The sequence below is a fragment of the Myxococcales bacterium genome, assembly GCA_016717005.1.
Lineage (GTDB): Bacteria > Myxococcota_A > Polyangia > Haliangiales > Haliangiaceae > UBA2376.
On the sequence record JADJUF010000007.1, the window covers coordinates 360,685 to 418,355 of the forward strand.

At 73.4% G+C, this 57,671-nt stretch carries 41 protein-coding genes and 1 pseudogene (2 of these 42 only partly in view); 29 read left to right on the forward strand and 13 right to left on the reverse strand.

The window, feature by feature from the left end; translation table 11 throughout:
* Together IPL61_08475 and IPL61_08480 are read left to right on the forward strand one after the other, a co-directional pair.
* Positions 1-303 carry the 3' end of an electron transfer flavoprotein subunit beta/FixA family protein gene (locus IPL61_08475; GenBank protein MBK9031358.1) on the forward strand. Its footprint begins 525 nt before the window's first position, so the window shows 303 of its 828 coding nt (coding positions 526-828); its start codon lies off the left edge, out of view; the stop codon is at positions 301-303.
* Positions 304-387: 84 nt separating this feature from the next.
* Complete coding sequence (locus IPL61_08480) at positions 388-1,356, forward strand: electron transfer flavoprotein subunit alpha/FixB family protein (GenBank protein ID MBK9031359.1); 969 nt, start codon at positions 388-390, stop codon at positions 1,354-1,356.
* Between the two features lie 155 nt (positions 1,357-1,511).
* On the opposite strand, the gene IPL61_08485 is transcribed toward IPL61_08480, so the two are convergent.
* A complete protein-coding gene (locus tag IPL61_08485; protein ID MBK9031360.1) occupies positions 1,512-2,756 on the reverse strand; it encodes a mechanosensitive ion channel in 1,245 nt (414 codons plus the stop codon).
* 279 nt (positions 2,757-3,035) lie between these two features.
* On the opposite strand from IPL61_08485, the gene IPL61_08490 reads away from it, so the two are divergent.
* Positions 3,036-4,511, forward strand: a complete 1,476-nt coding sequence (locus IPL61_08490) for an Hsp70 family protein (protein MBK9031361.1) — start codon at positions 3,036-3,038, stop codon at positions 4,509-4,511.
* A gap of 22 nt (positions 4,512-4,533) precedes the next feature.
* Here the strand turns inward: IPL61_08490 and IPL61_08495 are convergent, their stop codons facing one another.
* Positions 4,534-5,058: a hypothetical protein gene (locus tag IPL61_08495; protein MBK9031362.1), complete on the reverse strand. Its 525-nt coding sequence runs from the start codon at positions 5,056-5,058 to the stop codon at positions 4,534-4,536.
* Positions 5,059-5,237: 179 nt separating this feature from the next.
* Between IPL61_08495 and IPL61_08500 the strand changes: the two genes are divergently transcribed.
* The 13 genes from IPL61_08500 to IPL61_08560 all read left to right on the forward strand — a co-directional run bounded on the left by IPL61_08500 (position 5,238) and on the right by IPL61_08560 (position 20,863).
* Positions 5,238-7,469: a M3 family metallopeptidase gene (locus IPL61_08500; GenBank protein MBK9031363.1), complete on the forward strand. Its 2,232-nt coding sequence runs from the start codon at positions 5,238-5,240 to the stop codon at positions 7,467-7,469.
* 102 nt (positions 7,470-7,571) lie between these two features.
* A complete protein-coding gene (locus tag IPL61_08505; GenBank protein ID MBK9031364.1) occupies positions 7,572-8,552 on the forward strand; it encodes an AAA family ATPase in 981 nt (326 codons plus the stop codon).
* Complete coding sequence (locus IPL61_08510) at positions 8,552-9,658, forward strand: DUF58 domain-containing protein (GenBank protein ID MBK9031365.1); 1,107 nt, start codon at positions 8,552-8,554, stop codon at positions 9,656-9,658. The genes IPL61_08505 and IPL61_08510 overlap by 1 nt, the downstream gene beginning before the upstream one ends.
* Before the next feature lie 13 nt (positions 9,659-9,671).
* The gene (locus IPL61_08515; protein ID MBK9031366.1) at positions 9,672-11,867 is read left to right on the forward strand and encodes a DUF3488 domain-containing protein; all 2,196 of its coding nucleotides are present in this window, start codon (positions 9,672-9,674) and stop codon (positions 11,865-11,867) included.
* A gap of 85 nt (positions 11,868-11,952) precedes the next feature.
* Positions 11,953-14,730 carry a tRNA pseudouridine(38-40) synthase TruA gene (gene truA / locus IPL61_08520; GenBank protein ID MBK9031367.1) on the forward strand — a complete coding sequence of 926 codons (2,778 nt, stop codon included), beginning with the start codon at positions 11,953-11,955 and terminating at the stop codon, positions 14,728-14,730.
* A gap of 97 nt (positions 14,731-14,827) precedes the next feature.
* A complete protein-coding gene (locus tag IPL61_08525; GenBank protein MBK9031368.1) occupies positions 14,828-15,334 on the forward strand; it encodes an RNA polymerase sigma factor in 507 nt (168 codons plus the stop codon).
* 80 nt (positions 15,335-15,414) lie between these two features.
* The gene (locus IPL61_08530) at positions 15,415-16,044 is read left to right on the forward strand and encodes a hypothetical protein (GenBank protein MBK9031369.1); all 630 of its coding nucleotides are present in this window, start codon (positions 15,415-15,417) and stop codon (positions 16,042-16,044) included.
* Positions 16,041-16,622, forward strand: a complete 582-nt coding sequence (locus tag IPL61_08535) for a hypothetical protein (GenBank protein MBK9031370.1) — start codon at positions 16,041-16,043, stop codon at positions 16,620-16,622. Before IPL61_08530 ends, IPL61_08535 begins: the two co-directional genes overlap by 4 nt.
* On the forward strand, positions 16,619-17,065 hold the full coding sequence (locus IPL61_08540; protein MBK9031371.1) for a hypothetical protein: 447 nt from the start codon (positions 16,619-16,621) through the stop codon (positions 17,063-17,065). The genes IPL61_08535 and IPL61_08540 overlap by 4 nt, the downstream gene beginning before the upstream one ends.
* On the forward strand, positions 17,062-17,502 hold the full coding sequence (locus IPL61_08545) for a hypothetical protein (GenBank protein ID MBK9031372.1): 441 nt from the start codon (positions 17,062-17,064) through the stop codon (positions 17,500-17,502). Before IPL61_08540 ends, IPL61_08545 begins: the two co-directional genes overlap by 4 nt.
* Entirely contained in the window at positions 17,499-17,753 is a 255-nt protein-coding gene (locus IPL61_08550) for a hypothetical protein (protein MBK9031373.1), read from the forward strand. The genes IPL61_08545 and IPL61_08550 overlap by 4 nt, the downstream gene beginning before the upstream one ends.
* A gap of 9 nt (positions 17,754-17,762) precedes the next feature.
* Positions 17,763-19,100: a hypothetical protein gene (locus tag IPL61_08555; GenBank protein ID MBK9031374.1), complete on the forward strand. Its 1,338-nt coding sequence runs from the start codon at positions 17,763-17,765 to the stop codon at positions 19,098-19,100.
* 137 nt (positions 19,101-19,237) lie between these two features.
* Positions 19,238-20,863, forward strand: a complete 1,626-nt coding sequence (locus IPL61_08560) for a hypothetical protein (GenBank protein ID MBK9031375.1) — start codon at positions 19,238-19,240, stop codon at positions 20,861-20,863.
* Positions 20,864-20,873: 10 nt separating this feature from the next.
* On the opposite strand, the gene IPL61_08565 is transcribed toward IPL61_08560, so the two are convergent.
* From IPL61_08565 to IPL61_08575, 3 genes are all read right to left on the reverse strand, one after another.
* On the reverse strand, positions 20,874-21,107 hold the full coding sequence (locus tag IPL61_08565) for a hypothetical protein (protein MBK9031376.1): 234 nt from the start codon (positions 21,105-21,107) through the stop codon (positions 20,874-20,876).
* A 12-nt stretch (positions 21,108-21,119) separates the two neighbouring features.
* Entirely contained in the window at positions 21,120-21,611 is a 492-nt protein-coding gene (locus tag IPL61_08570) for a hypothetical protein (protein ID MBK9031377.1), read from the reverse strand.
* A gap of 243 nt (positions 21,612-21,854) precedes the next feature.
* Positions 21,855-23,165: a peptidoglycan DD-metalloendopeptidase family protein gene (locus IPL61_08575; GenBank protein MBK9031378.1), complete on the reverse strand. Its 1,311-nt coding sequence runs from the start codon at positions 23,163-23,165 to the stop codon at positions 21,855-21,857.
* A gap of 331 nt (positions 23,166-23,496) precedes the next feature.
* Between IPL61_08575 and IPL61_08580 the strand changes: the two genes are divergently transcribed.
* Both IPL61_08580 and IPL61_08585 read left to right on the forward strand, forming a co-directional pair.
* Complete coding sequence (locus tag IPL61_08580; GenBank protein ID MBK9031379.1) at positions 23,497-25,899, forward strand: DNA topoisomerase IV subunit A; 2,403 nt, start codon at positions 23,497-23,499, stop codon at positions 25,897-25,899.
* A 2-nt stretch (positions 25,900-25,901) separates the two neighbouring features.
* The gene (locus IPL61_08585; GenBank protein MBK9031380.1) at positions 25,902-27,866 is read left to right on the forward strand and encodes a type IIA DNA topoisomerase subunit B; all 1,965 of its coding nucleotides are present in this window, start codon (positions 25,902-25,904) and stop codon (positions 27,864-27,866) included.
* Between the two features lie 302 nt (positions 27,867-28,168).
* On the opposite strand, the gene IPL61_08590 is transcribed toward IPL61_08585, so the two are convergent.
* Positions 28,169-28,414, reverse strand: a complete 246-nt coding sequence (locus IPL61_08590) for an addiction module protein (GenBank protein MBK9031381.1) — start codon at positions 28,412-28,414, stop codon at positions 28,169-28,171.
* A gap of 70 nt (positions 28,415-28,484) precedes the next feature.
* Here IPL61_08590 and IPL61_08595 point away from each other — a divergent pair, with 70 nt between their 5' ends.
* On the forward strand, positions 28,485-31,088 hold the full coding sequence (locus IPL61_08595) for a winged helix-turn-helix domain-containing protein (GenBank protein MBK9031382.1): 2,604 nt from the start codon (positions 28,485-28,487) through the stop codon (positions 31,086-31,088).
* Positions 31,089-31,724: 636 nt separating this feature from the next.
* Positions 31,725-33,026 carry a hypothetical protein gene (locus IPL61_08600; protein ID MBK9031383.1) on the forward strand — a complete coding sequence of 434 codons (1,302 nt, stop codon included), beginning with the start codon at positions 31,725-31,727 and terminating at the stop codon, positions 33,024-33,026.
* A gap of 99 nt (positions 33,027-33,125) precedes the next feature.
* On the opposite strand, the gene IPL61_08605 is transcribed toward IPL61_08600, so the two are convergent.
* Entirely contained in the window at positions 33,126-33,650 is a 525-nt protein-coding gene (locus IPL61_08605; GenBank protein ID MBK9031384.1) for a hypothetical protein, read from the reverse strand.
* Between IPL61_08605 and IPL61_08610 the strand changes: the two are divergent.
* Positions 33,546-34,820: pseudogene (locus IPL61_08610) on the forward strand (ISKra4 family transposase). The gene IPL61_08605 and the pseudogene IPL61_08610 sit on opposite strands and share 105 nt — an antisense overlap.
* 197 nt (positions 34,821-35,017) lie before the next feature.
* Here the strand turns inward: IPL61_08610 and IPL61_08615 are convergent.
* A complete protein-coding gene (locus tag IPL61_08615) occupies positions 35,018-35,485 on the reverse strand; it encodes a hypothetical protein (GenBank protein ID MBK9031385.1) in 468 nt (155 codons plus the stop codon).
* On the opposite strand from IPL61_08615, the gene IPL61_08620 reads away from it, so the two are divergent.
* Positions 35,459-35,824 (forward strand): hypothetical protein, encoded by a 366-nt coding sequence (locus IPL61_08620; GenBank protein MBK9031386.1) that lies wholly within the window; start codon positions 35,459-35,461, stop codon positions 35,822-35,824. The genes IPL61_08615 and IPL61_08620 overlap by 27 nt on opposite strands.
* Before the next feature lie 143 nt (positions 35,825-35,967).
* Here IPL61_08620 and IPL61_08625 read toward each other — a convergent pair whose 3' ends face one another.
* The 4 genes from IPL61_08625 to IPL61_08640 form a co-directional block, all read right to left on the reverse strand.
* A complete protein-coding gene (locus tag IPL61_08625) occupies positions 35,968-39,357 on the reverse strand; it encodes a choice-of-anchor D domain-containing protein (protein MBK9031387.1) in 3,390 nt (1,129 codons plus the stop codon).
* 93 nt (positions 39,358-39,450) lie between these two features.
* On the reverse strand, positions 39,451-46,959 hold the full coding sequence (locus IPL61_08630; GenBank protein ID MBK9031388.1) for a choice-of-anchor D domain-containing protein: 7,509 nt from the start codon (positions 46,957-46,959) through the stop codon (positions 39,451-39,453).
* 95 nt (positions 46,960-47,054) lie between these two features.
* Positions 47,055-48,599, reverse strand: a complete 1,545-nt coding sequence (locus IPL61_08635) for a serine/threonine protein kinase (GenBank protein ID MBK9031389.1) — start codon at positions 48,597-48,599, stop codon at positions 47,055-47,057.
* A gap of 44 nt (positions 48,600-48,643) precedes the next feature.
* Entirely contained in the window at positions 48,644-49,423 is a 780-nt protein-coding gene (locus IPL61_08640; protein MBK9031390.1) for a hypothetical protein, read from the reverse strand.
* 132 nt (positions 49,424-49,555) lie between these two features.
* On the opposite strand from IPL61_08640, the gene IPL61_08645 reads away from it, so the two are divergent.
* The 5 genes from IPL61_08645 (at position 49,556) to IPL61_08665 (ending at position 54,666) form a co-directional block, all read left to right on the forward strand.
* Positions 49,556-50,539: a hypothetical protein gene (locus IPL61_08645; protein ID MBK9031391.1), complete on the forward strand. Its 984-nt coding sequence runs from the start codon at positions 49,556-49,558 to the stop codon at positions 50,537-50,539.
* A complete protein-coding gene (locus IPL61_08650; GenBank protein ID MBK9031392.1) occupies positions 50,536-51,552 on the forward strand; it encodes a tetratricopeptide repeat protein in 1,017 nt (338 codons plus the stop codon). Before IPL61_08645 ends, IPL61_08650 begins: the two co-directional genes overlap by 4 nt.
* Positions 51,549-52,874: a hypothetical protein gene (locus IPL61_08655; GenBank protein ID MBK9031393.1), complete on the forward strand. Its 1,326-nt coding sequence runs from the start codon at positions 51,549-51,551 to the stop codon at positions 52,872-52,874. Before IPL61_08650 ends, IPL61_08655 begins: the two co-directional genes overlap by 4 nt.
* Before the next feature lie 71 nt (positions 52,875-52,945).
* Positions 52,946-53,797, forward strand: coding sequence for a 3-methyl-2-oxobutanoate hydroxymethyltransferase (gene panB / locus IPL61_08660; GenBank protein MBK9031394.1), 852 nt, complete (start codon positions 52,946-52,948; stop codon positions 53,795-53,797).
* Positions 53,794-54,666, forward strand: coding sequence for a pantoate--beta-alanine ligase (locus tag IPL61_08665; protein ID MBK9031395.1), 873 nt, complete (start codon positions 53,794-53,796; stop codon positions 54,664-54,666). Before panB ends, IPL61_08665 begins: the two co-directional genes overlap by 4 nt.
* A 398-nt stretch (positions 54,667-55,064) precedes the next feature.
* Here IPL61_08665 and IPL61_08670 read toward each other — a convergent pair whose 3' ends face one another.
* Positions 55,065-56,084 carry a hypothetical protein gene (locus tag IPL61_08670; GenBank protein MBK9031396.1) on the reverse strand — a complete coding sequence of 340 codons (1,020 nt, stop codon included), beginning with the start codon at positions 56,082-56,084 and terminating at the stop codon, positions 55,065-55,067.
* A 114-nt stretch (positions 56,085-56,198) separates the two neighbouring features.
* On the opposite strand from IPL61_08670, the gene IPL61_08675 reads away from it, so the two are divergent.
* Together IPL61_08675 and IPL61_08680 are read left to right on the forward strand one after the other, a co-directional pair.
* The gene (locus IPL61_08675) at positions 56,199-56,576 is read left to right on the forward strand and encodes a response regulator transcription factor (protein MBK9031397.1); all 378 of its coding nucleotides are present in this window, start codon (positions 56,199-56,201) and stop codon (positions 56,574-56,576) included.
* A gap of 7 nt (positions 56,577-56,583) precedes the next feature.
* On the forward strand, positions 56,584-57,671 hold the 5' portion of the coding sequence (locus tag IPL61_08680; protein ID MBK9031398.1) for a HAMP domain-containing histidine kinase. The gene runs 259 nt beyond the window's last position; the window shows 1,088 of its 1,347 coding nt (coding positions 1-1,088); it begins with the start codon at positions 56,584-56,586; its stop codon lies off the right edge, out of view.

The window sequence follows — 57,671 nt, forward strand, 5'->3', positions numbered from 1 at the left end:
CCGGGCGTGCTCACGGTCGATCTGCGCATCGTCGCGCCGACCTCGGTCAAGAACAACGTGACCCCGGCCGACCACAGCTACGGCACCGGCGAGGGCGGGCCCCGCTACGCCTCGCTCAAGGGCATCATGGCGGCCAAGAAGAAGCCGATGGCGCAGCAGACCTTCGGCGACCTCGGCGTCGACGTCGCGCCGGCCACCCGCCAGCTCGCGGTGACCCTGCCGACCGCCCGCGCGGCCGGCCAGAAGGTCGCCGACATCCCGACCCTGGTGCAGAAGCTGGTCGACGAGGCCAAGGCGCTCTGACCGTCCCGCGGCGGCGCCCCGCCGGCTCCCCTCCTCCCCCGACGCGTGGCCTCCCCGGCACGCTCCACCGCAAAGGATCTCGCCATGGGCAACATCCTCGCTTTCTGTGAATTCGACGGCGGCGCGCTCCGCGCCTCCGCGCTCTCCAACATCGCCTTCGCGCGCCAGGCCGCGACCGCCCACGGCGGCGAGGTCATCGCGCTGCTGATCGGCGCGGGCGCCGCCGCCGCCGGCGCCGCCGCCGCCACCTACGCCGGCACGGTCCTCACCGTCGAGCACGACGACCTCGCCAGCTACCTGGCCGAGACTTACGCGCCGATCGTCGCGCGCCTGGCCGGCGAGCACGGCGCCACGATCGTGTGCGCCACCGCGACCGCGGTCGGCAAGGACCTGCTGCCGCGCGTCGCCGGCCTGCTCGACGCCGGCATGGCGTCGGACATCGCCCAGCTGGACGCCGCCAACCAGTTCACCCGCCCGATCCTCGCCGGCAACGCGTCGTCGACGATCGAGGTCTCGACGCCGATCATCTGCGTGACCCCGCGCCAGTCGGAGTTCCCGCCGGCCGAGCCCACCGGCGCCACCGGCACCGTCACCGCCGCCGACGCCGGCGCGATCGACGCGCTCGGCGCCCGGATCGATCGGGTCGACAGCCAGAAGAGCGATCGGCCCGAGCTGACCTCGGCCAAGGTGGTCGTGGCCGGCGGCCGCGGCATGCAGAACGGCGAGAACTTCAAGGTGCTCGAGGAGCTGGCCGATCTGCTCGGCGCGGCCATGGGCGCGTCGCGCGCCGCCACCGACGCCGGCATGGTCCCGGCCGACTGGCAGGTCGGCCAGACCGGCAAGATCGTCGCGCCCAACCTGTACTTCGCGGTCGCGATCTCCGGCGCCATCCAGCACCTCGCCGGCATGAAGAGCTCGAAGACGATCGTCGCGATCAACAAGGACCCCGAGGCGCCGATCTTCCAGGTCGCCGACTACGGCGTCGTCACGACCTGGGAGAAGGCCATCCCGGAGCTGATCGAGGAGATCAAGAAGGTCAAGGCGGCGCGCTGACCGCGCCCGGCCGCGCCGATCACCGAGGGCGCGCAGCCCGGCAGGTGGGCGAGGTCACTGACCTTTGATCCGCGGGGCGCCGTCGCGCGCCGTCGCTGGACCTCGCGCGCCGTCGCTGGACCTCGCGCGCCGTCGCTGGACCTCGCGCGCCGTCGCTAGGCCTCGCCCTCGTCCATGCCCGCGACCACCCCGGTGCCGTCGGCGCGCACGCCGCCGGCGATGTCGATGCCGTCCGGGCGCGCGTCGACCCCGCCCTCGCCGAACCCGCGCACGAGGCTCGCCAGCTCGGGCGCCGGCGGGGCGACCACCGCTGGCGCGATCGTGCCCGGCGCGGCCAGGCTCTCGACGTGGATGCTCGTCGTCGGGAACGCGAACCGGACGCCCATGCGCGCGGCCAGCCGCAGGATCTCGAGGTTGAGGCTGGTGCGGGTCTGCATCTCGCGCGACCAGCTCGTCGTGTCGATGAAGCAATAGACCATGATCGACAGCGAGCAGTCGGCGAAGCCGCTGAACTCGACCAGGTAGAAGCCCGTGCGCATGTTCGGCATGCCCGCGATGACCGCGCGGATGCCCTCGCAGAACCCCTGCACCAGCTCGGGCGGCGTGTCGTAGGTGATGCCCAGCGTCGTCGAGTAGCGCCGGTAGCGCCGGGCGCCGTAGTTGTCGATCATCGCCGTGGTCATGCGCGCGTTCGGCACGGTCAGGAGCGACTGCTGGAACGTCCGGATCCGGGTCGTGCGCAGGCCGACCTCCTCGACCACGCCCTCGACCTCGTCGAGCTTGATCCGGTCGCCGATCGTGAACGGCTTGTCGACGAAGATGACCAGGGAGCCGAAGAAGTTCGCGATCGTGTCCTTGGCGGCGAGCGCGAACGCCAGGCCGCCGAGCCCGAGCCCGGCCAGGAGCGAGCCGATGTCGACCTCCATGTTCTGGAGCGTGAACAGCCCGCCGACGACCAGCGTGAAGCCCTTGGCGGTCCGGCGCAGGATCGGCACGAGCTGATCGTCGAGCTTGCTCTCGGTGCGCTCGGCCTTGGCGGCCAGGTGATCGAAGACGACGTCGAGCAGCCGGAACGCCAGCCAGACCCCGCCGCCCGCGACCAGGGCCCGGGCCGCGACCCGCAGGACGTTCGCGGTCGAGGTCGGCAGATCGACCAGCGGCAGCGTCAGGAACAGCACGACCGCGAACGCGACGAAGCCGAACGCGCGGTCGAGCCGGGTCAGCGCCGCCTGCAGGTGCCCCGAGTTGGCCCGGCTCGCGAGCGCCTGCAGCTTGCGGCCGAGCACGACCTCGCCGATGTGCCGGGCGACCATCGCCGCGAACAGGAGCCCGAGGAGGATGAGGTAGTTCGAGACCTCGACTCCCAGGAATGTCTCGTGCAACCAGGCCGGCGTCTGCAACGGGGAACCTCGCTCGTTGGGGCGCGGCGACCAAGCGCCGCTCGGGGGCCGTCACGCGCCAGCGCGGCGCGCCCGTCCCATCCACGACGGTTTGTGTACCAACGTTCTCCCGGTCGGTGGGGCGCGATCGCACCCCGCCGGGCGCCGCCCGCCCCCGGCCGGCCCGGGGGACGCCCCGCGGGTCTGGCCGATCGCCGGCGGTGGGCCACCCGCACCCGAGCCGCCCCACCGATCGCCGCAATGTCGCCCCGGCCGGCCTCCTGAGGCATGCTCGGCGCCATGCGGCTCGGCATCGATTTCGGCACTACCCGCACGGTGGTCGCGGCGGTCCAGGACGGCCGCCACCCGCTCGCGTCGTTCGACGACGACGGCGAGGTCCGCGCGCACGTGCCCGGCATCGCGGCCGTGCGCGGCGGCGAGCTGCTGCTGGGCTGGCGCGCCGCCGGGGCCCTGGCCGACGGCACCGCCGAGCACGCGATCCGCTCGATCAAGCGGGTGATCTCGGCGCTGGCGCCCGACGAGCCGGTGCCGGGGCTGCCGGGGATCACCGCGCTGGAGCTGGCGACCGCGTTCTTCGCCGACCTGCGCGCCGGCCTGCTCGAGCGCAGCACGCTCGATCTCGATCCCGACCAGCCGCTCGAGGTGATGGCCGCGGTGCCCGCCAATGCGGCGTCGCGCCAGCGCTGGCTGACGCTCGAGGCGCTGCGCCGCGCGGGGTTCGCGCCGCTGGGCCTGCTCAACGAGCCGACCGCGGCGGCGCTGGACTTCGCGCACCGTCACCTCGAGCTCGGCCGCCGGAGCCCGAAGAAGTACGTCGTCGTCTACGACCTCGGCGGCGGCACCTTCGACACCTCGGCGGTGTCGCTCCAGGGCCGCCACTTCGATCTGATCGCCACGGCCGGGCTGGCCCACCTCGGCGGCGACGACTTCGACCAGCTGATCCTCGAGGCCGCCGGCGTCGCGCCCACCGCCGCCACGCTCGAGCGCGCCCGCGCCGCCAAGGAGACCCTGGCGCCGACCACGCGCCGCCTGCTGCTCGACCTGGGCCACGGCGAGCCCACCACGCTCGACGTCGCCGCGCTCTACGCCCGGGCCCAGCCGCTGATCAACGCCACGATCGCGCAGCTCGAGCAGCTCTTCGATCGGCTGCGCGCGCGCGGGATCGATCCGGACGACGCCCGCGAGCTCGGCGGCATCTACCTGGTCGGCGGCGGCGCCTCGTTCCCGGCGGTCGCCCGGACCCTGCGCGCCCGGTTCGCGCGCAAGCTGCAGCTCGCGCCCCAGCCGTTCGCGGCCACCGCGATCGGGCTGGCGATCGCGGCCGATCCCGACGCCCACGTGCTGATCCGCGAGGCGGTCACGCGCCACTTCGGCGTCTGGCGCGAGGCCGCCGCCGGCGCCGACAAGGTGTTCGACCCGCTGATCGGCAAGGACACCGCCGGCCCGGTCGTGATCGAGCGCCGCTACCGCCCGGCCCACCCGATCGGCCACCTGCGCTTCCTCGAGTGCGGCGCGCTCGACGATCGCGGCCAGCCGATCCAGGACCTCGTGTCCTGCCGCGACATCTACTTCCCGTACGACCCGGCGCTGGCCGAGCGCGGCGAGCTGGCGACCGAGCCCAACCCGCGCCGGGTCGAGCTGATGACCAACGAGATCGTCGAGACCTACACCTACGCCACCGACGGCACGATCTCGGTCCGGATCGAGAACCGCTCGCGCGGCTACGGCCGGACCTACGCGCTCGGCGCGAGCTGAGCCGCGGCGCGCACGCCGCGCGCTACTCGACGGCGTGCGACGCGAGCACCGCCGCGCCGGCGTCCGACGCGCCGCCGGTGACGCCCGGCGCCAGGCAGGTGCCGTCACACGCGCCGCTGACACACTCCGCGCCGATGGTGCAGGTGCCGCCGACGGCGACGGTGCCCATGAGCGCGGTGCTGCAGGCGGCCGGGGGGGCCGAGGCGGTCCAGAAGTTCGGGCACGTGAACGCGGCGATCGCGCTGACGCACTGGCCGCCGAGGGTGGCGTCGAAGATCACGCGGCCGGCGTCGACCGAGGTCTGGAGCTGCGCGCCGCTGATGATGCCGAGCGTGCCCGGGCACGCGGCCTCGGACGCGCCGAACGACGCGGAGAACTCGGCCGGGGTGCCGGGGAAGGTGCTCATGCACTCGAAGGCCTTGGCGCAGACGCCGCCGCCGTAGTCGGCGATGAAGTCCGAGGCCGTCAGGGTGTCGTCGCTGCCGCAGGCGGTGGCGGCGACGGCGAGGGCGGTGACGAGCGAGAGCGAGAGCGAGAGGGTGCGCATCGAGGTTGGTCCTTTGGATTTCCGTGACGTGGACGACCGGAAACGGCGAAACTAGGCGGTCCCCGGTGGCGGCGCCAGCGTTAACTTGGGCGGCCAGGCCTCTGCGACCGCGGTGCGACGCCTGCGACCGTGCCGATCGCGCGATCGCGACACCGTGCGCCTCGCGTAGAGTGCGGGCCATGTCGAAGGCTCGTCGTCCCGCGCTCCTGCCCACCCTGCTGCTCGGCGCCACCGTGGCGCTCGCCGGTTGTCCGAAGAAGGCGTCGAAGTCCGAGGGCGCGGGCGGCTCCGGCGCCGGGACGTCCGCGCCCAACAGCGAGGCCTACGCCGCGGCCCGCGCCGAGGCCGCGCGCCTCCGGCCCGCCGCCGATCAGCACCCGCTGCTGGCGCCGTGGACCGGCCCGTACGGCGGCGTGCCGCCCTGGGACAAGCTCGACGTCAAGCAGGTGCCGTCGGCGTTCACCGCGTCGCTGGCCCTGCTCGAGGCCGAGGTCGCGGTGATCGCCGAGGATCCGGCGCCGGCGACCTTCGCCAACACGATCGCCGCGCTCGAGGGCGCCGGCCGGCACCACGACCGCATCGACACGCTGTTCTCGGTGATGACCTCGAACCTGTCGAACCCGGAGGTCCAGGCCGTCGACAAGGAGTGGTCGCCGAAGATCTCGGCGGCGTTCGATCGCATCAACTTCAACGCCAAGCTGTTCGCGCGGATCTCGGCGGTCTACGCCGGCCGCGCCAGCCTCACGCCCGAGCAGGCCCGGCTGGTGACGCTGCGCCACGATCGGATGGTCCGGGCCGGCGCCCAGCTCGCGCCCGCCGATCAGGCCAAGCTCGGCGCGATCAACGAGCAGCTCGCCGGGCTGTTCTCGGAGTTCTCGACCCGGGTCCTCGGCGACGAGGACACCTGGATCGTGCTCGACCGCGAGGCCGACCTCGCCGGCCTGCCGCCGTCGCAGCGGGCCGCGCTCAAGGCCGCCGCCGCCGAGCGCAAGCTGCCCGGCGGGTGGGCGGTCGTCAACACCCGCTCGAGCGTCGATCCGTTCCTGGCGGCGTCGAGCCGGCGCGACCTGCGCGAGCGGGTCTGGAAGGCGTTCAAGAGCCGCGGCGACAACGGCGACGCCCACGACACCAAGGACCTGATCAAGGACATCGTGCGGCTGCGCGCCGAGCGCGCGACGCTGCTCGGCTTCGCCACCCACGCCCACTGGCGCATGGCCGACACGATGGCGGTCGATCCGGCCAAGGCCACGGCGCTGATGATGCGGGTGTGGCCGGCCGCCGTCGCGCGGGTGGCCGAGGAGGTCGCCGACATGACCGCGATCGCCCACGAGGAGCCCGGCAACGCCAAGCTCGTCATCGAGCCCTGGGACTACCTCTACTACGCCGAGAAGGTCCGGGCCGCGAAGTACAGCCTCGACCAGGGGCAGATCACACCGTACTTCGAGCTCGGCAACATGGTCGCGGCCGCGTTCTGGATGGCCGAGCGCCTCTACGGCCTGTCGTTCACCGAGGTCACCGGCCAGGTGCCGGCGTTCCACGCCGACGTGCGGGTCTGGGAGGTCAAGGACCCGGCCGGCACGCACGTCGGCCTGTTCTACGGCGACTACTTCGCGCGCGCCGGCAAGCGCTCGGGCGCGTGGGCCTCGGGCTACCGCGGCCACGAGACCTTCACCGGCGCGACCGTCACCGCGATCACCTCGAACAACAACAACTTCGTCCGGGGCGCCGCGGGCGCGCCGGTGCTGATCTCGCTCGACGACGCCGAGACCTTGTTCCACGAGTTCGGCCACGCGCTGCACGGGCTCCTGTCCGAGGTCAACTACCCCGGCCTGGCGACGACGCCGCGCGACTTCGTCGAGTACCCGTCGCAGGTCCACGAGCAGTGGGTGCTGTCGCGGCCGGTGCTCGACAAGTTCGCCAAGCACTACCAGACCGGCGAGCCGATGCCGCAGGCGCTGGTCGACAAGATCGAGCGCGCCGCGACCTTCAACCAGGGCTACGGCACCGTCGAGTACCTGACCTCGGCGATCCTCGACATGGAGCTGCACATGCTGCCCGACGCCAGCGCGGTCGACGTCGGGGCGTTCGAGCGCGACACGCTGGCCAAGATCGGCGCGCCGCGCGAGGTCGCGATGCGCCACCGCCTGCCGCAGTTCAACCACCTGTTCACCAGCGACTCGTACTCGGCCGGCTACTACAGCTACCTGTGGAGCGAGGTGATGGACGCCGACACCCGCGAGGCCTTCGCCGAGGCCGGCGACGTGTTCGCTCCGACCGTGGCCGGCAAGCTGCGCCAGTTCATCCTGGCGCCGGGCAACTCGACCGACCGGGCCGAGGCCTACCGCCAGTTCCGCGGCCGCGACCCCGAGGTCGGCGCGCTGCTCAAGAAGCGCGGCTTCCCGGTGCGCTGATCGGCGCGCTCCGACGGGCCGCCCGTTCCGGACCGCGGCCCGCCCAGCCGGAATCGCCCGCGCCGGCCGCCGCGGTGGCCATGCTTCGCTATACTGGCGCGAATGGCCGCGATCGCTCCTCACCCGGTCGACGTCCCGACCCCGACCCTGGTCGCGGCGGTGCGCCGGCTCGAAGCCCAGATCGGGACGGTCGTGCGCGGCAAGCCCGGCGCGATCCGCCTGGCCGTGACCACGCTCCTGGCCCGGGGCCACCTGCTGATCGAGGACATCCCCGGCGTCGGCAAGACCACGCTGGCGCGGGCGCTGGCGGCGTCGGTCGGCGGCACGTTCCACCGGATCCAGTTCACCAGCGACCTCTTGCCGTCGGACATCACCGGCGTGTCGATCTACGACCCGGCCGGCAAGAGCTTCGAGCTGCGGCGCGGCCCGATCTTCGCCAACGTCGTCTTGGCCGACGAGATCAACCGCACCGCGCCGCGCACCCAGTCGGCGCTGCTCGAGGCCATGAGCGAGGGCCAGGTCTCGATCGACGACGTCACCCACCGCCTGCCGACGCCGTTCGTCGTGCTCGCGACCCAGAACCCGGTCGAGCACTTCGGCACGTACCCGTTGCCGGAGTCGCAGATGGATCGCTTCCTCCTGCGGATCCAGCTCGGGTACCCCGAGCGCGCGATCGAGCGCGCGCTCCTGCGCGATCGCACCGGCGACGATCCGGTCGCGGCGCTGACGCCGGTGATCGACCACGCCACGATCGCCGCGGCCCAGGCCGCGGTCGAGCGGGTCAAGATCGACGACGCGCTCTACGACTACGCGCTGACGATCATCGACGAGACCCGCAAGAGCGCGCACGTCGCGGTCGGGGTCTCGACCCGCGGCGCGCTGGCCTGGACCCGCGCGGCCCAGGCCCACGCGTTCGTCGACGGCCGCACCTACTGCGTGCCCGACGACTGGAAGCAGCTGGCGGTGCCGGCGCTGGCCCACCGGATCACGCTGCCCGCCGCCCACGACTCGCTCGGCCGGGCCCGCGCCGAGGCCGAGCGGACCATCGCCGACATCGTCGCGCGGGTGTCGGTCCCGACCTGATGACCGCGCCGAGCCGCTGGCGGCGGCTGTGGCGCCGCCTGCGTCCGCCCCGACGCCTGCGCTTCACGCGCGAGGGCAACTGGTTCGTGTTCCTGGCCCTGGCCATCGGCCTGGCGGCGATCAACACCGGCAACAACCTGCTCTACCTGCTGCTGGCCTGGCTCCTGTCGTTCATCCTCGCCTCGGGCGTGCTGTCGGAGCTGACGATGCGCGGGCTGCGGGTCACGCGCCGCCCCGCGCCCGAGGTCTTCGCCGGCCAGCCGTTCCTGATGGAGATCGCGGTCGAGAACGGCAAGGCCGGCCTGGCGTCGTTCTCGATCGAGATCGAGGACCTGATCGACGGCCGGCCGCTCGACAAGAAGTGCTACTTCCTCAAGATCCCGCCCGGCAAGGTCCAGCGGACCTCGTACCGCCACACGTTCTCGCGCCGCGGGCGCTACCAGTTCGAGGGCTTCCGGATCGCCACCCGGTTCCCGTTCACGCTGTTCCGCAAGTCGCGCGACACCACCGACGCCGGCGAGGTGCTGGTCTACCCGAAGCTCGTGCCGGTCGCGCGCCTGGCCCCGCGCCCGCGCCAGCTCGGCAGCGGCGCCAGCGACCGGCTGGGGCGGCGCGGCGAGTTTTTCGGGCTGCGCGAGTGGAAGGACGGCGACGATCGCCGCGCGATCCACTGGCGCTCGACCGCGCGCACCGGCCGCCTGCTCGTGCGCGAGGTCCACGACGAGATCGAGCGACGGGTGACGATCGTCCTCGACAACGCCGTCCCGGCGCCGGTGGCGCGGGCCCTGGCCGCCGGCGAGCGGCTGCGCGAGGACGCGCCGATCGCCGACGCGCTCGAGCGCGCGGTGTCGCTGGCCGCCAGCCACGCCGCCGCCTACCTCGACGGCGGCTGGGCGGTCGCGGTCGTCGCCCGCGGGCTGACGGTCCCGCTCGGGCGCGGCCGCGCGCACCTGGCCCGCATCCTGCGCGAGCTCGCGCTGGTGCCGGCGACGACCGACGACGTGCCGCTGACGCCCGGCGACGGCGGCGTCGACCGCGTCCTGATCGTCCCGGGCGGCGTCGGCGCCGCCGGCCGCCCCGCCGCCGACCACCTGCTCGAGAGCTAGCCGCCACCGCACCATGCGCTTCGCCGCCACCCACAAGACCACCAGCTACCTCGCGGTCGCGTTCGCGTTCCTCGCGATGATCGGCGGCGGCGCGGTGTCGCCGCTGATCGTGCTGCTCGGCGCGCTCGGCCTGATCGGGTCGTGGTTCGTCGAGCCGCCCCGCTGGAACCTCGATCGCTTCGCCTGGGCGTTCACGATCATCGCCCTGCTCGGCTTCGTCTACTCGGCGCTGATGGCGTTCGCGACCAACGACTACCTCGGCCACGGCGGCGGCTTCCTGGTGATCCTGACCGTGGCCCGCGCCTCGACCCGGCGGGCCGCGCGCGACTGGCAGCAGCTGTACCTGCTGGCGTTCCTGATGCTCGTCGCCGGCTCGGTGCTCAACGGCGAGCTCGGCTACGCGGTCTGCTTCTTCGGCTTCGTCATCACCGGCACCTGGGCGCTGATCCTGTTCCACCTCCGGCGCGAGATGGAGGACAACTTCCTCCTGCGCCACGCCGATCCGCGCGCGTCGCAGCGGGTCGAGATCCGGCGCATCCTCGAGTCGCGCCGGATCGTCGATCGCCGGTTCCTGGTCGGCACCGGCCTGACCTCGGTCGGGTTCTTCCTGGTCGCGATCGCGCTGTTCCTGTCGATCCCCCGGGTCGGCACCGGCTTCTTCTTCCGCGGCAAGGGCGGCACGCACATGGTCGGGTTCTCCGACGGCGTCAAGCTCGGCGGCCACGGCCGGCTCAAGTCCGACAGCACGATCGTGATGCGGGCGCAGGTCTCGGATCCGGCGCTGCGCGGCCGCAACGCGCCGTACGTCTACTGGCGCGGCGTCGTGTTCGACCACTACGGGCGCGGCGAGTGGACCCGGACCCGGACCGCGCCCGCGACCGCGAGCTGGACCGAGCGCCTGCCCGGCAACCGCGAGCGCCGCTACCTGCAGGTGCCCGGCGTCAACCTGTCGACCGAGAACGCGATGACGGTGGCGCGCGCCGACGCGGTCCAGCAGGACATCTGGCTCGATCCGATCGGCGCCGACGTGCTGTTCGCGGCCTCGACGCCGCTGGCGTTCGAGGTGACCCCGCCGACCGCGGGCGGCCGCGGACCGCTCGAGCGCAACGACGAGATCCGGCTGCGCCACGACGGGCCGTTGCACTACCGCGCCTGGTCGGTGCTCGATCCGCCGATCGCGGCGGCCCTGCGCGCGACCTACTCGTCCGCGCCCGGCAGCGACCCCGCGCGCGATCCCTACCGCCAGCTGCCCGACGAGATCACGCCCGCGACCCGGGCCAAGGCCGCCGAGATCACCGCGGGCGCGACCAACGACTACGACAAGGCCGTGCGGCTGCGCGACTGGCTCCAGACCAACCTGCGCTACTCGCTCGACCTGCGCGACCCCGGCCAGCGCGAGCCGATCGACTTCTTCCTGTTCGAGCGCAAGGCCGGCCACTGCGAGTACTTCGCGTCGGCGTTCGCGATCATGGGCCGCGCGGTCGGGCTGCGCACCCGCAGCGTCAACGGCTTCCTCGGCGGCGAGTGGAACGAGTACGACGGCTACATCGCCGTGCGCGCCGGCGACGCCCACTCGTGGACCGAGGTGTACTTCGAGGGCCACGGCTGGGTCACGTTCGACGCGACCCCGACCGGCGAGGCCGACCGGCTCGGCCGCGGCTCGAGCGCGTGGTCGGCGAAGCTGCGGCGCTGGTTCGACACGCTGCGCTTCCAGTGGAGCAAGTGGGTCATCGACTACGACCTGACCCAGCAGCTGTCGCTGTTCCGCTCGCTCGGCAAGAAGTTCTCGGGCGGCGCCCGCTCGATCTCGAGCGCCGGCAAGGCGATCGAGCGGTTCGCGCGCCGGTGGGCGGCGCTCTTGATCGCGCTCGCGGTCGTGATCGGCGTCGGCTGGTACTGGCGGCGCACCCGCGGTCGCCGCCCCGCCCCGGCCGACGTCGTCCGGGCCCGGCGCGAGCGCAGCGAGCTGGGCCGTCTGTACGAGCGGGCGGCCCGGCGCCTGGCGCCCCGTCCGCCCGCGACCACGCCGCGCGAGCTGGCCCGGCAGCTGCGCGACCGCGGCGCCGCCGGCGCGCCCGAGCTCGAGGAGCTGACCGAGATCTACTACGCCGGCCAGTGGGGCGGCGCGGTCGATGACGACGCCCTCGCCCGGGCCCGTGTGCTCGCCGAGCGGATCGCCGCCGCCGCCCGGGCCCGACCGCGCCGGTGACGGCGTGACAACCGCCACCCGGCGATCTTGCCAATCTGGCGCGCCGGCGCTGGGATGTTGAGCGGCTCCGATCGGCATGTTAGCCATGGTGCTGGCTCCGGCCGCCGCTGCTGGCGGCACCGCCCTTGCAAAGGCTCGCCCTGATGTCGCTCCGACCGCTCGCCCTCACTGTCGTGGTCGCACTGGCGGCTCCCGCGATCCCCGCGGCCCGCGCCGACCAGCTCAACGGCGGCGTGGTCAGCATGGAGCTGCGGCTGCCGTCGGAGTCGAACCCGAGCAACTACGCCGCGCCGACCCCGACCTACCTGAAGAAGTACTTCAACCAGGCCCGGTGCGCCTGCGACAAGAGCGGCACCGATCAGCTCTATCAGATCCGCTACACGTGGCAGACCGCGCCGACCAGCGCGGTGGCGCAGCCGCTCGAGATCTGGGTCGGCCTGGGCTGCCAGAGCGACAACCCCCAGACCACCCGCGACAACTGCGCGAAGCTCGCGCAGATCGTCGATCCCGACGCGCTGACCCAGACCGTCGAGCGCGAGTACTCGGTGAGCACGCTGCTGTTCCCGAAGCTCACCACCTGCGAGGTGGCCGACCGCGTCGGCGAGCACTGGGCGGTGACCGAGACCTCCGACGCGGTCTGGGACGCGGACAACCGGGCCCAGCTGACGGTCGCCGCCGATCTGCTGCCGCCGCCGGTGCCGACCACGGTGACCCTGGCCCCGCTCGAGAGCGGCATCACGCTCGAGTGGGACGCGCCGACCGATCGAGCCGACGACATCGCCTACTACCAGGCGCTGTGCGCCAAGGAGGACGGCTCGCTGGCCCACACCACGCCGACCCACAGCGCGCAGTACCAGACCACGCGCACGCTGTGCGGCGCCGCCACCGATCCTGCGCTCCCGGCCGCGACGATCAAGAACGACACCGGCGCGCCGACCGGGACCCTGCCGGTGGCGCTGTCCCAGCTGAGCAGCAGCTTCGTGTGCGGGCAGTCCACGGGCGGCAGCTCGATCAGCCTCGAGGGCCTCGAGAACGGCCAGGCCTACTGGGTCGTGCTGCTGTCGGTCGACGCCGCCGGCAACGTCGCGGGCGTCTACGTCGACCGGCCGATCACCCCGCAGCCGGTGACCGACTTCTGGGAGGAGCTCAACAACGAGGACCCCTACGTCCAGGGCGGCTTCTGCGTCGCCCAGGTCGGCACCACCGGCGGCCTCGGCGCGGTCGCGCTGGTCACGCTCGCGACCCTGATCGCCGTCCGGCGCCGGCGCCGCCCCGGCCGCCGCCTCGCGGGCCTGATCACGCTGGCGCTGGTGCTGGCGCCGACGATCGCCTCGGCCCAGGAGAGCTACTCGCCGTACTGGCAGGACGACCCGGCCGACGCGACCGGGCTCGACGAGGCGACCTGGGCGCTCGGGATCCGGCTGGGGCCGTACCGCCCGTCGATCGACGCCAAGTTCGACTCGAGCCCTGGGCCCTACGCCCGCACGTTCCTCAAGGACAGCGTGCTGTTCGCGGTCGATCTCCACCGGGTCTGGAACCTGGCCCGCGGCCAGCTCGGGGTCGGCGTCACCGCCGGCTACTACTCGAACTCGGCGCTGGCGTGGGAGGACGGGTCGCTGCCGAGCGATCCGATGCGCCCGCGCGCCAGCAAGAACCTGACGCGCCTGTCGATCGTCCCGACCGCGCTCACCGCGATCTACCGGGCGACGATCATCGACGACGAGCTCGGCGTGCCGATCGTGCCGTACGTCCGCGGCGGCGTCGCCTACGACGTCTGGTGGATCAAGAACCCGGCCGACGAGCTGTCGACGCACATGAGCTGCGCCACCTGCTCCGACAAGGCCATCGGCGGGACGATCGGCCTGGTCGCCGCGGTCGGCCTCGCCGTCCGCGCCGAGCGCATCGACGAGGACGCCGCGATCTCGATGCGCAACTCCGGGCTCGCCCACGCCGGCTTCTTCGCCGAGGTCGAGCTGGGCTGGGTCGACGGGTTCGGCAACGACACCAAGCTCTCGGTCGGCGACACCACCTGGTTCGGCGGCATCAACTTCGAGTTTTGAGCGACGCCGACGACCGCCCCAGCGCCGGCGCCCGTCAGGTGCGGCTGACCGTCGAGTACGACGGCGCCGAGTTTGGCGGCTGGCAGCGCCAGAACAACGCCCCGACGGTGCAGGGCCACCTCGAGGCCGCGCTGGCGCAGCTGCTCACCACGCCGACCCCGGTCCGCGGCGCCTCGCGCACGGACGCCGGCGTCCACGCGCTCGGCCAGGTCGCGAGCTTCCGCACCGACAAGACCATCCCGGTCCAGGGCATCCGGCGCGGGCTCAACGCGCTCTTGCCGCCGGCGATCGCGGTGCTCGAGGCCCAGGACGTCGACCTCGACTTCCACCCGCGGTTCCACGCCTCCGGCAAGCACTACCGCTACGTCGTGCTGGCGCGCCCGGATCGCTCACCGCGCTGGCGCAACTGGGCCTGGCACCGCCGGGCCCCGCTCGACGTCGCGGCCATGACCGCGGCCGCCGCCGACTTCGTGGGGGAGCACGACTTCGCGGCCCTGCGCGCGGTCGGGTGCGCCGCCCGGACCACCCGGCGCCACATCACCCAGGTGACCCTGGCGCAGCCCGAGCCGGGGCTGATCGCGGTCGATGTCCACGGCAACGCGTTCCTGCGCAACATGGTGCGCATCCTGGTGGGGACCCTGGTGGAGATCGGCGAAGGCCGCCGGCCCGCGACCGATGTCCCCGAGATCCTTGCGAGTCTCGACCGTGCCCGGGCCGGGCAGACCGCCCCGCCACAGGGGCTGACCCTCGTCGAGGTCCGCTACGACGGGACTCGTGTAAGCTCGCGGCCGCACAGCCGTTGAGGAGGCGTCCGCCGTGGTCTCGGAACCCGCCAGCGAGCTACCGCTCGAAGCAGAAGAGCGGCTCATCCGGGAAGCCCAGGGCGGGCACCTCGACGCCATGCGCCCGCTCCTCGAACGCTACGCCCCGCCGCTCTACGCCTCGGTGATCCTGCCGCGGCTCGGCAACGCCGTGTCGGCCGAGGAGGTCCTGCGCGACACCCTGGCCACCGCGGTCGAGAAGATCGACCGGTTCACCTGGCAGGGCAAGACGATCTACCCGTGGCTGCGGCAGATCGCGATCAACAAGATCTTCGACGTCCACCGCGGCGCCAAGCGCGCGCGCAAGCTCGCCGATGCGATCGCCCGGGAGCTGCCGGCCGAGACCGATCCCGACAGCTCGGCCGACGCCCAGCTGATGGCCGATCAGGAGCGCGCGCTCCACCGCACCCAGATCGAGGCGACCCTGGCCGAGCTGCCCGAGCGCTACCGCCTGGCCATCGAGCTGCGGCTGATCGGCGAGCTGTCGCGCGACGAGTGCGCCCGCCGCTTCGAGATCTCGGTCGGCGCGTTCGACGTGCTCCTCCACCGCGCCGTCCGCTCGTTCCGCAAGCAGTTCACCCGCTGACGTCCCGCCGCCCCGCACCCGCCCCGCTGCCTCACCGCCCCGCCGCACCCCACGACCCCAGAGCCCCCCGAGAACAACCCATGCGCCCCGACGACCCCACCGACCTCGACCCGGACGACGACCTGACGGTCCCGGCGCCGGACGCCGACGCCGACGCCGGCGAGCGCGCGCGGGCGCGGGCGTTCGCCGAGCTGATCGACAAGGTCGTGGCCGGCCGGACCCCGGCGGCGGTCCCGGCCGAGGACCAGGCGCTGGTCGAGGTCGCGACCGCGCTGCGCGCCACGATGCGCCCGGTCGAGCTCGGCGCCAGCCGTCGGGCCTCGATCGTCGAGGCCGCGCTCGCCACCGCGATCGACCGCCGCGGCGGGCGCGTGGGCGCCAGCACCAGCGGCGCCCTGCCGGTGGTGCCGATCACCGCCGCGCCCCGACGCCGGGCCGCCCGCGCGGTGCCCTGGGTGGTGGCGGCCGCGACCAGCCTGGTGGCCGCGGCGACCCTGACCTTGTGGCTGCGCGACCGCGGCGACCACCGCGGCGCGCCGACCGCCACGGCCGCGCCGCTGCCCCTCGAGCAGCGCTCGCGCTCCGCCGACGCCCTGGTCGGGGTGATCGAGCGCGACCGCGCCGGCGCGGCCGTCGATCGCATCGATGCCATCTACGCCGATCGCCTGGGCGGCTTCCGCGAGCGTACGATGGCAGGAGGTCCCCGATGAAGCCCACCGGCTCGATCCTGCCGCTCCTCGCCGCGCTGCTCGCGCTGCTCGGCGCGTGCACGTCGTCGGACGACGGCCGCGCGACCGGCCGCGTGACCCGGGTCACGGCGCCCGAGGACGCCATCGACGAGCGCCTGATGCTGGCCCTGTCACAGGCGAAGAATTTTCATCACAAGGCCAAGGTCTACATGAGCGATGGCAAGCCCGAGCTGGCGATCGCGGCGGTGCGCGGGGTGCTCGCGGTCGAGTTCCCGGCCGGCGCGCCCGAGGCCGACGACGTCCGCGCCGACGCCCGGGCGCTCCTGGCCAAGCTCCTGCTCGCGCGCGGCGAGGCGGACGCCGCCATGAGCGAGCTCGACGCCGGCCTGGCCAGCGCCACCCGCGAGTCGTTCTTCGTGGCCAACCTCTACACCGTCCGCGGCGAGGTGCTCGAGGCCCAGGCCGCCAAGCTCGACGGCTCGACCACACCCGACGACGTCACCCGCGCGCGCGAGCTGCGGCGCCAGGCGATCGTGGCCTACGACAAGTCGATCGCGATCAACGCGGCGCTGCAGCAGCGACTGATGGAGCGCCGATGATCCGGCTCGCGATCGGGTGCGCGCTGGCCGGCGGCCTCGCCGGCGCGCTGGTGGCGTGCGCCGGTCGGGCCCAGCCGCCGGTGGCGTGGTCCGAGCTGCAGGCCAAGCGCAACGAGATCACCGCGCTCGCGACCCAGATCCGCCAGTGGCGCCACGAGGGCGGCCTCGGGGTCGAGCCCGACGACGCCACCGTGCTCGCGATGGCCTACACCACCGCGGCCACCGCGGCCCGGGCGTGCGTGCTGCCGGCGCCGCCGGTCACGCGCTGCGCCGACGTGTGCGAGCTCGGCAGCGCGATCTGCGAGAACGCCGAGGACATCTGCGCGATCGCCGCCGAGCTCGGCGACGACGCCTGGGCCAAGGACAAGTGCGACAGCGCCAAGGCCTCGTGCCGCGAGGCCCAGGAGCGCTGCTGCACCTGCAACCGCGAGGAGACCCCGTGACCGGCGCCCGCCTGCTCGTGTCGCTGCTCGCCGCCGCCGCGTTGACCGCGCTGATCGCCTGCGGCGCTCGGCCGCAACGGGCCGACACTTCGGCGCCGCCGCTGGCGCCGGTCGGCGCGATCCACGATCAGATCGTCGCGCTCGATCAGCAGATCGCCGTCGACCGCGACGCCCAGGGCGGCACCGCGCCCGACGCGACCGCGATCGAGGCCGCGCACACGATGTCGGTGCTCGACGCCGTCGGCGTGTGCGCGCGCCCGCTCGACGACACCTGCGGCGACGTCTGCACGCTGTCCGACTCGATCTGCGGCAACGCCTCGAAGATCTGCGACCTGGCCGGGCAGCTGCCGGGCGACGACTGGGCCGCGGAGCGCTGCGACGCCGGCAAGGCCACGTGCGTCACCGCCAGCCAGCGCTGCTGCGCCTGCGCGCCGTGAGCGCCTCGCGCCAGCCAGCGCTGCTGCGCCTGCGCGCCGTGAGCGCCTCGCGCCAGCCAGCGCTGCTGCGCCTGCGCGCCGTGAGCGCCTCGCGCCAGCCAGCGCTGCTGCGCCTGCGCGCCGTGAGCGCCTGCGGCCTGCCTCGCGACCGTGATCCGGGCCGTGCTCGTCCCGTGATCCATGTGATCCGGGTCGGGCCGGGCGCCCTCCGCGCCGCCGACGACTGGCGCCTGGCCCGTCGCCGCGAGTAACGTCGCCGCGTGATCGCCCGCCTCGCCGGCGCCTGGGTCCTCGTCGCGGTGACCGCGGTGAGCGCGCGCGCCGGCGTCGAGCTCGGGCCGCTGTCGCCGCGCGCGATCGGCCACGCCGGCGCCACGGTGGTGTCCGACGACGGCGCCGCCGCGGCGTTCCGGTCCCCGGCCGCGATCGCCCGGCGCGACGTCCGCCGCGCCCAGCTCGCCGGGCTCGCCCTCGACGACGAGGCCGCGCTGATCACCCCCGATCATCCCCGGGTCAGCGACGTCGGCGGCGCCACGCTGACGCCGACGGTCGGCGCGGAGGGCCACCTGGGGCCGCTGGTGCTCGCGGTCGCGTTCGCGACCACCGAGCTGTTCACGCACGAGCTGCCGACCCCGGCGCTCGATCTGCCGGCCGACGACGTCGCCCGGCGCTACCCCCACCGCTACGACGGCGTGACCGCGAGCTGGCAGCGCCGGAGCCTGGCCGCCGCCGCCGCGCTGCGCCCGACCGACTGGCTCGCGGTCGGCGTCGCGATCACCCTCGGCCAGGTCGACCTCGAGGAGCGCCGCCGGTTGTGGGCGGGCTTCGCCGGGCGCGATCCGCTGGCCCAGCCCGGCCGCGACCTCGACGTCACGATCGCCGCCGGCGACGGGCTGGTGCCGGGCGCCGCGATCGGCGCGCTGATCGCCCCGCTCGACACGCCGCTCGAGCTGGCGATCGGCGTGGCCTGGAGCGACGACGTCCGCGCCGACGGCGAGGCCGTGATCGTCCCCACCGCCGACGCCGCGACCGTGCGCGCGGTGGCGCCCCGAGCCCAGGCCCGGTTCGGCTCGGCGCTCACCACCAGCCTGGGCGTCCGCTGGCTGGGCGAGCGCTACGCCGTCGAGGGCGCCGCGACCTGGATCGCCTACCCGACCGGCGACGATCCCTGGACGCTGACCGGCGTCGACGTCGTCGATCAGAGCGGCGCGACCGCGCGCCTGACCACGCTGCCGAGCCGGTTCCCGCGCCGGGCCCACGGCACCCTGGCCGCGGCCGTCGACCTCGAGATCATCCCGGCGTTCGCGTGGCTCGCGCTCGGCTACCGGTGGGCGTCGGCCGCGTCGCCCGGGCCCGCGACGTCGACCGTCGGCGCCGCGCTCGGCGGCCACACCCTCGCCGTCGGTCTCGAGCTCGCCGCCGGCGACGCCACGATCACGATCGGCGTCGCCCGCCAGCTCGCGCGCACGGTCACCACCCGCGCGCCGGGCCTGCCCCTCGACAACCCGTTCCCCGGCGGCGTCGCGCCCGCCAACCTCGGCGACCACGAGGCCTCGCTCGACCTGATCGGCGTCGGCCTCGAGCTGACCGCGCCGTAGGGACGATGCACCCCGGAATGGTCCATCCATGACACGTTCTTCTCGGCTGCCGTCATCTGGACGTGCGAGTATCCGCTTTCAACAGGCGGATCGGCGTCGTTCGTGAACAACCAAGAGTGGAAAGGGGCATGAGTCTGATGCGTACCCAGTTCGCCAAGGACGCGGGCCTGCTCTCAAAGGTGGGTGTAGCTTTTCAAGTGCTTGTGGGAATTGGCGCCGTCGGCTGCCAGTTCGAACGCCCGACCGACGTCGTGGAGATCGATGCGCCGTTGACCGACGCCATCGACGAGTGCGACGCGGATGTCGAGTGCGGAGTGCATCAATACTGTGACGAAGCTCAGCCTTCGTCAGGTGTATGCAGGTGCGTCGCGGGGTACTCGAATTCCGGAACAGGATGCGCGTGGACCGGCACCGTCGCCGCCCCCGGATTCAGCACACAAGCCCCCTGGACCACAACGGCCGGTGTCGTGATCGACGTAAGCGCGATCGACGGATTGGATCCCGGAACGGTCGAGTTCCAAACGCCTGCCCTCTGCGCGCTCGGCAGCCTGCGTCAAACCATTGAAATGCCCACCTACGCCAAGGCGGAGCCCCTCGTCCTGGAGGTGACGTTCACTGCCATCGGCCCAAGCCTCGGCATCTCTCTGGCTGGTGCATGGACATCGTTGCCCGCCGACTTCACGGGCGTGTTCGCCACGAGGAGATTGTGTCTCGGCGAAGCTGGCTACGCGCCCGCGGGGACACCAGGCCGCGGCGCGGCCCTGGACCTTGTACTCTCTCCAATGAACAAGCTCTCCGCGTGCACTGCGCCCACAGCGAGTCTCCGGATCGATCGCGTCGATATTGTGGCGGCGCACCCAGGCGAGTGCGGCCCGCCAGGAGCAGCACCAAATGGTGACGCCGAGGGCGCGGGCGGATGGGAGTTCATTGGAACCGCAGACCTGTTCCCGAACGCTGGTGCAGCGAACACGCGTGGCGTCGTGATGTACTCCGAGGGATGTGGCAGTGCCATCGCGCGCACGCAGGTGAATATCCCGGCGGCCACGACGATGGCAGCGCCCGCGGTGGAGTTCTACTCGAGGCTCTCTGCTGGTGCTGGCGCTATCGCAGAATTGATGGTGCCCGGCGGCGCCTTGTGGCGTTCGAGCACCGCCGGCGAAGCCACAACCAGGATATGCCTGCCAACGTACCTCCGCGGACAATCCACCCGCATCCAGTTCGAATTCGGAGCCGCGGTACCTTGCGCCGGCACCGGGCACCACGAACTTGTGGTCGACAACCTCCGAATCGTTGATGACCCGAGATGTGGGGGTGACGCCCTGCTCGATCCCGGCTTCGAGAGTGCTCCACTCGCTCATGCCGGCGGAAACGGCGTTGCCGGCCCGACCGCGCTCCCCGCGGGACCGCACGGGGGAGATGACGTCCTCGAATTGGCGACCGAGCAGGCGTGCCAGCCATCGACGTACTACCTCATGCCAATCGTCCCTGACCACTCAGGAAGCGGCGGAGCCGCGTTGAGCATATTCCACCGAATAGTCACTTCAAACACTGGTTCTGAAGCGACGATTGCGAACGTCCCACTCACCGAAACCGGCACGTGGACGAGCACCACGACGTGCCTCGACCCGGACTACGTTGGACGTCCTGAACCGATCGTGGTGCAGCTAACCACCACCCTCGCCACGACCTGCGGAACTGCCGTGTCACCGGAACGCGCTTGGTTCGACGATGCTGCGGTCATCAATGACCCAGCCTGTCCCTGAAACTCACGATTCAGGGCGCATCGACGGTCGCGTCGATCGAGACGGCGTCGATCGAGAGCGCGTCGACCGTGCTGGCGTCCACGTCCATCGCGTCGACGTCGGCGGCGTCGGGCGCGGGCCCGTCGACCACGACGGCGTCGATCACCTGGGCGTCGACGACCCGGGCATCGGGCAGTTTCTCATCGTCGCCACCACAGGCAGCGACGAGGGCGAGCGCGACGAGGGAACCGGCGACCTTGGTCATCCCTCGTGGGTATCACCAAGGGCGGACCAGGTCTACTTGCGCGCGGTTGCCAGCGGTACTTGCGCGCGGTTGCCCGCGCTGGGGCGGGGGGGGGCCCTTCGGCGGGGCGTCGCCGCCGATGGCGTCGTCGATCTCGAAGAACGCGCCGAGGAAGCCGCCGACCGAGGCCGCGAACACCGGCTGCCAGTGCTGGAACATCCGGGGCCGGTCGTCGAGGAACGACAGCTCGAGCTCGAACCCGCCCCAGACCTTGCCCACCAGCGCGTACAGGCCGCAGCCGACGCCGAAGCCAAACAGCGCCTTGAGCACCGACACCCAGGTGGTGCCGTCCTTGTCGGTGATGAGCGCCCACAGCGGCCGCCCGGCGATCAGCCCGACCAGCGCGCCCGCGACGCCGTAGGTGACCCAGTTCAGGCCGCCGTCGAGGCCCGCGGCGAAGGCGCCATAGCCGACCGCGCCGCCGACCAGCGCGCCCTTGATCAATCCGAGTAAGAGCTTCAGCACCTGATCACAGGATGCGCGCAAACCCGGGCCCCGGCAACCGCTGTCGACCACGGGCCGGGCGATCGTCGGTCGTCGCGGCCGGCGTCACACCACGGCCGTGCGATCGTCGGCCGTCGCGGCCGGCGTCACACCGTGATCGGGGTGCGAGGGAGGGCCCCGGTCGGGCGCGAGGGAGGCCCAGCTCGGCGCAGGTGATCGCGTCCAGGGCGGCCGCGGTGCCCGGGGAGTGCCCCGGTCCGGGCGTCACAGGGTCGGGGCGGCCGCCGGCGCGTCGCTGGCCAGGGCCGGCGTCGCCGCGGTCGAGATCTCGGCCAGGCGGGCCACGGCCTGCCCGACCTCGTCCTTGAAGCGCGGCAGGAGCGCCTTGGGTACGCCCGCGGCCCGGGCCGGCTTCAAGGACTGGAAGTCGGTCCAGGCGCCGTTGAGCTTGACGCCGAAGTGCAGGTGCGGCCCCGTCGACAGGCCGGTGTTGCCCGAGTAGGCGACGACGGTCTTGGCCGAGACCCGCGACCCGACGTCGAAGCCGGACACGAACTTCGACAGGTGCATGTAGATCGTCACCAGCCCGTTGGCGTGGCGGATGGTCAGCATGTTGCCGGCGCCGCCGTGGGGGCCGCGCTGGGTGATCACGCCGTCGGCGGCGGCCCACACCGGCGTGCCGACCGGGCACGCGAAGTCGGTGCCGAAGTGGCCCTTGACCCGGTGCAGCACCGGGTGCATCCGCTTGGGGTTGAAGCCCGACGACACCCGCGCGAACTTGAGCGGGGTCTTGAGCATGCTCTTCTCGACCGACTGGCCGGTCTCGTCGTAGTAGCGCCCGGGCTTGTCGTCGCCCGCCTGCCAGTAGAACGCGCGGTAGGTGCCGGCGTTCTTGCCGCTGTACTCGGCGGCGAGGATGCGGCGGTAGCGCAAGAACTCCTGGTCCTTGTACTCCTTCTCGACGATCACCTTGAACGTGTCGCCGGCCCGCGTGTCGTTGTAGAAGTCGACGTCGTAGGCGAACACGTCGACGAAGAAGCTGACCAGCGCGCCGTCCTCGCCCGCGGCCTTGACCGAGGCGTAGAGCGAGCTGGTGATGTCGCCGCCGATCTCCTTGGTCTCGATCCGGGTCGCGGCCTCGTCCTTGACGGTGCCGAGCACGCCGTCGGCGTCGCGCACGACCCGGACGGTGACGGTCTTGCTCACCACCAGCTCGAACGACTGCACCACGCCGTGCTCGTCGATCTTGATCGTGTAGGCCTGGCCGTCGCGCAGGCCGCGCAGGTCGAACACCGGGCCGACCGCGCGGATCAGCTCGTCGGCGGCGGCCGCCGACAGGTCGGCGCCCTTGGCGCCGCGCAGGATCTTGCCGAGGCTCTCGCCCTTGGCGACCTTGCCCGCGACCACGCGCGGGCCGGCGGCGAGCTCGGCCGCGACCGGCGCCGGCGGCGCCGGCGGCGCGGTGTCGATCGGCACCGCGCCGATGTTCTGGGCCTTGGCCCGGACGTCGCCGATGCTGGTGCCGTCGCGCCAGACGAACACGTACAGGTTCACCAGCACGAGCACGCCCAGCATGAAGAACAGCCGGATCGTGCCGCGGCTAGCCGGGGGCCGCGCGCCGACCTCGACCAGAGGGGCGCGTGCTGATTTCTTGCGCGAAGACGATCGCCTGTCGACCATGCAGCGGTTCCGTGGACACCCCCAATACCACAGCGCCGGCCCTGGCGGCAAAAACCTCGGGTCATCCCCCCGTGGTACGTCCAGGTCCGCAGGAGGCCCCGTGACCCGAGCGATCCCGGTGGACCGTGAGCAACTGGACCTTTTCGGCGACGCAAGTAAGGTCGCGCCCCCGGGCGTTCGCCCGGTCGGGCCTCCCTCGGCCAGCCCCGTGCCTCCCACGAGCACCATGTCCCGCAAACCTCCCGTCGCGCCTCGCACCGCCCGCTCATCCGGCTCCGACGAGCCCCCTGCCCCTCCCACCGACATCTACGGCGGCGCCAGCGGCGGCGACGGCGACGACGGCTCGCTGGCCGACCTCGCCCGCACCCGCTACCTCAACTACGCGCTGTCGGTCATCACCTCCCGCGCGCTGCCCGATGTCCGCGACGGGTTGAAGCCGGTCCAGCGCCGGATCCTGTACGCGATGCTCCACGACGAGCACCTGCGGCCCGACGCCAAGCACCGCAAGAGCGCCAAGGTGGTCGGCTCGGTGCTCGGGCGCTACCACCCGCACGGCGACACCTCGGTCTACGACGCGATGGTGCGCATGGCCCAGGACTTCACCCTGCGCCTGCCGCTGGTCGACGGCTCCGGCAACTTCGGCTCGCTCGACGGCGACGCCCCGGCCGCCTACCGGTACACCGAGTGCCGCCTGGCGCCCCCGGCGATGGAGCTCCTGCGCGAGCTCGATCAGAAGGTGGTCGCGTTCCGGCCCAACTACGACGGCACCACCACCGAGCCCCAGGTGCTGCCGGCCCGGTTCCCGAACCTGCTCGTCAACGGCTCGACCGGCATCGCGGTCGGCATGGCGACCAACATCCCGCCCCACAACCTGCGCGAGGTGACCTCGGCCCTGGTGGCGCTGATCGACGACCGGTCGCTGACGACGACCAACCTGATGAAGTACGTGCAGGGGCCCGACTTCCCGACCGGCGGCCAGCTCCTCAACACCAAGCCCGAGCTGCGGGCCATCTACGAGGCCGGCCAGGGCGCGATCCGGGTCCGCGGCGAGTACAAGCTCGAGGACAAGAAGCGCGGCGGCCAGGACATCGTCATCACGTCGATCCCGTGGGCGATGACCAAGGCCGATCTGGTCGAGAAGATCGCGGCGGTGATCCTCGAGCGCAAGCTGCCGTACCTGCTCGACGTGCGCGACGAGTCGACCACCGACGTGCGCATCGTCCTCGAGATCAAGCGCGACGCCGATCCGGCGATCGTGATGGCGTACCTGTACAAGCACACGCCGCTGCAGCAGAACTTCAACCTCAACATCACCGCGCTGGTGCCGGCGCCGCGCGCGCCCGAGGCCGGCCCCGACGATCCCGAGCCCCCGGCCCAGCCCCACCGGCTCGGCCTCAAGGAGGTGCTGGTCCACTTCCTCGACTTCCGCGCCGACGTGACCCGGCGCCGGTTCGAGTACGAGCTGGCCGAGCTCCAGCGGCGGATCCACGTCCTCGACGGCTTCGCGACCATCTTCGACGCGCTCGACGAGACCATCCGGATCATCCGCGCGTCCGACGGCAAGGTCGACGCCGCCGGCAAGCTGATGAAGCGGTTCCGGCTCGACGAGCTCCAGGTCGAGGCCATCCTCGAGCTCAAGCTCTACAAGCTGGCCAAGCTCGAGATCAACATCATCCGCGACGAGCTCCGCGACAAGGCCATGGAGGCCAAGAAGATCGAGACGATCCTCAAGAGCCCGACCAAGCTGTGGAGCGTGATCAAGGCCGAGCTCGAGGCGGTGGCCGCCGAGCTCGCCACCAAGCGCAGGACCGCGGTCGGCGGCGGCGCCGAGGAGCTCGAGGTCAGCGAGGACGCGTTCATCGTCGACGAGGACGCCAACGTCGTCGTCACCAAGGACGGCTGGATCAAGCGCGTGCGCGAGCTCAAGGATCCGGCCCAGACCCGCACCCGTGAGGGCGACAGCGTCATGGCGGTGCTGCCGGGCTCGACCAAGGAGAAGGTCATCTTCTTCTCGAGCCGCGGCTCGGCCTACGTCGTCAAGATCAACGACATCGCGGCCTCGGCCGGCTACGGCGACCCCGCCCAGAAGTACTTCAAGTTCGGCGACGGCGAGCGGATCGTCGCGGCGATGTCGCTCGACCCGCGCCTGCCCCTGCCCGAGACCATGCTCGCGGTGACCCGGGGCGGCTACGGCCTGCGGTTCGCGCTCGCGGCCCACGCCGAGGTCACGACCAAGGCCGGCCGCCGCTACGCCCGGCCCGGCGACGGCGACGAGGTGATCGGCGTGATCGGCGTCAAGGACGGCGACGTGGTCGTGGCCGCGACCAGCGCCGGCCACGTCCTGCACTGCAAGGCCGACGAGATCAACAAGCTCGAGGGCCCCGGCCGCGGCGTCACGGTGATCAAGGCCAGCGCCGACGACCGCGTGATCGGGTTCATCGCCGGCGACAAGGCCACGGCGATGGTGATCGAGAACGCCGCCGGCAAGGCCTGGACGCTCCACGCCGATCCGCGCTCGTGCACCGCGCGCGGCGGCAAGGGCCACCAGCTCCAGAAGAAGACGACCTTCACGCGGCCGCCCGTGCCGGTGACCATCCCGAGCCTCGGCTCGACCGCGGAGGGCAAGTAGCCATGGCGTCGGCCAAGAAGTACGGCGCAGATTCGTTCCAGGTCCTGAAGGGCCTCGACCCGGTGCGCAAGCGCCCCGGCATGTACATCGGCGGGACCGGCAAGGACGGCTACCACCACCTGCTCTGGGAGATCGTCGACAACTCGATCGACGAGGCCATCAACGGCCACGCCACCCGGGTCGAGGTCACGCTGCACGCCGACGGCAAGACCATCACGGTCGACGACAACGGCCGCGGCATCCCGATCGAGATCATGCGCGAGGAGAAGAAGCCCGCGCTCGAGGTGGTGTTCAGCAGCCTGCACTCGGGCGCCAAGTTCGAGCGCGGCGAGAGCTACGCGGTGTCGGGCGGCCTGCACGGCGTCGGCTCGGCGGTGGTCAACGCGCTGTCGAGCGAGCTGGTGGTGCAGGTCAAGCTCGGGGGCGAACGCCACGAGCTGCGGTTCGCGCGCGGCGTGGTCGGCGGCAAGCTGAAGAACCTGGGCGGCGCCCGCGGCACCGGCACGCGGGTCACGTTCACCCCCGACGAGGAGGTCTTCGGCCCCAAGCTCTGCTTCGACGCCGCGCTGATCGCCGAGCGGCTCGAGACCAAGAGCTACCTGCACCACGGCCTCGAGATGGTCTTCATCGACGAGACCGCCAAGAACGCCGCCGGCGCCCGCGAGCCGGTCACCCACCGCTTCGTCCACGACAAGGGCATCGCCGAGTGGCTGCCGACCCTGGTCGCGGCCCGCGGCAAGCTGGCGGTGCCCTCGACCGGCGCGGTGTTCTACCTCGAGAAGCGCGACGACGACGCCCAGCTCGGCGTCGAGCTAGCGCTGCAGTGGACCGAGGCCACCGACGACCTGATCAAGAGCCACGTCAACAGCGTGCCGACGCCCGACGGCGGCACCCACGACGCCGGCCTGCGCTCGGCGATCGTCAAGGCGGTCCGCAACTACATCGCGACCCACGGCCTCGATCCCAAGGGCGTGTCGCTGACCGCCGAGGACATCCGCGAGGGCGTCGTCGCGGTGCTGTCGACGTTCGTCCACGACCCGCAGTTCCAGAGCCAGACCAAGAACCGCCTCAACAACCCCGAGGTCGCGGGCCAGGTCGAGGCGCTGGTGCGGCCGGCGCTCGAGAACTACCTCAACGGCAACCCCAACTGGGCCCAGGCGGTCGTGGCGCGCACGATCATCTCGGCGCGGGCGCGCGAGGCGTCGCGGGCGGCCAAGGAGGGCATCAGCCGCAAGACCGCGATCAGCCACCGGCTCAACCTGCCGGGCAAGCTGGCCGACTGCGCCTCGACCGACCCCGAGGAGAGCGAGCTGTTCATCGTCGAGGGCGACTCGGCCGGCGGCTCGGCCAAGCAGGCCCGCGATCGCTCCACCCAGGCGGTCCTGCCGCTGCGCGGCAAGGTGCTCAACACGTTCCAGGCCAACGACGCCAAGATGTCGGGCAACAAGGAGCTGGGCGACATCGTCAGCGCGCTCGGGTGCGGCTTCGGCCCCGACCTCGATCTGGGCAAGCTGCGCTACGGCAAGATCTTCCTCCTGATGGACGCCGACGCCGACGGCCACCACATCGCGACCTTGCTGCTGACGTTCTTCTACCGGCACATGCGCACGCTGCTCGACGCCGGCCACATCTACCTGGCGCAGCCGCCGCTGTTCCGGATCGACATCGGCAAGCAGACCTACTGGGCGCTCGACGACGTCCACAAGGAGCGGCTGATCAAGCAGCACGCCAAGGCCAACTCGCGGCCGAGCATCACGCGCTTCAAGGGCCTCGGCGAGATGAACCCCGAGACGCTCAAGATGACGACGCTCGATCCCAAGCTGCGCAGCGCGCTGCAGGTGCGGGTCAAGCCCGGCGAGGAGCTGCGCACCGACACGGTCATCGCCGAGCTGATGGGCAAGGACGTGGCCGCGCGCTTCAAGCTGATCACCGAGCACGCTCACGAGATCGACGACCTCGACGTGTGAGCGCGTGGTCGGGTCAGCGGATCCGGGTGATCCAGTAGCCCGGGCGCCGCGCCGCGTGGGCGAGCGCGACGACCACGAGCCGATCGCCGCGCACGACGTAGACCGCGCGGATCGGAATCGGTCGACGGGCTTGGCGCGGGCGACCCCGGCGATCACCGCGCCCGACGCCGGCATCGCCAGCGCGCGGTCGATCGCGCCGAGCGCCAGGCCGACGAACCGTGTCCCGAGCCCCGGCTCCTTGGCGTCGTCGAAGTCGCGATGTCCCTCGAGCTCGGCGACGGCCTCGGCCAGGAACTCGAGCCTCATCCGCCGTCGGCCGTCGCGCGCAGCCGAGCCAGCACGACGTCACCCGGGATCACGTCGGCCTCGCCGGCATCGAGGCGCTCGACCCGGCGCCGGATCTCTGCCTCCCACGCCAGCGCGACGACCTCGTCCGGGACCCGGTCCGTCGTCTCATCCAGGCTCGCGAGCAACGCGTCAGCTAGCGCCGCGCGCTCGCCCGCCGGCAGCTCGAGCAGTTCTTGCAGGAGCGCGGTCGAGACCGACACGGTCGAAGTTTAGCGCGCGCCCCCACCGCCGTCCACGGAGCGATGGTGGCCGTCGTGGTATCACCGCGGCGTGGCGGGCCCCCGCACCTCGGCACGAGCACCGCGCCGCGCGCCGGCGTCGACGCCGCGCGCGCCCACGGTCTTCGTGGGCCGCGAGCGCGAGCAGGCCCAGCTCGAGCGCGGGCTGGCGCAGGTGCCGGTCGCGGTCGTGTGCGGGCTGGCCGGGGTCGGCAAGTCGAGCCTCGCGTACGCGCTCGCCGGCGGCTGGGCCGGGCCGACCGCGCACGTCGCGGTGGGCGCGCCGACGCTGGGCGCGGTGCTCGACGATCTGCGCCGCGCGCTGGGCCCGGCGCCCGAGCTGCTCGGCGACGACGCCCGGGCCGCGGCGCTGGCCGCCGCGCTCGACGCCACCGGCGCGCTCGCGGTGGTCGACGATCTCCACCGGCTGGCGGCCGACGATCAGGCCCGGCTCCTGGCGCTGGTCGGCGAGCGGCTCGAGCGCGGGCGGCTGGTCGCGACGTCGCGCGAGCGCCCGGCCTCGGCCCAGGGCTACGACCGGGTCGAGATCCACCTCGGCGGCCTGCCCGAGCGCGCGGCCCGGGCGCTGTGGGCGGCGCTCGACGAGCTGCGCGGGCCGGCGGGCGGGTTCGCGCGGGCGTTCGCGGCCTCGGGCGGCAACCCGTTCCACCTGCGCCGCAGCCACGCCGGCGATCCGTCGGGGCCCGATCCGCTGGTGGCGGCGATCGCCGCGCTGCCGACCGACGCCGCGCGGCTGCTGGCGGCGATCGCCCTGGCCGGCGCGCCGCTGGGCCCCGACGAGCTGACCGCGATCGCCGGGCGCGATCCCCGCGCGCCGCTGTCGGTCCTGCGCCGGGCGCTGCTGGTCGATCTCGACGGCGACGGCGCGCCGCTCCTGCACGACCTGGTGCGCTCGGCGGCGCGCGCGGCGCTGCCGGCGGCGACCGAGCCCGAGCTGCACGCGCGCCTGGCGACCGCGCTGGCCGCGCGCCGGGATCCCGCGGCGATCGTCGCGACCGTGCGCCACTGGCTGGCGGCGGCCCAGCCCGAGCGCGCGCGGGTGCACCTGGTCGCGACCGGCAAGGTGCTGCTCGACGTCGGCGCCAGCCGCGACGTCGCGACGCTCACCGCCGAGCTCGGCGCCACGCGCGATCGCGACCTGGGCGCGCTGCGGGCCCGGGCGCTGGCGCGGCTGCTCGATGTGGCCGAGGGCGAGAAGGCGCTGCGGGCGGCGCTGGCGGCGCGGCCGCCGTCCGGCTCGGAGCTGGCGGCGCTCGGCACGCTGGCCCTGTGCGCCGGGCGGTTCGAGGACGCGCGCCTGGCGCTGGCCCGGGCGGTCGCCGACACCGAGGCCGGGCCGTCGGTGCGGGCCGCGCTCGCCGGGCTCGACGCCGTGCGCCGGTTCCACACCGAGTCGCTGGCCGCGGCCATGGCCGACCTGGCCACCGCCGCCGAGACCGCGCGCGGCGGCGGGCGCGCGGTCCTGGCCGCGACCGCGACCTACCTGGCGTGGCTCGAGCGCTACGCGGTCGGCGCCGAGCGCAGCGGCACCCCGACGACCGACAACCGCGCGCCGTCGGCCCACGGCTACCGCGCGGCGGCGCTCGGCGCGCTGGCGCTCGGCGGCTACGACATCCGGACCGCGCCCGGCGACAGCGCCCGGGCCCTGGCCGCGCTCGAGACCGCGCTGGCCGCCCACGACGATCCGCTGGCGCGCATCCACACCGACGCGGTGCGCGCGCTGCGGCGCTGGGAGGACGGCGATCGCCTGGGCGCGTCGGCGGCGCTGGTCGAGCTGGCCAACCGCGCCGAGGACACCGGCTACGCCCTCGCGGTGCTGTGGGTGCAGATCTTCGCCGCGCGGATCGCGTTCGTGCTCGGCCAGCGCCGCGCGGCCCGGGCGCTGCTCGAGCGGGTCAGCGAGCGGGCGCGCGCGCTCGGCGCCAGCGCGCTGGTGCGGGCGGCCAGCTACTGCGCCGACGACGATCCGGTCGCGCGCCTCGCGGTCGTGCTCCACAGCCCGCGCGCCGCGCAGTCGCACTCGGTGCGCACCCGGGCGTTCCAGGCCGTGGCCGCGGCCGCGCGCGGCGACGCGATCGAGATCGTCCCCGACGCCCGGCCCGGCTACCACGTCGAGGCCGCGCTCGCGCACCTCGCGCTCGGCCTGGCCGCGCGCCGCGCCGCCGACGGCGCCGGCGACAAGAAGACCAAGAAGGGCGCCGCCGCCTGGGCCAAGGCCCAGGCCACCGCGGCCGACGCGCTGGCCGGCGTCGCCGACGACGATCTGCTGCCGGCGCTGCTCGGCGTGCTCGACGGCGATCCCCGGGGCACGACCGCGCCGATCGTCGTCGACGCCGTCCGCCACGAGGTCATCGCCGGCGCGCGCACGCTGTCCTTGGGCAAGCGCCCCGTCATGCGCAAGCTGCTCTACGCCCTCGCCGCGCGCCCCGGCGAGGTGCTGTCGAAGGACGAGCTGACCCAGGCCGCCTGGGCCCGCCCCTACGACCCGCTCCGCCACGACAACCCGCTGTTCGTGAACCTCTCGCGCCTCCGCGGCCTCGTGAAGCCCACCGGCCTCTCCGTCGAGGCCGACAGCGACCAGGGCGGCTACCGCCTGGTCAGCAAGGACCCCGTCCTCGTGCGCCGGGGGCGGTAGCGGGGCGAGGGTGTGGCGGGGTGCGGGGGTGGCGGCGGCGGGGTGGCGGTGGCGGCGGCGGCCGTGGCGGTGGCGGTGGCGGGTGGCGGATGGCGGTGGCGGTGGCGGACGGCGGGCGGCGGGTGGCGGATGGCGGTGGCGGACGGCAACCGCGTCGGGCTCCGCCGGGAGCCGGAGCCGGAACCGGAGCCGGAAATCGGAGCCGGAATCTGACGAACGGGTGAGGCTCGGCGCCCCGCAGATCGGACGATCGGGTGAGGTTCGGGGCCCGCGCAGATCTGACGATCGGGTGAGGCTCGGAGCCGCGCAGATCTGACGATCGGGTGAGGTTCGGAGCCCAGGTTCGGAGCCCAGGTTCGGAGCCCAGCAGATCTGACGATCGGGGTGAGGCTCCCGAGCCGGCCGGGCTCCGGACCCGGGGTCGGCGGCCCCGACCATCAGCACGAAGGGCGCGCTTATGGATGTGCATCCGTATCCCACCCCGCGAGATCCGCGACATTCCGCCTCGCAGATGATGGCACGGGGCTTGGACCTACCCCCGCGGTTGGCGTAATGTCGCGATCACGAACGGAGTGGGCGGCCGATCGACGAGGTTGCCTCGCGCCCGGTCGACCGTGATCTGTCCTGGAGGAGCTCATGAAGCGTTTCGCCTGCCTTGCCATTCCTTTTGCCTTCGCCGCCTGCGGCGACAACAACACGGTCAACGGACCGGTCGACGCCCCCGTCGCCATCGACGGCCAGACCATCGACGCGCCGCCGCCGATCGACGCGGGCATCGACGCCCCCGCCGTCGTCTATGGCGGGACCGCGACGCTCATCGAGGCCCAGCTCCTCGGCGCGCCGCCCCCCGCCCCGTCGAACACCGTCATCAGCCAGGGCGTCCAGCTCGGCTTCACCATCATCGGCAACGACACCTCCCAGGCGCCTGTCATCGACACCGCACCGGGTACCCCGCTCGGCTGCAAGGTCTGGGAGTACACCCCGGCCCAGCTCGCCACATCGTTCGGCGTCAACGAGGGCACGGCAGAGTTCACGGTGACCCAGACCACCCCGGCGGCGCCGCCCTTGCCGGCCTGCATCTTCGCGCCGGGCGCCGGCTACATCTGCCCCGACCCGACCAGCAGCGGCACCGCGGTCGGTGTGACGCTGACGGGCGTCGGCGCTGGCGCGACCGCCGCGGCGGCCCTGACGTTGCCCGGCGGGCACGCGGCCTCGTTCGTCGCTGACGACGTGGGTCGCTTCGTCAAGTTCAGCGGCACCGGCGTGCTGACGCTCGATTCGCCGACCTCGGCCTTCCCGATCGTCATGGTCAACGCGGGCACGCCGATCATCGGGCTGCCGCTCGGCACGGGCATGAACATCGCGGCGCTGAGCGCCGGCACGTTCACGACCCTCGCGGGCGTCGGGCCCAGCCCCGCGTTCGCGGCGGACCCCGGCCAGCTCGCTGACACCGCTACCGCAACGGCTCACTTCACCACCAACGCGGCGGGTGGAGGAGCTCACCTGGCCAACTTCGATGTGAACTTCCCACTGATCGGCGACGACTTCGACATCAACACCGCGACCGCCGATGTGCTCCGCAACATCCCCACCGACGGCTCGGAATTCCAGGTGGCTTGCACCAACTGTTCAGGCTCGACTGGCGGTCTGATCAACATCGTCACCACTGATGGTTCGATCACTGGCCTGTCCCCGTTCTCCTTCCCCGCGCCCGTCACCAAGCGCGTGCAGGTCCGCTGCGCAGCGCTCAACCCCGCGCCGCCCGCAGTGCCCGGCCCGCTCGTCGTGCCCGCAAGCATCTCGGCATACCTGATGAACAGCGGCGCGACCCGCATCCAGGCGACGTTCATCCGCGCGAGCTTCGGCCAGACCGTCCCGTCTAACTCGGCGATGACTGCGATCGCCGGTCACGCGTTTGTGGCCTTCACGACGCCCTGACACGTGCGTTCGCATAAGTTCTAGAGTAGCGAAGCCGGCCGCGAGGCCGGCTTCGCCGCTTTCGGCAACACGGCCGCGGTGGCGGCTGCGTCGCCCGACCTATCCTGCCTCGACCAGATCCGCAGTCGGCAATGGGTGCGGATCTTCTGCGACGGCAGAAAGCTGATCGATTCCGGCAACTTGGTTTCGGACGGGCTGTCCGGATCGATCGTGGGCGGGTAGCGTCGCCGGCCTGATGTCGAAGACCAACGCCGCGCGGATCGCCAACGACAGCCCCTTCTGCGAAGCTCGGCGGAGCATGAAGAAGCTGGAAGACGACCTGCTGAGCCCGGAGGCGATGCACGCGTCGCTGAGCGAGATCGAACGGATGATGCGAACGCAGGGGCGGGAGATGATGCGCGCGATGATGCAGGCGCACTTCGACGGGCGCTCGGAGCGCGAGTTGCCGGTCGCGGTGCGGGGCGAGGATGGGATCGCCCGTGAGGCGGCGCGACGGGGGCGGCGCACCGTGATGACCGAGTTCGGCGAGGTCGAGCTCGAGCGCAACCTGTACCAGGCGCCCGGCGTGACCGGGCGCGCGCCGCTCGACGCCGCGATGGACCTGCCGGCGGACAAGTACTGCACGAGGTGCGCCGGGTGGTCGCCGAGGAGAGCGCGCGGTCGTCGTTCGACGAGGTGGTGGCGGCGATCCAGAAGTACAGCGGCGCCAAGGTGCCGAAGCGACAGACCGAGGAGCTGGCGGTCCGCGCGGCGCGCGACTTCGACGAGTTCTACCAAACTCGGCTGTGCGCGCCCGAGGACACCGACCACCTGCTGGTCCTGAGCTTCGACGGGAAGGGCATCGCGATGCGCCACGACAGCCTGCGGGCGGCGACCCGCCAGGCCGCCGAGGCGACGCCGCGGCGCCTGCACACGCGCCTCACCAAGGGCGAGAAGCCGAACCGCAAGCGGATGGCCGAGGTCGCGGCGGTGTACACGATCGCGCCGTGGCCACGCGTGGTCGCCGACGTGCTGCACGGCGCGCACGCGAAGCGCACCGACCGGCCGCGCCCGATCCACAAGCGGGTGTGGGCCAGCGTCGAGCACGGCGCGCAGCAGGTGATCGACGACGCCTTCGCCGAGGCGCGCCGCCGCGATCCCGAGCAGCGCCGCCGCTGGGTCGTGCTCGTCGACGGCAGCCTCGATCAGCTGCGGCGCATCAAGCGCGCGGCGCGCGCGGCCGGCGTCGCGATCACCATCGTGCTCGATCTGGTCCACGTCCTCGAGTACCTGTGGCGCGCCGCCCACGCCTTCCATCCTGGCGACCACGCCGACGATCAGGTCGCGGCCGAGCGCTGGGTCGAGTGCCGCCTGCTCGCCCTGCTCGCCGGCCGCAGCGGCGGCGAGATCGCCAAGAGCCTGCGCCTGATGCTCACGACCCACACCCTCGACGCCAAGGCGACGCGCGCCGTCGAGCGCGCCGCCAGCTACCTCGTCAGGCACACGCGCCTCCTCCACTACGACCGCGCGATCGACGCCGGGCTGCCGATCGCCACCGGCGTGATCGAGGGCGCGTGCCGCCACCTCGTCCAGGATCGCATGGGCCGCACCGGCGCGCGGTGGTCGCTGGCCGGCGCCGAGGCCGTCCTGCGCCTGCGCGCGCTGCGCGCCAGTGGCGACTTCGACGACTACTGGCACTTTCACCTCGCGAAGGAGCACGAGCGCAACCACCAGTCACGCTATGCCGACGGCGACGTCCCCTCGACGCTGCCCCCGCTGCCGCCGCGCCGCCCCCACCTCTCCCTCGTCAAGTGATCGGAATTGTTCCCGTCGACGACCGCTCCAGAAGAGCCGCACCCGTCGGCAATGTCGGCGCTGTCCGAAGCAGGTGAGGATCGGCCGCGGCCGTTTGGCCTTGATCCGCGCGGTCGGGACGGGTGTGGCTCTCATGCTGATCAAGCGGCCACCCGGACGGACTTCCGCAGCGGCAGCGGGTGTGGCTCTCATGCTGATCAAGCGGCCACCCGGACGGACTTCCGCAGCGGCAGCATCGTGAGGACCATCGCGTCGGCCCAGCGGTCGCTGACGGCGAGCGCGCGGAGCTGAAGGACGTGCCGGCCCGTCGGCTCCTTCCACCGCGAGCCGGCCCGCTTCATGCGGACCTGGACGAGGGTCTTGCAGGTGGCCTCGACGTTGCCGCTGCCGATCGGCAGGCCCGCGGCGCGGGCGGCGGCGTAGTTCATGCGGCTGTGGTGGTGCGCGAGGTACGTGATCGCTTCGTGGACTGGGCGACCGTCGCCGACCTGGACGTGGGCTCGGTCGGCGGCGCGCAGCTCGCCGAGGATGTCGATCGCGGCGTGCTCGACGTTGAGCAAGCGCATGCGCCAATGCGCCAGCCGCGCCTGCGCGTCGCCGGCGAGCAGCGCGGCGGCCGGGGCGAGCTTCTCGACGACGTGCCAGAAGTCGACGAGTTGCGTCACGCCACGATCGACGCGCCCGCCGACCTCGGTCGCGATCTGGTCGACGATGTCGTGCGCGCCGTCGCTGAGCAAGGCCACCTTCAGGCGTGGTCACTTGATCAGGAGTTCGTCGACATCGAGCCCGCCCAGCAACCCGGCATGGGCCGCCCGCTCGACCTCGTCCGTCGCGGCCGCCACGCGCTGCTCGACCCGCCCGTAGTCGATCGCCTTGCCACCGGCGCCGCGGCGGCCCTCAGCCACGACCAGGGTGACCAGCGCACCGCGGTGCTCAACGCCTTGAACTCATCCGGCACTTCGATCACCATGCGCACGGGGCATCCTTCCGTCGAGAGAGCCTAAGCAACCCCTCGATGGCACGGGCTCTGCCCCAACTTCAAGCGGCCCGCGGATCAAGCCGCGGTCCGGATCTCTCCGCCCTGCTCAGGATGAGATCCACACCCGTCGGGACCGGCGCATGGATGGTGCCGGGGCCGCAGGGAGCGTTACCGAACACCGAGCGCCGAGACCCCGCTGGGTACAAGCAACTTGAGCGCGCCCGCCGGTGGCGTGAAGATGCCGGACGCGTTCATCAGACGGAAGGCGCCACATCCGCCTCCCCCCCCGCCGTACGCCGGGGCCGCACCCGTCGCAGACGATCCTCCGCTGCCAAAGCCCTCGTAGCCTCCACTGCCGCTGGTCAGGCAACCAGTGCACATCACGGAGGGGGCGGCGGTAGATCCAGTGATCGGTCCCTCGATCCCGATCGCACCAACCGAACTTGCTCCGTTCGCGGCAGCACCGCTTCCACCTCGACCCGCGACAACAGCACCGCTCGTCAGTGAGAGCACGGGAGTCTGCACAAGGACCGCACCGCCACCACCGCCACCCGTTGTGAGGTACCCGAGGAAATCGAGCACGCCCCCCCCTGCACCACTCACATTCACGACCCCGGCCGCGCCGATCGCCACGCGGGTCCGCGACGCCAGCTGAATGCCCCCGCCACCTGCGCCAACAGTGCCGTCGTTGTAGCCCCGTCGCAACCGCCACTGGTGGCACAAAGGATGCGCCACGCGATCCCCGAGCGTCCCGCCGGACCCCATCCCTCCTGAGCTCCAGCCACCACCACCACTCGCCCCGCCGGTGCCAAAGGAGCCGCTGCACATCGAGAGCCCATTGCGCCCTCCGGGCCCGGCATGTCCCGCAAAGTTCAGGCTCTCGCCCGAGCCATCCAGCGTCCCGCCGATGTACACGTCGAAGTGCGACGCGACCGCGAGCGCGCGGGCCCCGTACACCTCGAGCACGCGGCCCGGCCGGACGGTGAAGGTCCGCACCTTGAGCACGAGGATGTCGGGCGCGTTGACCTGGGTGATGACCGTCGCGGGCACGCGGATCACAACGCCGTCGGGATCCGTGATCGACGCCTCGCCGTTCGTCGCGTCGTAGGTGCTGGTGTCGAGCACGACCTTGCCGGCCGGGGCGCTGGCGCTGCGGGGCAGGATCAGGTCGATGCCGGTCGGGCTGACCGCGACGGTGTCCATGGCGGCGTTGAGGCCGTTGGCGGCATCGACGTCGTTGCAGCGCGCGCCGCTGCCGTGGCAACCGAGTGGGCACATGTAGCCGTTCATGGTGATCGTCGTCGACGTGCCGGTGGCGCTGCCGTTGGGCACGACGTGCGAGACGAAGTTTCCGGTGGCGTCGCACTGAGAAAAGAGGCCCACCGCGCACGTGGCGCTCGACGGCACGCAGGCGTAGTGCGTGAACGTCGCCGTCACGGTCCGCGGGGCGCTGAGGCTGGCCAGGGTGCACGGGGTCGACGTGCAGTCGCCCGTGACCGACACCAGTCCGTCGAGCGTCGTCGCCGGGGTCGCGGTCACGGTCAGGTTCGAGCCGGCGTCGAAGAAGCGGGTGCAGGTGTTGGTCGAGCAGGTGAAGCCGCCGGGGTTGGCGGCGATGGTGCCCATGCCACCGCTGGTGCTCGCCACCGTCAGCGTCAGCCGGTGCTGCAGGGTGAACGTCGACGTGACCGTCTTGTTCGCGGTCATCGTAAAGGAGCAGCCGCCGGTGCCGGTGCAGTCGCCGCTCCAGCCGCCGAAGATGATCTGCGAGCCCGCGGCCGTGGTGCCGGCGGTCTGGGTCAGCGTCACGCTGGTGCCGTCGAAGACCGCCACCGAGCACGTGCCGGCGCCGCCGGTGGCGCAGTTGATGCCGCTGCCGGTGACCGTGCCGGTGCCGGTGCCAGCGACCGAGACCGCGAGGGTGAACGAGCGCCGGAACTCGACCGTGACGGTCCGGGCCACGGTCATCGCCACCGTGCAGGTCCGCTGGCCCGCGGCGCACGCGCCGCCGGTCCCGGCCCAGCTGAACACCTCCCAGCCCGGGTCGGGCTCGGCGGTGAGCTGCACGCTGGTCCCGGCCGCGTACGGCTCGCTGCAGTCGGCGCCGCAGTTGATGCCGGCCGGCGCCGAGGTCACCGTGCCCGAGCCGGTGGTCGCGACGGTCAGCGTGAACAGCTGCCGGAAGGTCGCGCTGACCGCGGTCATGGCAGCCGCGATCGGCAGCGAGCACACGGTCGACGGTCCCGACGACGCGCACGCGCCGCCCCAGGTCTCGAACTGCCAGCTCGGATCGCCGGTCGCGGTCAGGGTCACCGGCGTGGTCGCGAACGAGCTGGCGCACGTCGCGCCGCACATCAGGCCGGCCGGCGTCGACGTGACCGTGCCGTTGCCGGTCCGAGTGATCGTCACGCTGCCGGTGCCGACGCCGGTGGCGCCCACCGCCTGGGCCGCACCGCTGGCCGTGTCGCGCACGGTGATGGTCGCCGGCTGGGTGCCGATCGCCGCCGGGTTGAAGCGCACCTGGACGTCGCAAGATGCACCCGCGTTGAGGCGGTTGCCGTCGCAGCCGTCGAGCGGCAGCGTGTAGCTGGGGTTGCCGCCGCCGGTCACCGCCACCGCCAGCAGGCCAGTCTGGGCGCCGCCACCGTTGCGGATGCGGATGGTCTGCGTCGCCGATGTGGCGCCGCTGCCGAGCGCGCGCATGCCGAAATCCAGCGGCCCGCCGCCGGTCGGCAGCTCGACCATCAGATCGCCGGGCGACAGCGCGTCGCCGGCGAGCGTGATCGAGTGCATGCCGCCGGGGTTGGCGGTCGCGGTCACCGTCGCCATGCGCATCGCGCCCGCGGCGCCGGGCGTGAACCGGACGTCGATCGTGCACGTCCCCTGCTGACCGAGCGTGGCGCCCTGGCAGTCGCCGCTCGCGGCCGCCACGATCACGAACTCCGCTTGCGCCGCGCCGCTCTTGGTCACCGCCAGCGGTCCGGTCGACTGCTCGCCGTCGTTGCGGATCGTGAACGTGTGCACGGTCGAGCTCTGCCCGACCACCACGCCGCCGAAGCTCTCGCTCGAGGTCAGCGAGGTCAGCTGCGCCGTCGTGAGCGCGTTGCCGGTCAGCGGCACCGCGACCGAGTCGCCTGGGGTCGCGCCGATCACCAGCGACGCTGACGCCGACCGATCCGCCGTCGGGCGGTAGCGAACCTGGGCCGTGCACGAGGCACCGCCCGCCAACGTCCGCGTCGCGCAGTCGCTGCTGTCGCCGGTCGGCACGATCTCGAACTCACCGACGTCGGCCCCGGTCAGGGTGAGCCCAACCTCACCGGTGATCTCATCGCCGGCGTTCCGGACGCTGACCTGGAACATCGCCGACACCCCGCCGATGACCACGCCGCCAAAATCGTGGAGGTCCTGCGGCGCCTCGAGCCGCGCCGGTCCCGGCGGCCCATCGATCACCGGCGCGTCGACGGCGGCGTCGACCTCGTCCACGTCCGCAGGCTTCGCAAACTGGCAGGCCGAGGCCGCGATCACAACGCTGCACGTCAGCACGCAAAGTCGCGTCATAGGTCCATCCTATTACAGGACTAGGATCCAGAGCGCGAGGTTTCGTCGCAGAATTCGTCCGAAGGCACCAGACGGTGCCCAACCAGGCAGCTGTCACCGAACGTCGAGCGCCGAGACCCCGCTGGGTACAAGCAACTTGAGCGCGCCCGCCGGTGGCGTGAAGATGCCGGACGCGTTCATCAGACGGAAGGCGCCACATCCGCCTCCCCCCCCGCCGTACGCCGGGGCCGCACCCGTCGCAGACGATCCTCCGCTGCCAAAGCCCTCGTAGCCTCCACTGCCGCTGGTCAGGCAACCAGTGCACATCACGGAGGGGCGGCGGTAGATCCAGTGATCGGTCCCTCGATCCCGATCGCACCAACCGAACTTGCTCCGTTCGCGGCAGCACCGCTTCCACCTCGACCCGCGACAACAGCACCGCTCGTCAGTGAGAGCACGGGTCTGCACAAGGACCGCACCGCCACCACCGCCACCCGTTGTGAGGTACCCGAGGAAATCGAGCACGCCCCCCCCTGCACCACTCACATTCACGACCCCGGCCGCGCCGATCGCCACGCGGGTCCGCGACGCCAGCTGAATGCCCCCGCCACCTGCGCCAACAGTGCCGTCGTTGTAGCCCCCGTCGCAACCGCCACTGAGCGGCACAAAGGATGCGCCACGCGATCCCCCGAGCGTCCCGCCGGACCCCATCCCTCCTGAGCTCCAGCCACCACCACCACTCGCCCCGCCGGTGCCAAAGGAGCCGCTGCACATCGAGAGCCCATTGCGCCCTCCGGGCCCGGCATGTCCCGCAAAGTTCAGGCTCTCGCCCGAGCCATCCAGCGTCCCGCCGATGTACACGTCGAAGTGCGACGCGACCGCGAGCGCCCGCGCGCCGTACACCTCGAGCACACGGCCCGGGCGCACGGTAAACGACCGCACCTTCAGGACCAGGATATCGGGCGCGTTCGTCTGCGTGATGATCGTCGCCGGCACGCGGATCACGACGCCGTCGGGATCGGTGATCGACGCCTCGCCGTTGGTCGCGTCGTAGGTGCTGGTGTTGAGCACGACCTTGCCGGCCGGCGCGCTCGCGCTTCGCGGCAAGATCAGGTCAATGCCGGCAGGGCTGACGGCGACCGTGTCCATGGCGGCGTTGAGGCCGTTGGCGGCGTCGACGTCGTTGCAGCGCGTGCCACTCGCGTGGCAGCCGAGCGGGCAGCTGTAGTTGTTCATGGTGATCGTCGTCGAGGTGCCGGTGGCGCTGCCGTTGGGCACGACGTGCGAGACGAAGCTCCCGGTGGCGTCGCACTGCGAGAACTGACCGAGGCTGCACGTCGCGCTCGACGGCACGCACGCGAAGTGTGTGAACGTCGTCGTCACGGTCCGCGGGGCGCTGAGGCTGGCCAGCGTGCAGGGCGTCGCGCTGCAATCGCCGACGACCGACTGGACCCCGTCGAGCATGGTCGCGCCGACGGCGGTTACCGTGTAGGTCACGCCAGCGTCGACGAACGGGGTGCACGTCACCGTGGTCAAGGTCGCGCTGGTCGTGCAGGTGAGGCCGCCGGGGTTGACCGTGATCGTACCCATGCCGGTGCCCGAGCGCGTGGCGTTGAGGGTCAGCCGGTGCTGCAGCGTGAACGTCGAGGTCACGGTCTTGTTCGCGGTCATCGTGAACGTGCAGCCCCCCGTGCCGGTACAGGCGCCGGCCCATCCGCCGAACACGTGCTGCGAGCCAGTCCCGGCGGTGCCGGGCGCCTGGCTCAGCGTCGCGCTGGCGCCCTGGAACAACACGACCGAGCAGGTGCCGGTGGCGCCGCTGCCGCAGTTGATGCCACTGCCAGTGACCGTGCCGGTGCCGGTACCGCTGACCGTCACCGCCAGCGTGAACTGCTGGCGGAACTCGACCGTCACGTTGCGGGCGAGCGTCATCGGGAACGTGCACGTCCGTTGGCCGGCCGCGCACACCGTGCCGGTGCCCGTCCAGCTGAACACCTCGTACCCGGACCCCGGCTCGGCGGTGAGCGTCACCGAGGTGCCGACCACGTACGCCTCGCTGCAGTCCGCGCCGCAGCTGATGCCGGCGGGCGCCGAGCTCACGGTGCCGGCGCCGGTGGTGGCGACGGTCAGCGTGAAGAGCTGGCGGAAGGTCGCGCCGACCGAGGTCGAGGCCGCGGTCAGCGGTAGCGCGCACGTCGTCGCGGCGCCGGCGGCGGCGCAGGCGCCGGTCCAGGTCTCGAACACCCAGCCCGGGTCGGCGGTGGCGGACAGCGAGACCGGCGTGGTCGCGAACGCCGCGGTCTGGGCGCCGCAGCTGGTGCCGCACGACAGGCCGGCCGGCGTCGAGGTGACGGTGCCGCTGCCGGTCTTGGTCACGGTGACGCTGCCGCTGCCGGCGCCGATGACGTTGACGCCGCGGGCGGTGCCGCTGCCGGTGTCGCGCACCGTGACGATCGCGGCCAGCGCGCCGACCGCCGCCGGCGTGAGCCGTGCGGTGATCGTGCAGGAGGCGCCGGCCGCCAGCGTGGTGCCGATGCAGCCGTCGGTGACCGTGGTGAAGCTGGCCGCGCCGGCGCCGGTGCCCGTCACCGCGAGGACGCCGGTGGTGCTGCCGCCGCTGTTGCGGATCGTGATGGCCTGGGTCGGCGACGCGGTGCCGAACGTCACCGTGCCGAAGTCGAGCGTGCCGCTGGCCGGCGTCACCACCGCCAGGTCGCCGGCGGTCGGCTGGAAGGTGGCGGTCACGGTCCGCGCCGCGTCCATCGTCAGCGAGCACGGCGACGCCGCGCAGTCACCGCTGACGCTCTGGAGCACGTCGGCGCTGGTGGCCGGCGCCGCGGTCACGGTCAAGGTCGTGCCGGCGGGGTAGTACTGGGGGCAGCTGCCGCTGGTGCACACGAACCCGCCGGGATCGGCCGTGAGCGAGCCGGCCGCGCCGCCGATGCTCTGGACCACCTGGGTCAGCTGGTACTCGCGCGTGAACGTCGACGTGACGCTCCGCGCCGCGGTCATCGTGAAGGTGCAGGTCGTGGCCGTGCCGGCGCAGTCGCCGCCCCAGCCGGCGAACACGTTGCGCTGGCCGGTCGCGGGCGCGCCGATGGTCGCGGTCAGCGTGACGCTGGCGCCGTCGAAGACGCTGACGGCGCAGGTGCCCGCGCCGCCGCTGGCGCAGCTGATCCCGCTGCCGGCGACGGACCCGGTGCCGTTGCCGGTGACCGAGACGCCCAGCGGCCGCAGCAGCCGGAACTCGACGGTCGCCGCCCGCGCCTGGCTCATCGCCACGGTGCAGGTGCGCTGGTACGCGGTGCAGGTCGCGCCGGTGCCGGTCCACGCGAACACCTCGTACCCGGGCCCGGGCTCGGCGGTGAGCGTCACCGACGTGCCGACCACGTACGCCTCGCTGCAGTCGGCGCCGCAGGTGATGCCGGTCGGCGCCGAGGTCACGGTGCCCGAGCCGGACACCGTCACCGTCAGCGTGAAGAGCTGCCGGAACGTCGCCGTGACCGCGGTCGACGCGGACGTCAGGGCCAGCGCGCAGGTCGGCGCGCTCCCGGCCGACGCGCACGCGCCGCCCCAGCTGTCGAACACCCAGCCGGGGTCGGCGGTCGCGGTCAGGGTCACCGGCGGCGCCGAGAACGACGCGGTGCAGGTCGTGCCGCACGACAGGCCCGCCGGCGCCGAGGTGACCGAGCCGTTGCCGGTCCGGCTCACGGTGACGCGGCCGGTGCCGACGCCGGTGACGGTCACGCCCTGGGCCGCGCCGCTGACCGTGTCGCGCACGGTCGTCGTCGCCGCCAGGCTGCCGACGGTGGTCGGGTTGAAGCGCACGGTCACGTCGCAGGTCGCGCCGGCCGCGAGCATCAGCCCGGCGCAGCCGTCGAGCACGGTCGTGAAGCTCGCGCTGCCGCCGCCGGTGACCGTCACGCCCAGCGCGCCGGTGGCGCTGCCGCCGCTGTTGCGGATGCGGATCGTCTGCGTCGGCGACGACGGGCCGCTGCCGACCTCGCGCGCGCCGAAGTCGAGGGTGCCGCCGCCGAGCGGCACGGCCACCTCGAGGCTGCCCGGCGCGGGCAGGAACGCCGCCGTGACCGCCTTGGGCGCGTCGACGCCGAGCGTGCACGGCGACGCGGTGCAGTCGCCGGTCACGCCCTGGAGCACGTCGAGGCCGGTGGCCGGCGTGGCGGTCACCGTCAGGAGCGTGCCCTGATCGAAGAACCGCTGGCAGCTGCCGGCGCCGCAGGTGAACGCGCCCGGGTTCGCGGTCAGCGCGCCCATCGCGCCACCGATGCTGTTGATCGCGAGCGTCAACCGGTGCTGGCGCGTGAACGTGGCCGCGATCGAGCGCGCGGCGCTGACGGTCAGCGTGCACGACGCGCCGGTGCCGGCCGAGGCGCAGTCGCCGCCCCAGCCGTTGAACAGGTTCTGCGAGCCGCTGGCCGCGCTCGCCGCGGCCTGGGTGAGCGTGATGCTGGCGCCGCTGATCACCTGGATCGCGCAGGTGCCGACGCTGCCGCTGGCGCAGCTCAGGCCGCCGCCGGTGACCGTGCCGGCGCCGCTGCCGCCGACGGTGACCGCGACGGTGTAGAGCGGTCGGAACTCGATCGCGACGGCCCGGGCCTGGGTCATCGCGACGGTGCAGGCCCGCTGGGCCGGCGCGCACGCGGCGCCGGTCCAGCTCGCCACCTCCCAGCCCGGATCGGGCTCGGCGGTCAGCACCACCGACGTACCGACCACGTAGCTCTCGACGCAGTCGGCGCCGCAGGTGATGCCGACCGGCGCCGAGGTCACGCCGCCGCTGCCGGTCCGCATCACGGTCAGCGTGTACAGCGGCCGGAACGTCGCCCCGACGTTGGTCGTCGCCGAGCCGAGCGGCAGCGCGCACGTGGTCGCGGTGCCGGCGGCGGCGCACGCCCCGCTCCAGGCGTCGAACACCCAGCCGGGATCCGGGGCCGCGGACAGGACCAGCGGCGTGGTCGCGAACGACGCCGTGCAGGTGGCGCCGCACGCCAGGCCGGCCGGCGTCGAGGTGACCGTGCCGCTGCCCGTCCGGGTGACGACCACCGTGCCGGTGCCGGTGCCGCCGACGTTCACGCCGCGGGCCGCGCCGCTGACGCTGTCGCGCACCGTGATCACCGCGGCCAGGGCCCCGACCGCGGTCGGGTTGAAGCGCACGGCGACGTCGCAGGTCAGGCCCGCGCCCAGGGCGACGCCGCCGCAGGTGTCGCTCGGCGCGGTGAAGCTCGACGCGCCGCCACCGCTGATCGACACCGCCAGCGCGCCGGTCGCGCTGCCGCCGCTGTTGCGGATGCGCACGGTCTGGGTCGCCGAGGCCGCGCCGCTCGCGACGTCGCGCGCGCCGAAGTCGAGGCTGCCGCTGGCCGGCAGCGCGACCTCCAGATCGCCGGGCGCCGGCAGGAACGACGCGGTCACGGTCCTGGGCCCGTCGAGGTTGGCCAGCGTGCACGGCGTCGCCGAGCAGTCGCCCGCGACCGACTGCAGCACGTCGAGGCCGGTCGCCGGCGTCGCGCTGATCGTCACCGTGGTGCCGGCGTCGAAGAACCGCTGGCAGGTGCCGCTGGTGCACAGCACGCCGCCGGGGTTGGCCAGGATCGTGCCCTGCGCGCCGCCGACGCTGTTGATCGTCAGGGTCAGCCGGTGCTGCAGCGTGAACGTGGCCGCGACCGATCGCGCCGCGGTCATCGTGAACGTGCACGCGGTCGCGGTGCCGGCGCTCGCGCAGTCACCGCCCCAGCCACCGAACACCTGCTGCGAGCCGCTCGCGGCCGAGCCGAGCACGCGGTTGAGCGTGACGCTGGTGCCGTCGATGACCGGGATCGTGCACACGCCGGTGCCCGGGCTCGCGCACGCGATCCCGCCGCCGGTCACCGAGCCGGCGCCCGAGCCGCTGGTCGTCACGGTCAGCGTGTACAGCGGCCGGAACTCGACCGCGACCGTGCGCGCCTGGGTCATCGACGTGGCGCAGGTCCGCTGGCCCGCGCTGCACGCGACCCCGGCGCCGGTCCAGCTCGCCACCTCCCAGCCCGGGGCCGGCTCGGCGGTGAGCACGACGTTGGTGCCGATCGCGAACGGCTCGGCGCAGTCGGTGCCGGCGGCGCCACAGCTGACGCCGAACGGGCTCGAGATCACGCCGCCCATGCCGGCGGTGGTCACGGTCAGCGTGAACAGCTGCCGGAACGTCGCGCTGACCGACGTCATCGCCAGCGCGATCGGCAGCGCGCAGACGCTCGCGGTGCCGGCCGACGCGCACGCCCCGCCCCAGCGCTCGAACTGCCAGCTCGGATCGGCGGTCGCGGTCAGGGTCACGGGCGTGGTCGCGAACGACGCCGCCTGGGTCGCGCAGCCCGCGCCGCACATGAGCCCGGTCGGCGCCGACGCGATGACGCCGCCGCCGGTCTTGGTGACCGTGACCGTGCCGGTGCCGACGCCGGTGAGGTTGACGGCCTGGGTCGCGCCGCTGGCGTTGTCGCGGATCGTGACCGTGGCCGGCTGCGCGCCGATCGCCGCCGGGTTGAAGCGCACCTGGATGTCGCAGGCCGCGCCCGCGCCGAGCGGGTTGCCGTTGCAGCCGTCGAGGGCCGCGACGTAGCTGGCGTTGCCGCCGCCGGTGATGGCCACGACCAGCGCGCCGGTCGCGACGCCGCCCTGGTTGCGGACGCGGACGGTCTGGGTGGTCGAGGTCGTCCCCGTGCCCAGGTCGCGCGCGCCGAAATCGAGGGTGCCCCCGCCGGTCGGCTGCTCGATCGTCAGATCGCCGGGCGTCAGGGCGTCGCCGCTGAGCGCGATCGTGTGGGCGCCGCCGGGGGTGCCCGTGACCACGACCGTGGCCATGCGCTGGGCCGCGGGCGCCATCGGCGCGAACCGCACCTCGACGTCGCACGTGCCCTGCTGGCCCAGGGTCGCGCCCTGGCAGTCGCTGCCGGGCACCGGCACGATCACGAACTCGGCCTGGTGGGTGCCGCTCTTGCTGACGCCGAGCACGCCGCTCGGCTGCTCGCCGTCGTTCTGGATGATGAAGCGGTGCACCGGCGAGCTGGTGCCGACGACGACGCCGCCGAAGCTGTCGGTCGCGGTCAGCGAGGTCAGCCGGGCCGCGGTCAGCGCGTCGCCGGTCACCGGGATCGCCACCGAGCCACCGGGCTCGGCGCCCACGATCAGCGACGCGCCCGACGGCTGGTCGGCGGTCGGGCGATAGCGCACCTGGGCCCGGCAGGACCCGCCGCCGGTCAGCGTCATGCCGGCGCAGTCGTTCGAGTCGCCGGTCGGCACGACCTCGAACTCCCCCGGCGCCGCCCCGGCCAGCGTCAGGGTGATCGCCCCGGTCGCCAGCTCCCCGCTGTTGCGGACCGTCACCTGGAAGACCGCCGAGCTGCCGCCGAGCACGACGGCGCCGAAGTCGTGGAGGTCCTGCGTCGCCTCGAGCCGGGCCTCGGTCGGCATGGCGTCGACGATGGGCGCGTCGAGCTGGGCGTCGGTCGGCAGGACATCGGGCGGCTGCGGGAACTGGCAGGCCGACGCCGCGAGCGTCGCGGCCAGGAGCGGGTGCCACCAGGTCGATCGCGGTGCGGACCTGAGGCCGGGACGGCGGGCGTGGAGCGAGGTCATGCCCAGGTATCGACCGGTCGGCGCCGCGGTTGCGTGCGCGCGCGATCTCCGCGCCGCGACTGGCCGCGAGGCCTCGCCCCGCCCGGCCCGTCCGCTCAGCGGATGTCGGGGATGCCGTCGCCGTTGGTGTCGCCGGGGATGCCGACCGGCGCGCTCGTGCCGCCCCCGCTCCCGCTGCCGCTCCCGCGCGCGGTCCCCGCGCTGCCGCTGCCGGCCGTGCCGCCGCCGGGTGGCCTGGCGATGACCGCGGCGCTGCCGGTGCCAGGCCCAGGCGTCGCGCTGCCGGCCCGTGCCGTCGCGCTGCCGGCGCCGGGCGCGGCGCTGCCGCGGCTCGAGCCACCGCCGGTGCGGCGTCCGGACGAGCCGCGGCCGCTGCCGGCGCGGGGGGGCTCGGGATCGGTCGCGGCGACCGGCGCGGGCGCGGCGTCCACGTCCGCGGCGGCGGTCACCGTCGCGTCGCCGTCGACGCCGGCGTCGGGCGGGACCGCGAGCGGCGCGACCAGCGGCTCACCGGCGGGCGGCGCGACCGCGGGCGCCGCAGCGGGCGACGGCGCGCCGCTGCCGCTGCGGGCGACGACCAGCACGATCGCGACCGCGGTCGCGGCGATCGCCGTCGCCAGCACCGCGATCGAGCGCCGGTGGCGCACGGTGAAGCTGCCGGGCGACGCCGCCGCCGGCACGCGCACCGAGGTCGCGCGCGACAGCGTCGTGGCGTTCATCAGCGCGTCGATCGCCTCGCCCCGCGGCAGCGCCGGCGTCCCGCTCCGGACCCGCCCGACCGACGCGGCGATGGCGGCGGCCCCGGGTGAGCCGAACGGCGCCAGCGCGGTCGCGAGCGTCGCGACGTCGGCGATCCGTCTCGCCGGATCCTTCTCGAGGCAGCGCATCACCACCGCCGCGAACCCGCGCGGCACCGGCGCCGTCAGCGGCGGCACCGGCTCGGTCGCGACCAGCATCGCCAGCTCGGTGATGGTCTGGGCGTCGTAGGGGCGCCGGCCGCTGACCAGCTCGTAGAGCACCACGCCCAGCGACCACAGGTCGGCGCGCGCGTCGACGTCGCGGGCGCTGCGGAGCTGCTCGGGCGACATGTAGCCCGGCGAGCCCATGACCGCGGCCGACTCGGTGATCGCGGCGTCGAGGCGCCCGATCGCCTTGGCGATGCCGAAGTCCATCACCTTCACCAGCGGCGTGCCGTCGGGGCGCCGGGTCAGGAACAGGTTCGCGGGCTTGAGATCGCGGTGGACCAGGCCGGCGGCGTGGGCCTCGGCCAGGCCGACGCAGGCCTGCAGCAGGTAGTCGACCGCGGTCACCACCGGCAGCGGCCCGCCGCGCCCGAGCGCGGTCGCGAGGTCGTGGCCCTCGAGGTACTCCATCACGATGTACGGCAGGCCGTCGTCGAGCGTGCCGACGTCGACGACCCGGCCGACGTGTTCGCCGCGCAGCCGACACGCCGACCGGGCCTCGCGCAGGAAGCGCTCGACCAGCTCGCTGTCGCGCGCGGCCTCGGGCCGCAGGAACTTCAGCGCGACCCGCTGGCCGAGCTGCAGGTGGGTCGCCGCGACCACGACGCCCATGCCGCCGCGGCCGAGCACGCGCTCGACCCAGTACTTCTCGGCGACGACAGACCCCGGCTCGAGCACGTTCGCCTGACGGTACGATCCGCGGGGGTCGTCCTCAAGGCAGTTCAGCGGGCTTCGGCGCCGGTGCCTGCGGCGCGATGACGCCCGTGGTAGGCGAGCGACGCCCACTCGACCTTCGGCGCCGACAGGAACCCGAGCGCGACCGCGGCGGCGCCGAGGCGCACGCCGGTCGAGCGCTTGTACGCCAGCGCGGCCTTGAGCTGGAGCGGCGACAGCAGGCCGGCGTCGACGAGGTGCTGGCCGAAGCCGGGCGCGATCGGCAGCGGCGGCGAGCCGGCGCGCGCGTGCAGCGGCCGCGGCGCTGGGTGCTCGGTCGGCGGCCGCAGCGGCAGCGCGGCCCCGCGCGGCGGCGGCAGCGGCGCAGCCACGCGCGGCGCCGGCACCGGCGCGGCCACGCGCGGCGGCGGCGGGCGCACCGCCGCCGGGCGGGTCGGCCGTGGGGTCGGCGCGCGCCGGGGCCCGAGGTTCTCGACGATCCCCAGCCACTCGCGGGCCTCGTCGTCGTCGGGCGCCAGCCGCAGGGCCTCGCGCAAGAAGATCTTGGCCGACGCCAGCTCGTCGGCGCGGGCCGCCAGCTCGCCGAGCAGGCGGTACGCCGGACCGCACTGCGGCTCGAGGTTGAGGCACGCGCGGATCTCGACCTGGGCGTCGACGTCGCGCCGGAGCGCGATCAGGCTCCGGGCCGCCAGCAGCCGCAGCGCGATCGAGCCGCGATCGGTCGGCGCGAGCTCGGCCAGCGCGTCGGCGCAGGCCGCGACGACGCCGGGGTACTGGCGCGCCAGGTACAGCTCGCGCGCGGCGGCGACGATCGAGACCGAGTCCACCCGCCGCAGCCAAGCAAGCGGGTGGCCAACGTCGGACCACCGAATTTCGAGCGGTTGGGCGGCGGTCGGGGCGGCCTGGGGTCGCCATACCGAGGCCTGGCCTCCCCGCCAGCGGGGCTGCATACTGATCCTGTGGTGCGCTCGGCCCTGGTCGCCGCCCTGTGGCTCGCGTTGCTCGCGTCGGTGGCCCCGGCCCGGGCCGATCGCATGATCGACGTGCCGCCGCGCCCGGCCGAGCCCACCGACTTCTGGGGCCGGGTGCTGCATCCGCACGCGGCCCAGGTCGCCGAGCTGGTGCAGCAGCTCTCGATGACCTTGCGCCAGCTCGACGATCCCTACGGCGCGGCCGATCGCAGCCGCATCGAGATGGTCCGCACCGGCGTGCGGCTGGCGCGCTACGCCCGCACGCTCGATCCCAACGACGACGACGTGACCTACTACGCCGGCGCGTTCGCCGACGCCGCCGGGCGCGCGCTCGAGGCCGAGCGCCTGCTGACGATCTACCTCCGCGCCGCGCCCGCCGGCGCCCAGCGCGCCGACGCGCTGGTCCGGATCGGCCGGATCGCGCTGCGCCAGGGGCGCACCGACCTCGCCGTCGACCGGCTGCGCCAGGCCTCGGCCCAGGTCGCCGATCGCTTCACGATCGTGCGCGCGCGCATCGCGCTGGCCCACGCGCTCGAGGCCAGCGGCGACGTCGGCGCCGCGGTCGCGACCCTGCGCGAGCTGGTCGACGCGGTGCCGCTCGACGGCGATCCCGCCAGCGTCGCCGGCCACGTCGCGCTCGCGGTCATCTACGATCGCGACGAGCAGATCACGGCCGCGTTCGACGTGCTCCTGCGCCTGCGGACCGCGCTCGACAGCGAGTACGTGCGCCTCGCCGACGACGCGCTGCGCGCGTTCCCGCCGCCGATCGCGATCGACGCGCACTACTACCGCGCGCTGGTGTACGAGACCTGGCCGTACCTGACCGCCGAGGCCCACCGCGCCTGGTGGGCGTACGAGCAGGCCGGCGGGCCGCCGGCGCTGACCGCCCGGGCGCGCGATCATCGCCTCGCGCTGGCGCTCGAGCTCGAGCGCGCGCGGCGCAAGCCCGCCCGGCCGGAGCGGCACCGATGATCCGCGCGGCCCTGGCGCTCGCGATCGTGCCGCTCGCGACCGTGGCGCTCGCGACCAGCGTGGCCGCGGCGGCCCCGCCGACGCTGTGGCAGGCGGCGACCGAGACCGCCGACGCGGCGCAGGCCCGGCGCAGCTACGACGAGGCGATGCTGGCCGGCGACGACCGGGTCGCGTCGGCGGTCGCGACCGACATCACCGAGATGCGCAGCCGCCTGGTCACCGCGGCGCTCGCGGCCTACGACGCCGCCGCGCTGGCCCGCCCCGATCTGGCCGAGCCGCACTGGCGCGCCGCCGCGGTCGTCAACGCGTTCTACATCGAGTGCGCGCCCAAGCGCGGCGCGCTGTGCGGCCCCAGCCCCAGCCAGCGCGCGGCCGAGCTCGCGATCGAGCACTGGGACGCCGCCGAGCGCCTGGCGCCGCTCGATCCCCGGCTCACCGACGAGGTGCTGACCGCGCGCGCGCTCTTGCACACCAAGCTCGCGACCCCGGCCCACCTCGCGGCGGCGCGGGTCGACTACCTGCGCGTGCTCGACCGCATCCGCGGCCACGCCCGCGTCGACGCGCTGTCGTCCAACGCCAACCGGCGCGCGTTCGCGCTCGGCAACCTGGCCGAGACTCACATGATGCTGGGCGATCTCGACCGCGCGATCGAGACCTACCGGGAGGCCCAGCGGCTCGTGCCCGACCTGAGCCGCGCGTTCGGGCTCGCGGTCGCGCTCGATCGCGACGAGCAGACCGGCGCGGCGTACGAGGTGCTGCGCGGCGAGGGCGCGGACGCGATCGACCGCTTCGTCGACGAGATCGATCGGGGCCGGGTGTTCTTCGTCCCGGCCGGCGAGGTGTCCTACTACCTCGGGCTCGCGGCCGAGCACCAGGGCGACGTCGTCGCCGCGCTCGAGCACTTCGAGGCGTTCGTCGCCAGCGGCGCCCACCCGCGCTACCAGCCCCGGGCGCGCGCGCACCTGGCGGCGCTCAAGGCGCGGCTCGCCCAGCGCCTGCGCGGGAGCCGGTGACCGGGCGGGTGGTCATCGCCGCGCTCGGGCTCGCGCTCGCCCGCGCGGCGGCCGCGGCGCCGCCGGCCGATCCCGACCTGGCCGCCGAGACCCGCAGCGGGTTCTGGGACGAGGCCACCGCCCCCGGCACCCACGCCCGCGCGACCCGCATCGCCGACGCGGTGCGCGCGCTCCGCCTGACGTCGGCGGATCTCGCGGCGGTCGAGCGCGACCTCGAGCTGCTCGCCGCGGCCGCGCCCGACGTCGCCGACGCCTGGGGCTACCTGGCGATCACCGCCGAGCGCCGCCGCCACTGGGCGACCTGCGCCCGCGCGTACCAGCGCGCCTACGCGCTCGCGCCGGCCTGGCGGCCCGAGGCGCTGATCGACCTGCGGACGTCGTCGAAGAACCCGCTCGTGCGCGCGCCCGCGCTGTCGCTGGCCTTGTGCCAGTCGCGCAGCGACGACCTCGTCGGCGCCCGGGCCACCGTCGACGCGGCCATCGCGCGCGGCGAGGTCGGCAGCGAGCTGTACCTGCGAGCCGGCGAGGTCGCGCTGGCCCAGGGCCGGCTGACCGACGCCATCGACGCGCTCGGTCGCTCGCGCGAGCAAGGCGCCGCGTGGCTGCAGGTGATGGCGCTCGATCGCGCGCGCCGGGACGCCGAGGCCCAGACCGCCGCCGAGCGCGCCGCCAAGGACGATCCGCTGGCCGCGCGGGCCGCGTCGGGCACGATCCCGCTGACCCCGGCCAGCGACGCCGACTACCTGCTCGGGATCGCCGCGCGCTACCGCGACCAGCCCGACTACGCGATCGTCTACCTGCGCCGCTACCTGGGCGCGGCGCCGGCGGCCAGCCCGTGGCGGGCCCGGGCCGAGGACCACATCGCGATCGCCACCGCCGACAGCGCCCGGGCCCAGGCGGCGGTCCAGGCCAGCAGCGGCGACGGGCCGGCCCAGGATCCGCTGCGCGCCGCGGTCGACCTGCGCGCCGCTGATCTGGCCGCGTGCATGCGCGCGGTGCCGACCGGGCTGGCCGAGGTGCGCATCACCGTCGCGACGCCGGCGCAGCTCAAGCCATCGCCGTTCATGCGCGGCGGCGCGACCCCGCCGCGGTCCCCGCCTCGGCCGGTCCGCGGCCACCTCCGGCCACGGCCGCCGCCGACGCCGACGACCATCACGCCGGGCGTGTCGGCGTACTACGTCCTGGCGCCGCTGCCCGGGGACGCGCCCGACGCGCGCGACGAGGCGCTGCGCTGCCTCGAGCGGGTCGGCGCCAGCCTGCGGCTCCCGGCCCCCAACGCGGGCGCCTGGGCCACGATCCGGGTGCCGGTGCGGGCGCGGTGAGCGCGCGCGGGGAATTGGCGCTACAGTAGAGGTGGCGTCGATCCACTCCACGGACGGCGACCGGAGACAACATGACGCGTGTGACGATCCAGGCGCTCCGCGCCCAGAAGGTCGCTGGTGACAAGATCACCATGCTCACGGCCTACGACGCCACCTTTGCCCGCCTGCTCGATCAGGCCGGCGCCGACATCCTCCTCGTCGGCGACTCGCTCGGCATGGTGATCCAGGGCCACGACACCACCCTGCCGGTCACCATCGACGAGATGGTCTACCACTGCCGCGCGGTCGCGCGCGGCGCCCGGCGCGCCCAGGTGGTCGGCGACATGCCGTTCATGTCGTACCAGGAGAGCGTCGAGCAGGGCCTCCGCAACGCCGGCCGCCTGATCAAGGACGGCGGCGCCCACGCGGTCAAGCTCGAGGGCGGCGCCCAGCACGCGCCGCTGGTCGCCCGCCTGACCGCCACCGGCATCCCGGTGATGGGCCACCTCGGCCTGACGCCGCAGTCGTTCCACCAGTTCGGCGGGTTCAAGGTCCAGGGCAAGGACGCCGGCGCGGCCGCGCGCCTGACCGCCGACGCCCGGGCCCTGGCCGACGCCGGCGCCTACGCGATCGTGCTCGAGGGCATCCCGTCCGAGGTCGCGCGCGAGGTCACCGCCGCGATCGACATCCCGACGATCGGCATCGGCGCCGGGCCCGACTGCGACGGCCAGGTGCTGGTGATCTACGACCTGCTCGGCATGGACGAGCGCTTCAAGCCCAAGTTCGTGCGCCGCTACGCCGACCTGTCGACGACGATCAAGGACGCGTGCCAGCGCTACTTCGCCGACGTCAAGGGCGCGCGGTTCCCGTCGGAGGCCGAGAGCTTCAACCGCGACAAGGAGGCCAGCGCGCCCATCCCGCTGTACTCCGGGGGCAAGGCGTGATCGCGAGCCGGCCGCCGTTCGAGATCATCCGCACCCCGGAGGCCATGGCGGCCCGCGTCGAGGACCTCCGCCGGGACGGGCGCACGATCGCGCTGGTCCCGACGATGGGCTTCCTGCACGACGGCCACCTGTCGCTCCTGCGCGCGGCCCGGGCCCGGGCCGACGTCGTGATCCTGTCGATCTTCGTCAACCCGACTCAGTTCGGGCCGAGCGAGGACCTCGAGCGCTACCCGCGCGACGAGGACGGCGACCTGGCCAAGGCCCGGGCGTGCGGGCTCGACCTGGCGTTCTGCCCGGCCGCGGCGGCGATGTACCCCGACGGCGCCCAGACCTTCGTGTCGGTGCGCGCGCTCGAGCAGCCGCTGTGCGGCGCCACCCGCCCGGGCCACTTCACCGGCGTCGCCACGATCGTCGCGAAGCTGTTCAACCTGACCCGGCCGCACCTGGCGTTCTTCGGCGAGAAGGACTACCAGCAGCTGGCGGTGGTGCGGCGGATGGCGCGCGATCTCGACTTCGGCGTCGAGATCGTCGGGATGCCCATCGTCCCGGAACCGGACGGCCTGGCGATGAGCTCGCGCAACGTCTACCTGGCGCCGGCCCAGCGGCGCCAGGCGCTGGCGCTGTCGACCGGCCTGGCCGCGGCGGCCGCGGCGGTGGCGGCCGGCGAGCGCGACGGCGCGGCGCTGTGCGCGCTGGCCCGGGCGCCGCTGGCCGACGCGCCCGACGCGCGGATCGACTACGTCGAGCTGCGCGACGCCGCCGACCTGTCGCCGCTGCCCCGGCTCGATCGGCCGGGCGTGCTGGCGGTGGCGGCGTTCCTCGGGACCACCCGGCTGATCGACAACCGAGTCCTGACGCCGCCGGCGTGAGCGCGACCGGACCACCCGGCGGATCGACGACCGAGTCCTGACGCCGCCGGCGTGAGCGCGACCGGACCACCCGGCGGATCGACGACCGAGTCCTGACGCCGCCGGCGTGAGCGCGACCGGACCACCCGGCGGATCGACGACCGAGTCCTGACGCCGCCGGCGTGGGACCGGCGCCGACCGGCCCACGGGGCCGGCGGACCGACGACCGGGTCCTGACGCCGCCGGCGTGAGCGCGACCGGACCACCCGGCGGATCGACGACCGGGTCCTGACGCCGCCGGCGTGAGCGCGACCGGACCACCCGGCGGATCGACGACCGGGTCCTGACGCCGCCGGCGTGAGCGCGACCGGACCACCCGGCGGATCGACGACCGGGTCCTGACGCCGCCGGCGTGAGCGCTACTTGATGACGCTGCAGTCCGAGAACGCGTAGAGCGTGTCGATCTTCAGGTCGCTGTTCATCACCCGCCACGCGTAGTAATCGGCGAACTTGGGGTCGAAGGTGACGCGCACGGTCTTGCCGGCGGGCAGCTGCTTGCCGACGATCGCCATGACGTCCTTGATCGAGCACTTGGCCTCGGCGTGCTGCTCGACGCCCTCCCACGGATCGGTCGCGCCCCACAGCTGCCGGTGCGACACGCCGGCCGAGCCGGCGCCGTACTTCTTGATCGAGTCCTTGCGCACGTTCTTGGCGTGCGACTGGACCGCGCCCTGCGAGATGTAGACCACCTCGGCGCCCTTGGACACGTCGATCCGGCCCTCGGCGTCGACCGACTGGAAGTTGGCCGACCACCACATCGCGTCGCGCTTCCACTTCTTGGCCGGGCCCGCGAGCGCCGCGATCAGCTTGTCGCCGTCGGGCCTCTTGGCGTCGACGCCGAGGCTGGCGTACGAGAGATTGCCCTTGGCGGTCGAGCCGAACTTCATCTTGAAGATCACGCCGGCGATGCCGAGCGCGACCACCAGCACGATCGAGCCGATGATCTTGAACTTGCCCCCGCCGCCGCCGACCTTGAACGGGATCTTGAAGCCGCCGACGTTGACCGAGAACTGGTGGGCCGGGCCGGCCGCCGCCGGCGCCGCCGCGATGGGTGCCGCCGCCGGCATCGGCGCCGGGGCCGAGCCGGGGTAGGCCCCGTTCGCACCATTGGCGCCGTAGGCGCCGTTCGCGCCGTAGGCGCCGTTCGCGCCGTAGGCGGCGTTCGCACCGTAGGCGGCGTTCGCACCGTTGGTGCCGTAGCCGGGGGCGGCCATCGGCGCGCCGCCGTAGGCCATCTGCGCCGGGGCCGCCACGGGCGCCGCGCCGATCGGGCCGATGGCCTGGCCGCAGCCCTGGCACGGGACCGGGTGGGTCGACAGCGCCCAGGCGCCAGCGCCGCAGCGAGGACATTGAGTCTGGACGTAGCCTTGGTTCGTCATGCCCAGACAGAGCCCACCGCCCGCGCGGTGTGACGCAAGAATCGCCTGGGGCCAGATCGGCCACACCTGGTGGTCACCGCCCCGGCGACGCGATACCCTGGGGCGAGGCCTGCCATGAAGAAGATCCTCGTGGTCGAGGACGACCCCATCAACCTGCAGATCCTGACCGACTACCTGTCGGCCAACGGCTACGATCTGCGCGGCGCGACCAACGGCGTCGATGGCGTCAAGCAGTTCTGGGACGAGCGCCCGGATCTGATGCTGATCGACGTGCAGCTGCCCCGCAAGAGCGGCTTCGAGGTGTGCTTCGAGGTCAAGCGCACGCCGGCGGGCGCGGCGATGCCGGTGCTGTTGATGAGCGCCGTGTACACGCCGCGCGACGAGCGCGATCGCCTGGCCGCGCCCAGCATGGCCGCCGGCTACCTGACCAAGCCGTTCGACCTCAGCACGCTGCTCACGACCGTGCGCTCGCTGATCGGTCCCGCCGCGTAGCGCGGCGATGCTGCTGCCGCCGTTCGTCGAGGCGCTGCGCCACCCGTCGTACCGGGGGCGCCTGCTGGCCGGGGTCTGGTCGGGCTACCTGATCGCCGCGGCGTTCGCGCTCCTGGCGACGAGCGCGGTCGCGTTCGACCTCGTGCCGTACGGGCGCGAGTTCCTGGTCCTGCTGCTGATCAAGGCCACCACCAACACCGCGGCGCTGGTGGCGCTGCGCGGCGGCTGGCGGCGCGGGCTCGAGCTGATGTCGCTCAACACGCTCGCCGACGTCGGCTGCATGACCGCCGCGATCTACTTCACCGGCGGCGTCCAGAGCCCCCTGTTCGCGATCTACGTCATCGAGATCACCGTCGTCGCGTTGCTGTCGAACCTGGGCACGACGCTCCTGGTCGCGGGCTCGATCCTCGTCGCCTACGGCGCGATGTGCGTCCTCGAGCTGACCGGGACGCTGCCGCCGACCGCGCCGCCGCTGACCGGGCCGATGAGCGCGTGGCACGTGGTCGTGGTGCTGGGCTACGCCGCGTTCGCGATCGGCGTCCCGACGTTCTTCACCGCCCGCATGCTCGGCAAGCTGCGCGATCGCGAGGCCGCGCTCGAGGCCCGGACCGCCGAGCTGCTCGAGGCCGGTAAGCAGAAGAGCGTCTTCATGGCGTCGGTGACCCACGAGCTGCGCACCCCGATCCACGGCGTCTCGGGCCTGGCCGAGCTGATCGAGGCCGGCGTCTACGGCCCGACCACCGATCGCCAGCGCGACGCCGCGCGCTCGATCAAGGGCAGCGCCAAGTCGCTCTTGCAGCTCGTCGACGACCTGCTGGCGCTGGTCAAGGCCGAGGTCGGGCGGGTCGAGGTCCACCCGACCGAGTTCGCGCTGACCGACCTGATCGAGCAGGTCACGGCCTCGGTCGCCTGGATGCTCGGCACCAAGCGCCAGCGGCTGACGACCGACGTCGGCCCGGGCGCGGCGACGAGCGACCGGCGCCTGCTGAGCCACGTGCTCGTCAACCTGATCGCGAACGCCGTCAAGTTCACGCCCGCGGGCGGCCAGATCGACGTGCGCGCCCGCGTCGCCGATGAGTGGCTGGTGCTGACGGT

Coding starts and splice junctions, on each gene's coding strand:
- IPL61_08480 (MBK9031359.1), top strand. CDS start 388: ATGGGCAACATCCTCGCTTTCTGTGAATTCGACGGCGGCGCGCTCCGC.
- IPL61_08490 (MBK9031361.1), top strand. CDS start 3,036: ATGCGGCTCGGCATCGATTTCGGCACTACCCGCACGGTGGTCGCGGCG.
- IPL61_08495 (MBK9031362.1), bottom strand. CDS start 5,058: ATGCGCACCCTCTCGCTCTCGCTCTCGCTCGTCACCGCCCTCGCCGTC.
- IPL61_08500 (MBK9031363.1), top strand. CDS start 5,238: ATGTCGAAGGCTCGTCGTCCCGCGCTCCTGCCCACCCTGCTGCTCGGC.
- IPL61_08505 (MBK9031364.1), top strand. CDS start 7,572: ATGGCCGCGATCGCTCCTCACCCGGTCGACGTCCCGACCCCGACCCTG.
- IPL61_08510 (MBK9031365.1), top strand. CDS start 8,552: ATGACCGCGCCGAGCCGCTGGCGGCGGCTGTGGCGCCGCCTGCGTCCG.
- IPL61_08515 (MBK9031366.1), top strand. CDS start 9,672: ATGCGCTTCGCCGCCACCCACAAGACCACCAGCTACCTCGCGGTCGCG.
- truA (MBK9031367.1), top strand. CDS start 11,953: ATGGTGCTGGCTCCGGCCGCCGCTGCTGGCGGCACCGCCCTTGCAAAG.
- IPL61_08525 (MBK9031368.1), top strand. CDS start 14,828: ATGCGCCCGCTCCTCGAACGCTACGCCCCGCCGCTCTACGCCTCGGTG.
- IPL61_08530 (MBK9031369.1), top strand. CDS start 15,415: ATGCGCCCCGACGACCCCACCGACCTCGACCCGGACGACGACCTGACG.
- IPL61_08535 (MBK9031370.1), top strand. CDS start 16,041: ATGAAGCCCACCGGCTCGATCCTGCCGCTCCTCGCCGCGCTGCTCGCG.
- IPL61_08540 (MBK9031371.1), top strand. CDS start 16,619: ATGATCCGGCTCGCGATCGGGTGCGCGCTGGCCGGCGGCCTCGCCGGC.
- IPL61_08560 (MBK9031375.1), top strand. CDS start 19,238: ATGCGTACCCAGTTCGCCAAGGACGCGGGCCTGCTCTCAAAGGTGGGT.
- IPL61_08565 (MBK9031376.1), bottom strand. CDS start 21,107: ATGACCAAGGTCGCCGGTTCCCTCGTCGCGCTCGCCCTCGTCGCTGCC.
- IPL61_08575 (MBK9031378.1), bottom strand. CDS start 23,165: ATGCTGGGCGTGCTCGTGCTGGTGAACCTGTACGTGTTCGTCTGGCGC.
- IPL61_08580 (MBK9031379.1), top strand. CDS start 23,497: ATGTCCCGCAAACCTCCCGTCGCGCCTCGCACCGCCCGCTCATCCGGC.
- IPL61_08585 (MBK9031380.1), top strand. CDS start 25,902: ATGGCGTCGGCCAAGAAGTACGGCGCAGATTCGTTCCAGGTCCTGAAG.
- IPL61_08600 (MBK9031383.1), top strand. CDS start 31,725: ATGAAGCGTTTCGCCTGCCTTGCCATTCCTTTTGCCTTCGCCGCCTGC.
- IPL61_08625 (MBK9031387.1), bottom strand. CDS start 39,357: ATGACGCGACTTTGCGTGCTGACGTGCAGCGTTGTGATCGCGGCCTCG.
- IPL61_08630 (MBK9031388.1), bottom strand. CDS start 46,959: ATGACCTCGCTCCACGCCCGCCGTCCCGGCCTCAGGTCCGCACCGCGA.
- IPL61_08650 (MBK9031392.1), top strand. CDS start 50,536: ATGATCCGCGCGGCCCTGGCGCTCGCGATCGTGCCGCTCGCGACCGTG.
- panB (MBK9031394.1), top strand. CDS start 52,946: ATGACGCGTGTGACGATCCAGGCGCTCCGCGCCCAGAAGGTCGCTGGT.
- IPL61_08670 (MBK9031396.1), bottom strand. CDS start 56,084: ATGACGAACCAAGGCTACGTCCAGACTCAATGTCCTCGCTGCGGCGCT.
- IPL61_08675 (MBK9031397.1), top strand. CDS start 56,199: ATGAAGAAGATCCTCGTGGTCGAGGACGACCCCATCAACCTGCAGATC.